A 57,671-nucleotide genomic window follows, 5' to 3' on the forward strand; every position below is an offset into this window, starting at 1 on the left:
GTCGGACTGGACGCCATCGCCACGAACGTCATCGCGATTGCGGTGCTGGTTGCGCTGAAGACCGACCGCGGACTGTTCGTGACCGTCAGTATCGTCCTCGCCATTATCGGCTTTCTCTCGACGGTGACGGTGGCGAAGTACATCACCGAGGGCGACATCATCACACGGAGGCAAGAATGAGCGGGCACTGTAACGGAGGGGAGAACTGATGGTCGATCTGCACGTCGTCGAGCAGGTGACGATCATCGGTCTCGTCGTCATCGGCTGCTTTTTCCTCTCTGTCGGGACGCTTGGACTGCTGCGTCTGCCCAACGTCTACAACCGGATGCACGCGACGAGCAAGCCGACGACACTGGGGACTGCGACGATTTTCCTGGCGGGATTCGTCCAGTTCGGCCCCGGCGGATCGGGACTGACCTCGCTGGTCGGCATCGTCTTCCTCTTCCTGACGGTCCCGACGGGGGCACACATGATCGCCCGCGCGGCCCAGAAGATCGGTGTTCCATTCCTCGGCAGCGTCACCTGGCCGACAAAACACCGCGACACCGATCCCGACAATCCCGCGACACACCCCGAGGGCGACGAGGCGATGCAGGAGGAGTAGCCGATCGCTGCGTCCCAGGAGCGACTGGCTCGGGTGCTTATACCGTTCGGGCGCTAACTACGCACGTGAATCGTCGCACGTTCGGAATCGGAGTCGGTGCCGGAGTCGTCGCGACGGTACTGATACTGATCGTGGTCGTCGTCGCGTCTGTGCTCATTTTTGGACTGCCGGTCGGGCAGTTTTTCGCGCCGACGGAGACCGGTGCCTCGGCCGGTCTGTCCGCAGACAACACTGATTACGAGGTGATCGCCGAGGATCTGCAGGTCCCGTGGGAGGTCGTCGTCCTCGACGACGGTCGGTATCTCGTGACCGAACGGTCCGGTGACTTGCTACTCCTTGACGATGGCGAGGAACACGTCCTCGAACAGTTCGACGAACTCGACAATCCGCCGCTCGGTGAGGGTGGACTGCTCGGCATCGCTATCCATCCCAACTTCGTGGACAACAACTACCTCTACGTCTACCAGACCGTCGACCGCGAGTCCGTCGAGAACACCGTCCGACGGTACGAGGTTGATTTCGACTCGATGGAACTCCGCAACGAGGAAGTCATCGTCGACGGCATTCCCAGTGACCGCTTTCACAACGGCGGCCGCATCGCCTTCGGTCCGGACGAGCAGCTGTACGTAACAACCGGGGACGCGACAAACTCCGATCTCGCACAGGACCGCGACTCGCTGGCCGGGAAGGTCCTCAGACTCACCGACGACGGCGAGATTCCCGAGGACAATCCCTTCGGCAACGCGGTGTACTCCTACGGCCATCGGAACCCGCAGGGACTCGCGTGGGACGATGCGGGTCGGCTCTGGGTGACCGAACACGGCGCGGACGCGAGAGACGAACTCAATCTCGTCGAGGCAGGAGAGAACTACGGCTGGCCGGCAATTCGCGGTTCGGAGACCGACCCCGACATGCGCTCGCCGATCTACCACTCCGGAGAGTATGAGACCTGGGCGCCAGCGGGAACGGCCGCCGTCGACGGGAGCGTTTTCTTCGCTGGCCTCCGCGGCGAACGCCTGTACGAGGCCGCCGTCGACGGTGAGCGTGTGAACTCCTTTACCGCCCACTTTTCCGGAGACTTCGGCAGGATCCGGGCGGTGACTGTCGGCCCCGACGAGGAGTATCTCTACTTCACGACGAGCAACACCGACGGCCGCGGCGACGCGGGCGAGGGTGACGACCGCCTGATCCGGGTGCCGCTGGCAGCGTTCTGACGGATCGAAACCGGTTTTTGCGACCACGTTGACAGGTGCCGTATGGCAGGACAGAATACAGGCGTCGTGTTGGCGGCCATGTTCGCCAACGGAGCGATTGCCGTGTTGAAGTTTTTCGGCTATCTGCTCACCGGAAGCCCGTCGATGCTCGCCGAGACCTATCACTCTATTTCCGACACCGGGAATCAGGTCTTACTGTTAATTGGGATCAAATACAGCCAGCGAGGGGCCTCTCAAATCCATCCCTACGGCTACGGAAAAGCACAGTTTTTCTTCGCGTTTCTCGTCTCGGTGCTGCTCTTTGGCGTCGCGGGCTGGGAAAGTCTGACCCACGGCATCTCCAAACTCCGAGAAGGCGGTCACGGGAGCGAGGCCAGCCAGCCCGAACTGCTCGGGATCACAATCGATATTTCGCTTCCGGTCGATCCCTTCTGGATCTCGGTTGTGATTCTGCTCGGCGCAATCGTCTTCGAGACCTACGCCTTCGTGAAGGCCCGCGCCGAACTGAAACGGCAGATGAACGAGTACGACTGGTCGGGATACCGCGAGGCGTTCGCCCAGTCCAGTGACATCACGACACTGACTGCCTTCACCGAGGATACGATCGCCCTGCTCGGACTTGTTGTCGCTCTCGTCGGCCAGACAGCCTCCCGAGTGACCGGCAATCCAGCGTACGACTCTCTCGGTGCAATCGTCATCGGCGTGTTGCTGATGGTCTTCGCACTCTTGCTCGCCGTCGAGAACAAACGGCTCATCCTCGGCGAGAGTCTCCCGACCACCATCGAATCGGACCTGCAAACCGCGATCACCGACCACGATGGCGTCGCTCACGTCGATGACTTCCGAACGATGTTCATCGGGACCGGACAGGTGCTCGTGACCGCAGACGTGAGTTTCGATTCAGGGCTCGAAACTGTCGATATCGACGAGGATATCCAGCACCTCGAATCGAAACTCGAAGAGATCGACAACCGCGTGAAACTGGTCTACATCGAACCGCAGCTCTGATCAGGTGGCTGTCGGCTCCACCTGCCGGCCGACGACAACCAGCGAGCCGACGAGCATGGCGACCGACAGCGGGAGCAGTAACTCGAAGACGACCAGCACCGCCCCCGTGATCTGGATGCCGATCAACAGGACGACGACCGGCGCACAACAGGCCGCCCCGGACAGCAGTGCGGGAACCCCGGCGACGAGACCGGCCGACCCGCTCGTGATGCCACAAGCCGTCGGCTGTCGCCAGGCGATATAAGAGACAGCGACGTTGATGCCGACGAGTATCCCGATGGCGAGCCCGATAATCGTGTTCAGGGAGAACTGGTAGGTGACGATCCCGAGTTCGAACAGCGCGACCGGTTCGTAAGTGAACGAGCCAAACGTCTGCCGGAAGAGCTGTGCTGCCGGTGTGCTGGCGATTCGGACGCCGAACGCCCCCGTCCCGGGCTGTAACATCCCAATCGCGTACAGGTATCCAAGCAGATAGAGGATCGTCACCCCGACCGCGACTGCCCGGCCGCCGCGACTCCCAAGTGAGATTCCGATCGCTCGTCTCGTCCGGCCGACAGTCTCCCTGAGGGTACCGCTCACGGTCATTCGTACAGCTCCGTGTTGGGGTAGTAGGCGAACCACGCGAACCAGTAGGCGTCGAAGGAGATGATCCGGTCGAGTGGTAGTTCGTCCGGCGGGTGTTCATCGCCGTCGGGTCCGACGAGTCGGTCGCCGTTGTGGGTAAACTCCCGCTGTTCAGGGTTTCGATAGAACCAGGCGGTGTCCAGCCGTGGATCGTGTACTGCCAGTATGGGCGTGTCGCCGAGTTGGCCGGTGAAGGTCCCGTCGTCGTGGAGTCGGTCACGGGTGACCGCGATTGCTCCCTCACTCGCTCGTGCACCGTAGACCCACTTTTTCGCGTGGAACCGGTCGTTCTCGTAGATGTTCGGAAAGATCGTGCTGTCACTGTCGTAGTAGTCGCGGGAGGCGTAGGGATCCTGGTCGTAGTTGCGAGCGTATCCGGTCTCCTCCGAGAGCACGGTCGTATCGGGATACAGCGCGGTCCACTGATCGAGCGTCGTCCAGACCACCTCGAACTCGCGGAGGGTCGCGCCGCCGTCGGTGTCGTGCCAGGGCCCCGGAATCGAGGCCGCTGCAATCTGTGGCCACCACCGCTCGGCCGCCCGGTCGTACATGATGAGGTTGTTGTTGACCAACATTCCCGAGACACCGAGGGTCGTCTCGCCGCGCTCGAATCCCTGTACTGTCCCGGTCAACGGACAGTAGGTAACACTCACCGGTGTCGATCCGAGAGTGTCGTTGACAATTTCGTGGTTGACGAGAATGTCTCGCGGATAGGCCTTCGCCTCGCCGTCGTACCGCGCGCCAAAGACGGTTGCCTCCCCGGAGAAATCGGCCTCATCGGGGGGGACGAAAGTCGGATCGTCGATTGCTGGAATGCCGTCTTTCCCAGGCCCGCCATCCGCTGCCGCCTCGCGCATCTCCTCTCGTGAAACCGGCAGCGGAAGCACCCGGTCGCCGAACGGCGGCGCGTTCGTCGGTTCGTCTGTCGGTGGGTTGGCTCCGACGAAACTGACTGTTCCGACGTCCTCACCGACGTCGACCCGTTCTCCCCCCGACCCGAGCAGCGAACAACCGGCTAACCCAACTGTCGCCGCCGTCCCGACTGCTCCGAGGAGCCGTCGGCGGGAAAGTGTATGTCCCATTGTCATTTCTTCGGTCGGTGTGCTCAAGAGAGTCCTGTGGTCGTGCACGTGGAGTACACTGTCGCTCCCAACTCGGGGTTGCACGTCGCTGTTTTCCTCTCGACAAGCTCCAAATTAACCGTTGTCTCTCGGTTTCCCTCCCGATTATCAATATTGGTTTCTGAAAATCTCTTTCCACATATCGGCCGTTTACGTAGTATTAAGTGTAATAACGGTGGTTTCATTGAACAATGGGGGTCTACCGATGAATCGATCAAGGAGAGAGACGAATAGGTCACGAACAGCACTCACATTAGTTGTCTTTTGTGTTCTCGGGGTTGGACTTGCAACCGTTCCGGGGCTCGCCGGGGCGGATGTCTCCGAGGGGTCGGCCGACTCCTCGATTGCGACCGAGTCGGCGGCCACGGAGCCCGAGTTCACGCTCGATTCGACCTCGGTGGCCCAATCCAGCGACGTCGTTGCGACGTTCACCGCGACAAACGTCGGTGATGGGTTCATCTCTTTCGACGAAGACAACATCGACGACGCGCGGGCGGAAGGGTTGAGCTTCTCGGAAGGAGACATCATCATCGAGGGCGAAATCTACGACAACGGGAGCTGGCAGTCGACCGATACGACGTTCAAGACGCTGAACACGGAATCAGACGGCAGCGGATTCGACGCACAGCCGACAGCACCCAACGGTCTCGAAGGTGAGTTCGACCCCGATACCGGGCGGATGACCGCAAGCGGGACGCTGAAGATCGAACTGGCGTTAACTGGCGATACCTTCCAGTTCGACCTCGCGATGGTCACCGGCACGAGCAACGGGGCCGCGAGTTCGGACGGTCTTCAGGGCGAATTCGACGCCGACCTCGACAACGGCGGCTTCGTCAATCTCGTCGACAACGAGTACACCGTGCCCGAAGAGACGGGCAACGATCTGCTCGATCAACAACTCGGCCTGCCGATCGAAGAGCCGGGACTGGCCTGGTTCGATCTCCATCTGAATCTCGAAACCAGCCGGGTCGTCTCCGAGACCGGCAGTCTCACCGGGACGGTCACCGACGAGTCTGGCAACCCGGTCGAGGGTGCGACCGTCGACATCGTCGACTCCGCGAAAGACGCGACGACTGGTGCCGACGGCTCGTACAGTTTCGAGGAACTCGACGTGGGAACGTACGACATCCGCGTCAGTGCCGACCAGTACCAGACGACCGAAGCTACAGTCGATATTGCTGCCGACGAGCAGACCCAGCGCGACGTTACCTTGGGGGCTGAACCGGCAAACCTCGAACTCTCGCTGGAAGGGAGCGTCGTGACTGCGGGCGAGACGCTCGAAGTGATCGGCACGGTCACGAACACCGGCGGGACGACAGCGACGGAGACGGCGACGATTTCGATCGGTGACCTCGCCACGAGCGAGCAATCGATCGAGGTCGCCCCCGGCGAATCCGTCCAGATCACCGAGACCGTCGACACGACCGAGTCGGATGTTGGCGAGTACACTGCCGAACTCACCGCCGACGGCAAGCGCGCCACGACGGAAGCGGTCGTCCGGGACCCCTTCGAGAAGAAACAGCCCGTGGCGACGTTCACCGCCGAAAACGTCGGTGACGGCTTGATCTCCTTCTCTTCGACGTTCCTCGAAGCCGTTGCCGAGGGGTCGTACTTCCCAGCCGAGGAGATCGTTATCGAAGGTGAGATCTACGACGACAACACCTGGCGGTCGACGAACGTCGAGATCCCACAGCTACAGACCTCTGCCGACCAGGTCCAGGTCGAAGTCGACGTGCCCGGCGGAATCACCGGAACGATCGACCGCGACACGGGCACGATGACCGCAGACGCCGAGTTCGACATTTCGGTCGTCGGGCGGGACGCCTCCTTCCAGTTCGTCCTCGAAGCGACGACCGGTGAGAGCGGCATGTTGACCGGCGAAGCCGATTTCACCGGCGACTCGGCCGATCTCACGCTCATGGAGAACGAATTCACCGTCGATCAGACGACCGGTGACGATGTCGTCGACACCGGACTGGAACTCCCGGCGGACGAACCCGGAGAGAACTGGTTCTCGCTGGTGCTCGACATGTCTATCGACGACGACCCGACCGGAAGCGTGACCGGTACCGTCAGCAACCAGAACGGCGACCCGATCGAAGGCGCGAGTGTCGCTGCCGGCGGGCAGAGCGTCGAAACGGACGCACAGGGGCAGTACACGCTCGACGGACTCGCCGTCGGCCCGCAGACGCTCACCGTCACGACACCCAGTGGTGCCGAACGCACGGTCGATGTCGAAGTCGTCGCGAACGACCAGGTCGAACAATCGGTTGAATTCGAGTTGACCGGCAGCGTCAGCGGAACTGTCCAGACGAATTCCGGCGAAGCAGTTCCGGACGCGGCCGTCCGTATCGAGGGCACGACTATCGAAACCAGCACGGCGGCAGACGGGTCGTTCACGCTTGCGGACGTGCCCGCCGGCACGCAGACGCTGGTCGTCGACCCTGCGGACCTAGCCGCACAGACGTTCGATATCGAGGTTGTGACCGGCGAGCAGACACAACGTGATATCACGCTCGATCTGACCGGCGGCGTGAGCGGAACCGTCATCGCGGCCGTTGGCTCACCGTCCGAGGACGCCACCGTCGCACTCGTCGACGAGAACGAGCAGTCCGTCGCCGAGACGACAACCGACAGTGACGGCCAATACGAGTTCACCGGTATCCAGCCCGGCGAATACCGACTGATCGCCGACGGCGGCCTGTCCGGTCGCCAGCAAACGACCGTCACCGTCGTCCCCGGCGAAACGGTCGAGCAGGATCTCGAACTCAGTCAGCCGGGGATCAACGTCCGCGTCGAGGATGTCCAGACGACGAAGGGGACGACTGCCAAGGTGAGCGCCGTCTTCGAGAACGCCGGGGCCGCGAGCACGACTGAAACCGCGACCCTCTCCGTCGGGAACGTCGCCTCGACCGAACAGCAGATCGAACTCGGGGCCGGCGAGCGCCAGCAGATCACCCTCGAACTGACCCCGTCGGGCACCGGCGAGTTCCCGATTGTCGCGACGGCGGGCGACAAGCAGGCGCAGGGCAAACTCATCGTCACCGGCGGCGGTGAGATCGTCGCGAACTTCCGAGCCGAAGCGGTCGGTGACAGCTACGTCTCGTTCAACGAAGATAACGAAGACGACGCCGTCGCAGAGGCCACGGAGTTCCCCGACGCGAACGAGGCCTCCGGGCAGGACGTGCTCTGGATTCAGGGCGTGATCTACGAGGACGGTACCTGGCGCGCGACCGACCAGAATCTGCCGAATCTCAAGCAGAGCGGCCTCGATATCGGTGTCGAGAACCGGTCGACGATGACCGGAACGATCGATCCCGAGTCGGGGGCGATGAACGTCAACGCGGATTTCCTGACGACGATCCTGCTCGGCAACGAGCAGAACCCGAACTTCGAGTTCAGCATCGAAGCCGGAACCGGCGAGAGCAACGCACTGTCCGGTGACGCCGACTTCGAGCAAGAGACTCTCGACCTGGATAGCGGAGAGAGCTACTCCGCGTCGGTCTCGCTGGTGGACAACGACTTCGTCGTCGGCGACAAGACCGGCAATCTCCTCGCCGACAGTTCGCTCGGCCTGCCCTCGAAGCAGGCGGCGAACAACTGGTTCAAACTCAACCTCGATATGACGATCCGCGAGGGCAAACGCGATGTCGGCGCTGTCGAGGGAACCGTCACCGACGAGAACGGCGATCCGATCAACAACGCCACCGTGCGCGCCGGCGGGACGGAGACGACGACCGATGCCGATGGCAGCTACACACTCGAGGGCGTGACTGCGGGTGAGATGACGGTCACCGCCAACGTGCTCGATTACGAGGAATCGAGTACCGAGGTCGATATCGAGGAGGACGGTACCGCAACCCAGGACTTCCAGCTCACACCCGGTGAACCCGAGTACAGACTCGCAGTCGACGGCACTAGCGTGACCGAAGGTGAGACTCTCAGAGTACAGGGCGCAATCGCCAACGTCGGCACGGCCACGGCCGATTCGAGCCTGCGACTCACGGTGGATGGGCTGTCGACGAAAGGCGAAGATATCGAGATTGCCCCACAAGATGATACGACGATCACCGACGAGATTCAGACAGAAGCGGGCGATGCCGGCGAATACACAGTCGTCCTCTCGGTCGACGGCAAGACGACGAAGACGACGGTGACCGTCGAAGAGGCGGACGACGAGAGCAACGGCGGCAACTCCGGCGGCGCGGCGACGTTCACCGCGACCAGTACGGGTGGATTCATCTCCTTCGACGAAGACAATCTCGACGACGCTCGCTCGGAGGGAATCGTGTTCCCCGACGGCAGTGAGGGCAATCCGATTGTGATCGACGGCCGGATCAACGCCGACGGGACGTGGGAATCGACGAACATAGAGTTCCCGACGCTGAACACCGCCGAGGACGGCAGCGGCTTCGACGCACAGGCAACTTTCCCCGACGGGCTCGAAGGCGAGTTCGACCCCGAGACGGGGATGATGACCGCCGAAGGGACCCTCGACATCCAGCTCGCACTGACCGGCGATAGCTTCCAGTTCGATATCGCGCTGACGACCGAGACGAGCAACGGCCCCGCGAGCGACGACGGGTTAGATGGCTCCTTCGAGAACGGCCAGCCGGTCGCGGTGACGCTCGTGGACAACGAGTACACTGTCGATACGACGACTGACAGCAACCTCCTCAACAACCAGCTCGGGCTCCCGCTCGATCAATCCGGTCTCGCGTGGCTCGAACTCGGCCTCGACATGGAGATCAGCGCAGCCGATCAGCCATCCGAGACCGGCGAGGTCAGCGGTGTCGTCGAAGACAGTTCGGGCACCCCGATCGAGGATGTGACCGTCGCAGTCGAGGGCGAGCGACAGAGCACGACGACTGATAGCACCGGCCGCTACGAACTGTCGGTGCCTGCGGGCACGCACACGCTGACGGTCGACCCGCAGGGCTACGACGGAACGACCGCCGAGGTGCAGGTCGAGACCGACAGCACGACCGAGCAAGATCTCGAACTCACGGCGGTCGATCCGGAGTTCGAGGCCAGCCTCGACGCGCCTGATACCGCACCAGGTGAGTCGACGACGGTGACCGGCACGGTCGAGAACACCGGCGGTCCCGGCAGTGAGGAGGTCACGATCACGGTCGGCGAGCAGTCGACGACAGAGACCGTCGAACTCGGAGCCGGTGAGTCGACGACCGTCGAGTTCGAGTTCCAGGCCGACGACGAAGGCGAGTACAGCGCCGCGATGGCCATCGGCGAAGAGGAGCAGGCGGCCGCCACCAACGTGGTGGTCGACGAGAGCGAGGCCGGCGACAACTCCGGCGGCGGAGACGGCGGTTTCATCGCGACCAGCCGCGGCGGCTTCACCTCCTTCACGGAGTCCTCCGAGTCGGCCGCTCGGGAGAACACCGGCGTCGAGTACCCCTCCGCCGACGAGGGGACACCGATCGAAATCGGTGGGACCATCGACGGGAACAGCTGGACGGCCGGCTCCGAGAACATCAGCTTCCCCTCGATGACGACCGAAGACGGGATCGAAGTGACCGTTCGCGCACCGGACGGACTCGAAGGCACCATCGACCGCGAGAGCGGCGAGATGACCGCGACGGGACAACTGGAAGTCGAGGTCGGCGATGGCAACACCTTCACGTTCGAGCTCGACGCGACGACCGGCGAGAGCGGTGCGCTGAGTGGCGAGGCGAACTTCGACGGGGACTCCTCGACGGTGACGCTCGTGGACAACCAGTTCATCGTTCCGGAGAAGACCGGCGACCCGCTGGTCAACCAGCAACTCGGCCTTCCGACAGACACGCCGGGTGAGAACTGGTTCGAGCTCGAACTTGGCCTGGAATTCGTCGACAGCGGCGATGTCAACACCGCTGGCGGCGACACCGCCAACGACGACACTGAGGACGACAGTGGCTCGGCATTCACGACGCTCGGGCTGGTTGGCGGCCTCGCCGGACTGGGGCTCGCAGGCCTGTTCATCCTGCTCGTGCTCGCCCGCCGCTTCATCGATCTGATCGACCCCGACCCCGACATGTAACGACGCTCGGTTCGCTACTCTCCGTTCCTTCTTTTGTTCTCATCCCACTCGACTCAGTCCGTGTGCTACTCTCTGCAGTATCGCTGCAGGAACTCTCCCTGTGAGCGACGCTGCGCCGAGTCAGTCGAGACGCCCGCCGAGACCGACGCGGAAACCGAAGCCACTGATTCTCGCCCACTGACGGCACTGGCGAGCACTGTCACTGAAGGTGCGGCGAGAAAGAGTTATCGCGAACCGAACACCGACGTGAGCGTGCCGCTGAGGACGCTCACGAGTCCGCTCAACCCCGCGAGACTGACCAGATCTGCCGGACCGACCGGGCTCTCTCCGCCGGTGCCGGTCTGTCCGATGAAGATGCCCGAGACGAACACGAGCGAGGCCGCACCGACGAAACACCCGACAGCGACGTAGACGGCCGTCCGTCGCTGGTCCATCCGCAATCCCTCGAAAATCCCGAGCATTCCTGCGACCACCGGAGCGATGATCGCCGAGATGATGAGGAAGGCAAGCGGTGTGTATCCCTCGATGACCAACTGCTCTGTACTCCCCAGCGCCGAACTGCTGGTGACCGAGGACTCGACCCACTCCCAGGTCAACAACGACGTTAGTCCAACCCCGATCCCCACGAACAGCATGACCAGCGACACGCGCGCAAGCACGCGAGCAGGCTGCTTGTCGAACATGATCTGTTGGCCGTTTTTCCCAAGCCACCATTAAAGTATCCATTTATTTATGAAAGTTTCAATAAACTTTTGACAGTACATGTGCTGTTTATTCCGATTCGTGGCGGATCAGAACACCTACTACTCGGGCGCGATAGGATCGGACATGTCACTGACAGCAGAGCGGATTCTGGTCACGGGTGGTGGCGGCTTCGTCGGTTCGCATCTCATCGAGCGACTGCTCGCCGACGGCCACGACGTGCGCGTAGTCGATAACTTCTCGAACGGCCACGAGGAGTGGCTTCCGGAGGCGGCGGAGGTGGTCGTCGGTGATCTAGCAGATCCCGAGACGGCGGCGGAAGCGATCACTGCCGATCTCGATCTGGTGATCCACCTCGCGGCGGACAAGGACGCCTCACGCGACGACATCGCGCAGTTTCAGTCCAATACGACGCTGACTGAGACGGTGCTGGACCGGATGGAGGAAGTCGGCCTCGACAAAATCGCGTTCACCTCCTCGTCGACGGTCTACGGCGAAGCACCGCGCCCGACGCCGGAGGACTACGCGCCCCTCGAACCCATCAGCATCTACGGCGCGGGCAAACTCGCCGAAGAGGGACTGCTCTCGGTCTACGGACATAGCCACGACTTCACTGTCTGGACGTTCCGCTTCGCCAACGTCGTCGGGCCGCGCCTGCGCGGCGCGGTCGTTCCCGATTTCATCGAGAAACTTCGAGATGATCCTGACCACCTCGAAATTCTCGGGAACGGGCGACAGGAGAAATCCTACCTGTATATCGAGGACTGTCTCGACGCCATGCTCCACGTGATCGAACACACTGACAAGCCTGTGAACACCTTCAATCTCGGCACCCGAACGACCACCTCCGTCGACCGGATTGCCAGTATCGTGGCCGACGAGATGGGCGTCGACCCCGAGCGGTCGTACACCGGCGGCGACCGGGGCTGGACCGGCGACGTGCCGAAGATGCGCCTCTCCATCGAGAAACTCTCCGCGCTGGGCTGGGAGCCGACGTACTCAAGCGACGAAGCGATCCGGACGGCAACCCGTGAACTGCTCGCGGAACTGTAACGGCCCGGTTTCGACGGGTATAAGAGTTTAGGTCAGCCTAATCCGGGTATGGAGCTGACTCGCCGCGATGCGATTGCCGCGCTGGGTGCGGTCGGCGGTGCCGGCGCCGCGGCGTACGGATACACTCGTCTGCAGGCGGACGGCGAGGAGCCGTCGGATCAGTCCGAACGTTCTGACGAACACGTCGTCGAGACGATGGTTGCAGTCGCGGAGGTCGTCTATCCGAGCGAGCTTTCGGGTATCGAGCCGTTTGTCGAGGAGTTTGTCACTGCGCGGCTGGCCGAGGAAGACCACGCCGCGGGAATCCGGGAGGCCATTACGGTGCTGGACGAGCACACGAAGACGTGGTACGACGAGCGGTTCACGGCGCTTCCCGCGGTTTCTCGTGAGAACGCGCTGGCAGATCTGGGTGCCGATGTCGTCGACGAGGATCCGGAGGGGTCGACCGCCGAGCGGGTCCGGTACTACGTCGTCAACGAACTGCTGCTCGCACTGTACAGTTCGCCGACCGGCGGGAAACTGGTCGGCATCGAGAACCCGCAGGGCCACCCCGGCGGGACCGAGAGCTACCAGCAGGGGCCAGCCGATCAATCATGACCGACCGCACGCCAGTCGACGACGCTGATATCTGTGTCGTCGGTGCGGGACCGGCGGGCGCACTCGTCGCCGATCAGTTGGCGGGCGAGTACGAGGTGGTCGTCCTCGATGCCGGCCCGCGATTCGACGACGAGGACCGATTGGACCGCCAGGAGCGGGCGATCAGACCCTACTACGACCGACCCGATGTCTGGGAGATGGGCGGGCCGCGGGACGACCACGCCGCAAGTGGCGAGTGGTTCTATCCGCTGAACCACGCCCGCGTGAAGGGAATCGGCGGCTCGACACTGCACTGGCAGGGGATGGTGATGCGGCTGCACGAAGACGACTTCAATTCCGGTAGCGCCCGCGGGGTCGGCCCGGACTGGCCCATCGAGTACGACGATTTGCAGCCGTACTACGCTGCCGCCGAGCGCGAACTCGGTGTGGCCGGGGCCGCCGACAACCCCTACGGTCCGCCACGGGAGAAGCCGTACCCGCTGCCTGCATTTCCGCCCTCCTACAGCGACTCCCTGTTCGCCGAGGCCTGCGAGAATCTCGGTATCGACATGCACTCGGTGCCGAACGCTCGCAACTCCGAACCCTATCAGGGCCGCAGTCAGTGCGTCGGCTACGGCACCTGCCAGCCAGTCTGTCCCTCCGGCGCGAAATACGACGCGACCGTCCACATCGACCGGGCAGAACAGCAGGGAGCGACGATCATCGACCGGGCACCTGTCCAGTTCCTCGAACACGGCCCCGAGAGCATCGACGCCGCTGTCTACGCGACACCGGAAGGCGAGGAACACACCCAAGAGGCCCGAGCGTTCGTCGTGGCCTGTGGTGGCGTCGAGACACCTCGCCTGCTCTTGCTCTCGGCCTCGGAGACTTACCCGGACGGTCTCGCCAACACCAGCGGCGCGGTCGGTCGGTACTTCATGGATCATCTCTTCGCCGGCACCGGCGGCGTCGTCGACCAAGAGACTCGCCAGAACCACGTCGGCTTCTACACCAGTTCCTCCCAGCAGTTCTACGACGAGGCCGACGAGGAGTTCGCACCGCTCAAACTCGAATTCTTCAACTACGACGGCCCCTCGCCGGTCGAGATGGCGCTGTCGGGCGACGACTGGGGTGACGACTTGCTCGACCGTCTGCGAGACAGTTACGGCAATCACCTCGGCATCGGTGGGCTCGTCGAACAACGTCCGCAGGCCGAGAGCTACGTCGGACTAGGTGAGGAGACCGACGACCACGGCAACCCGGTCCCGGACGTGCACTGGACGGTCGACGACCGGGCGCTGCGAACTATCGAGCGCGCTAACGAGATCCAGCGGGAGATTCTCGACGAACTCGACGCGGAGATCACCTGGCAGGTCGGCCCCGACGGCACCGGGCCTGCCTACCACCACATGGGCACGACGCGGATGGGCTCGGACCCGGCCGACAGCGTCGTTGACGCGGACTGTCGCACCCACGACCTCGACAACTGCTGGATCGCCTCCTCGAGTGTCTTTCCGACCGGCGGCGCGGTTAATCCGACACTCACCATCGCCGCGCTGGCCCTCCGCACCGCCGACCACATCGACCGCTCGCTCACGAACGAACTCGGCGGTTGATTTCCTGACAGTATTTTAGGCAGACCTAAAAACTTAACCGTCCCCAGCAGAAAGTCGGGGTAATGAGTCACGTCGAGGACGAATCACCGAGTACAGACGACGAACTAACCGTCGACAGCGTCGATGACGCTGGCGCCGAGTACACCTTCGAGGATCTGAGCGTCGTGATGGGCACCTACAACGAGGAGGAGGCAATCGCGACGGTGCTGACCGACATCGAGGAGGTCACCGACGGCAAGGCGGAGGTCGTTTGCGTCGACGGTTCTTCGGATCGGACGCCGGAAATCGCCCGCGAACACGGCGCGACGGTGATCGAACAGGAGCCACAGGGATACGGCGTCGCCGTCCGCGAGGCGATTCTCACGCCGGAGCGACCCATCGTCGTCACGACCGACTGCGACGACACCTACCCGATGGATCAGTTGCCGGAGTTTCTCGAACTGATCAACGAGGGCTACGACGTGGTCAGCGGCGACCGCCTCTACCACGGTGCAGAGGCCATGCCCGCGTTCAATCGACTCGGTAACCACCTCTTCGCGCTCGGCGCGAGTGTCCTCATGGGTACCCGGGTTCACGACACGACCACGGGCATGCGTGCCTATCGCCGCGACCTCATTCAGGAAATCGATTGGACCGAAAATACTGGCCTCTCTGCCGAACTGCTCATCCGACCAGTGATGCGCGGCTACGACGTGCGTGAACACCCGATCAGCTATGCCGAGCGGAAAGGCGAGACGAAACTCGATCCGATCGAGGGCGGCCTCGCCATCGCCAAATCCATCGCCAAGGTCGCGCTCGAAGAGCGGTTCCGCTGAATCTGCAGGGTCGCCGGTCGGGACACTCCCCGAACTGTTTTTATGCCGGTAGTACACATCATCTGACAATGGTTCGCTTTCGTGAACCGGTACGGACGCCCTCGTTCGAGGCCACCGCCCTCCCGACGGCGCTTCTGGTGCTGTTCGTTCTGGCCTCGATTATTTCTGGCTGGACGCTGCCGGATGCCGGTGTCGTACCGCTCGCTGTTGGTCTCTTGTTCGGATCCCTCTACACCATCTTCGCCTACTTTACGACGGCTCCGGAGTACCTACCCACTCCGAACAAGTGGGTTACAATCGGCGTCAAGGTCGGCATTGTCGTGCTGATCGTGTGGGCTGACAATGTGTTTTCTGACGAGTTCCTTCTTTCTGACTGGGTTGTTCCCGCCTTCGTCGTCGGACTGTTGACTGCGCTCACTGCCTCGCACTGGTGGCTTCTCTCCAGACTGTCTCCGCAAAATCACGATCAGTCCCAGCCTCACTGACTGCTCCGCCCACGGACCACCCGACTTCTCGTAGCCTATCCGCTGGCTGATACCGTCGCGTTCATCGACACGCCGTCCCGGTGTTCGCCGGGGATGTACGCGGCTTCGCCACCACAACGGAACGGTTCCCGACAGACCTCCAAATACGGCGAGAGCGCCCGATATTCTCCATCGTCGCGAATCAGGGGCATCTCGGCGACGTACTCGAAGCCGCCGAGCGCGCCGTAATCGACGAACGTGACGAGCCGAAGCGGCTGTTCGCCGTCGTGGGCAACAGTGAGGTTCTGCTCGAAACTCGGCGAACGGAGTGTCACGTTTCCGTCGGCGACGGTTGCCGTCATCTCGATCTCGTCAGTCAGTGCTGCGGCGGTACTGTTTCCGTCTTCGCCGACGCTCGCCCGGAGTTCGACCGTTTCGACGTTATCGGGGACGCCGAGCGTGAGATTCAGCCGGATCTGCTCGCCGCTGACGTGCTCGATTTCGCGGAGTTGTGGCCGCACTGGCTGGTCCTTGAACGGGAGCCACTGGTCGCGGTAGGTGTACCGGTACAGCGTCCGCTCCGGGAACGCGTCGACGACAGCGAACTCCCTGTGTTGGAGCGCATAGAGCACTTTACTATCGAAATCGGGATCATTGCGAAGCTCCTGGAACGGGTGGTTGAGCCAGTCGCCGTACGGCGTCGGCAAAAAGACGAGTCCGTTCTCGAAGGATTGCTCTTCGATTGGCTCGTAGGCGCGCTCGTACTCTTCAGTCGTCTCGTAGTTCTCTGTCAGCGGGGCCGCGACCGCCCCGGCCGTGACACCGGCAACGACCAGTATCGCGACGACGCCGAGCACCGGCAGCGCCCGTGCGGCCGGCCCGCTGAGGCGGTCCTGTAACTGGGTCGCAGCGCCAGCGAGCGCGGTGAGTCCGACTGCGCCGAGGGTAACCGTCGACAACAGGAGTCCGACGTGGTAGTACGGCCCGAGGATAGAGATGAGCCCGTCGCTGGGGTCCGAGAGGTCTCCGAGGACGTTCAGCGTCCCCCAGAAGTAGACGTTGCCGACAGTAATCGTCACGAACGTTCCGAGCACCGCGAGCACCCGTGGATCCCGCCGTTGCTCTGGATTCCGGAGCACTGCTCCAGCCCCGATGACGGCGACGGCAGTTCCGAGTAGGCCAGCAGGAGTCCACCGGGTCACGTACTGCCAGAGGTTGCGCGCGTTCGCCTCGACGGCCAGTTCGGGCGTGTAATCGCGTTCGTAGCCGGTAATCTGTCGTTCGCCAAATCCGAGTCCATCTCGCGGGGCAAAGACCTCGTACGGGAAGGTGAGCGGATCGCCCGTGATGACGGCGTTGTAGCCGAGTGCAACGGCGACACCGCAGAGGCCGAGCACGGCGACGATGCTCTGTCGAACGATTGGCTTCCGGTCGAGGGTCCGCAGTGTCCACAGCGCGTGACAGACAAACGGTGTCGCAAACAGGACGGCGGTGTAGGGCCGTGCCCAAAACGAGAGGCCAATTGCACCCCCGGCAAGCGCAGCGAACCGCCGGCCACCGGTTCGGTCCGCCCGCAGGTACGCCCACGCGAAGCAGAGATTCAGCGTGAACGCCGGGACGTACGGGAGGAAGACGGCGGCCTGTACGACGAACATCGGGGAGACGACGAGCAATCCGGCCGCCAGCAATCCAGTCCTGTCGTCGAACACCTCGCTGACGACGCCGTCGGTCAGCGCCACCGCGAACACCGCGATGACCGCCACTGCAAGCCGATACGAACCGACGAGTCCACCGAGCGCGAACAATCCCGCGGTCACTGGCGTGTACTTCGGATACATCGACCCGTCTTCTTCGATGAAAAACCACGGCCGAAACGACTCCTCTGCTGGCGGGGACATCCGCAACTGGCCTTCGAGCAGCATCTCCGCTTGCTGGAGGTAGACGGCTTCGTCGTGGTTCGAGGTGTAGTACGGAAACACTCCCTCGCCGACGAGATAGACGACAACTCCCGTCAGGACGGCAAGCACGAGTGTCGCTTGTCGGTCGCGAGTCAGCCACCCTCGGCCCCGTTCGACCGCGCGGCCGAGCGGAGAGTCGGTCTCGGTCATCTCGCCATCACCCGATTTCCGAGAACGACAGTTACGTTCCGTCGAAGGAATCCTGTCGGAGAATGATCACCATCGACAGTGCGGAGATGCAGACGAGCAACAGCGCTGGCACGGCGGCCTGTCCGTAGTAGGCGGCTTCCTGCACCTGCCAGATGTAGGTCACGATGGTCTCCTGACCGAGCGGTTTCAAGATTAGCGTCGCCGGCAGTTCTTTCATCGTCGTCAGAAAGACGAGCGCGCCACCCGCGACGATTCCGGGTGTGATCTGTGGGAGCACGACCCGGCGGAACGACCGCAGGGGTGAATCGCCCATCGACTGTGCTGCCTCGACGTACTTGGGATCGACCTGCAGGACCGAGGATTTCATCGTCCCGATAGCCTGCGGAACGAACCGGACCACGTACGCGAAGACGAGCATAAACACCGTCCCGTAGAGCACGCTGGCGTAGCGGATCCCGAACACGAGCAGCGCCAGGCCGACGACGACACCGGGTGTCGCGTAGCCAATGTAACTGGCCCGCTCGGGCAGCGAGCCAAAGCGCGAGTCGCTCCGCGCGGAGAGATACGCCAGCGGCAGGCCGACGATGACGGCGATGACCGCCGCTGCCAGCGAGACGCTCACGGAGTTGAGCAGAAAGCCGAACTGGAAGTCGAAGCCGCCCTCGGCGAACCCTGGCGAGGGACGGCGCAGCCACATCACCAGAATTCCGATCGGCAAGGCGAGTCCGAGGCCGGCGATCAGCGAACAGAACCCGAGCGCCGGAAGCTTCCAGTACCCGAGGCTGATCCGTCCCGGACGGCGACTGCCGCTCGAAACGTGTGCGCCCTCGTTGCTGGCGCTGATCCGTGACTCCATCGCCAAGATGATGACGGTCAACGCCAACAAAAGCAGCGACAGCACGGCCGCCCGGCCGAGCAGAAAGTTGTTGTAGCGGACGTAGATCATCCGCGTGAACACGTCGTACCGCATGATCTGTGGTGTGCCGAAATCCGAGAGGGTGTACAGCGCGACCAGAAGCGATCCCGCAGCGATTCCGGGCTTGATCTGTGGCAGCGTCACCCGCCGAAAGGCCTTCCAGCGTGAGTGGTTCAGCGTCCGCGCAGCCTCGACGACGGTGCCGTCGAAGGAGAGTAACGACGCCCGCGTCGTCAGGTAGACGTACGGATACGTGTACAGCGTCAACACGAGTGTTGCGCCCAACAGCCCGTAGATCTCGGGGAGTTTCTGAATCCCGAGCGGGGCGAGCGCATCCTGTAACACCCCGCGGGGGCCGAACGCGGAGACGAAGGCGAAGGCCCCGATGTAGCTGGGAATCACCAGCGGCAGGGCCGCGACGACCGTCCAGAACCGTCGGAAGGGCAGATCCGTCTGGACGGTCAAAATTGCAAGCGGGACGCCGATCAGGATCGAACACGCCGTCACCGACCCGGTCAGCAGCATCGAGTTGAGGACGATATCCAGCGTCCCGCTGCTGAACACGATCGAGACGAGTTCGTCGGTCCCGACGGCTCTGGCTTCCTGGACCAGCCAGACAAACGGTATCAGCAACAGCAGCGCGATCAGCGTCGACAGAATCCCGAGGGCGAACTCCCTGAATCGCTGGCGGACGACTGCGGCCCACGTCTGTAGCCGCTGGCGCCCTGACCGAAGCCACAGCAAGAGCCGCCGGCGTCGTGAGGCTTGTTCGTCGCCCGGATCTGCTGTACTGTCCATCCATCGAAGTTTTGGTAGCTGTTCCTTAGAGGATTCCGGTTTCGTTCAGAAGCTCCAGCGTTGGCTCGGTATCCGCGAGTTCTGCGAGGTCGATATCCGGCGGATTCAGTTCGTCGATAGTCGGGAGTCCACCCACGGGACCGACGCCAGGAATCGTCGGATACGCGAAGGTTCGGGTCGCGAAGAACTCCTGGGCTTCCGCCGAGAGCAGATGTCGAACGAAGTTCTCGGCAAGTTCGACATCGCTCGCGCCTTCGATGATCTGCGCGCCGGAGACGTTGATCAGCGCGCCCGCGTCACCGCTAGTGAAAGCGAGTTCGATCGGGGCGTTCTGGCGCTGGCTCCGCACGCGAAGCGCGTAGTAGTGATTCGCAAAGCCAGCGTTCAGCGCGCCGTTTGCGACCTCGTTCGAGATCCGGAACTCGTTGGGGAACTGTTCGATTCCGGCGTCGACCATGTCGTTGAGCCACGCTCGCGTCTCCGACGCGCCGCGGGTCAACCGCATCGCCGTGACGAACGACTGGAATGCGCCGTAGGTCGGCGCCCAGCCCATTGAGCCGTCGAGTGCAGCCGTTCCGGGGAAATCCTGGACCGTATCGGGCACGTCGGATGCGCTCAACTGGTTCGTGTTGTACGGCACCGCACGGGCACGCCCGGCGAAGCCGATCCAGCCCTCGGCCTGTAGCTCCGAGGGCACCTCGTCGGTGACCTCCGAGGGCAGCGACTGTGCTGCGCCGTTCTGTGCGACGTTACCGAGCGATCCGGCGTCGACTGCGAGGAAGACATCGGCCTGACTCGCGCCGGCCTCGACCTCTTCGGTGATGCGGTTCGAGAGCTGACTGGAGGAATCGAGCGATTGCTGGTAGGAGAAATCCGGGTATATCTCGCCGAATTTCTCGATCAGATCCAGGTACAGTCCACCCTCGCCACCGCCGAGATAGAAGTTCAGTTCGCCTTCGAGATCCGGCAGGTCTCTGATCGAGGTGCCCTCCGGCTCCGGTCGACCCGAAACCAGCGGCCCCGACCCGCGGAAATCCGAGAGATCGAAATCCAGCGCTTCGCCGTCGTTGTCGTCACCGCCGAACATGCCGAAACAGCCCGCGAGGCCCACCGAACTCGCGGCGGCCGCTCCCGCGAGGAAACGTCGCCGCCCCGATTGATTTCCGATTCTATTGTCGTCGTGATCGCCGTTGTCAGTCATTGTTTTAGGGTAGCCTAAATAACGTTTATATGTGTCGATTCAGTCATCCGCTGGGACGCGTTCGAGTGCGCTCAGTGCGTCGAGCCAGTCGTGCATGTGTTCGCCGACGTAGGGGAGGAACTCGCCGTTGCGGTACTGGTCGGGGTCGGTTTCACAGAGTGCGTCGGCCATCGCGCGGTAGGCGTCGACGTACGTCTCGGCGTCGGTGCCGGCATCGTCGACCAACTCCCAGATGTGCTCGTTCAGTTCGAGGCCGGCGACTTCGTTGTGCAGGTCGTCGAAGGTCGACCGGGCGGCCTTGTTGTGCTCACAGAGTGGCCGGCCGTTGTAGATCTGTTTGTCCAGCAGATCGCAGGCCCGCTTGAGGAAGACGCCGCTCCAGATGTCGTCGAATCGCCCGACGTCCCACTCGTTGTCGTCCATCGGCAACTGATAGAACGCGGGGATCACTTCCCGCCGGAAGGCGAGGTTCATCGAACAGACGGTGAGGTAGTTGTCTTCCGCGGCGACGAAGTCCACGCCGAAATCGTCTTTTTCGGTTCGAGTCTGTGCCTGCCCCTGCAGGTCGCCGTCCATCAGGATCCGCACCGCGTCCAGATCCGGCACGTTCGTCCACAGCCCCTGCGAGGCGACAATTTCGCCCGTCTCGATGGTCGCCGTCTCCGTCGTGACGGTCTCGTCCATCGCCGAGTACGGGTAGCCGCGGGGATACAGGCCGTGCTCGTCGGCCTCCTGATAGAGGACGTTCACCCACTGGGTGTCCGAGGAGACGGACTCGATGTCGCCCTCGTAGGCGAGATTTTCCATGTGGCCGCCGAAGAAGTCGCTGTCGTGCGGAAGCGTATCGTCGTCGATGAAAAAGCCGTACTCGAAGCGGGGGTTGTCCCACATGTACAGCAGGCCGAAACTCGTCTCGGCGTGACTCGCCGCCGGGACGACGTGGCCGTACTCTTCGATATCCTGATCCTCGTACCACTCCTCACGGCGGGTTCCGTCGAAGACTGTACCGGCAACGTCTAACTCGTCCAGCATCGACTCCATCTCCTCCGTCTCGCAGAAGTCCTCCGTCACCAGCACGAAAAACAGCCGTGACGTATCGAACCCGTGTTCACGGGCGTTCTCGACGTACGAGCGAACGCAGTCGTATTCCCGAATCGTCGGGACGATTACACAGATGTCTTCTCCTGTCCGCTGTCTCATATCTGCCTATTTTTTAGGCTAGCCTAAAACTTTGACGATTCGGGGTCTGGCTGTGCTGGCTCTTTATCGACCGCTTCGACGGAGAGATTCAGTCCCAGCGCGCTCACTGCACCGCCGGCGACGGTGACACCGTTTTTCAGCGCGTGGTCGACGATTGCGGCAGCCAGTGCAGTCGCCGCGCTGATCGGTGAGACGGCGACGACCAGTGCCGTGAAGGCGGCCTCGTACAGTCCAATTCCGCCCTGTGAGAGCGGGAGGACCTTCGCCAGATTGCCGACCGTCACGGCGAGCGTTCCGACGGCAACTATCATCGATGGCGAGAGCGCAGCGGCCACGGCCCGAAGCACCAGTACCGCCGTCAGCACGTCCAGCGCCCAGACAGCGAGACTCCCCAGTCCGATCCGCCCGATTGCTCGGGGGTTGGCGGCGACGACGCGCACGTCGGCCCCGAACTCGACGGCGGCATCGACGACGGCCGAGAGCCGCGAACCACCGACTCGCTCGCGGAGCCATCCTCCGATCTTTCGGTCCTGTCGAGCGACGACGACGACGAGGCTACTACAACAGAGTGCGACTCCGGCGACGGCGGCCGCGCCGAGCACTGCGGAATCTGACTGTCCCGTCGCGAGCGCTCGGCCGTCGAGGACAAACCACATGGCTGCGACCGCTCCGAAACAGGCCAGTGCGAGCAGGTCGAACAGTCGCTCGACGGTCAGCGAGGCGGCTCCAGTCGTGTACGGAACGCTTCTCCGTTGCTTGAGTAGATAGGCCCGCACGCCGTCGCCCGCCCGCGCGGGCACGACGAGGTTCGCGAGTTGGCTCACGAACACTGCGGCCGTGAGAAAACTGCGTCCGCAGCGTCGGCCCATCACGTCGAGGATCTGGTCGTAGCGGTGCCCACGCAGCGGCCACGAGAGCGCGTACACTCCCACTGCCGCAGCGAGAAGTCGAAGATCAGCCATGCGGACCGCCTCGAACACTCGCTCGGTTTCGATGGTCCTGGCCGCAATAACTGCGCCGACGACCAGCACCAGCACCGTCCCCAGCAGACTCAGCCGACGCTGCGTAAGCCCACTGGTCCCTCCGCCGGCGGCATCGTCCATACTCTCCGCTGACTGCTCCAAATATTTAAGTCCACCTAAAACTGGATATCTCAGCACGTATCATGGGGTGTATCCCGAGAAACGACCGAACGGAATCGGCTCGCTGTTGCGCTCGGCGGGGTCAGCATCCTGTTCGCTTGGCTGTCGCTCGCGGAACTGTCGATAGCAAAAAGCGGCTTCGATTCCCCCCCCCTCAGGCGGTTACGCGGTAGGACTGCTTGTACGTGATTTCGGTCTGGTGGCAACTTGGACAGACGTACTCGGTGAGTTTCGTTGTCTCATCGTTGTGGCTCATCCGCGTCCCACACGTTGTGCACTCAGGCATTACGAGTGGACGTTAACAACCATTACATTAAAGCCTTATGTTCCTAATACAGATTATATCATCAAAGGTGTGGGTCGTGATCGCCCGAATGCGGTCGGGCTGTGGTTGTTATTGACTATCACAATATTCTGACAGAGGCCACGAGTACAGTTCTCTCGTAGGTCCTGTGTTCGCTACGAAGTCAGTAATTCACGTCTCAGACGGCCTGTTGTGACAAAAACGGCTTCCCGGTTCTGTGTCGGGAAACTATCTTCGGAGCGTTTCTCGATGTTCTGACGGCGCAGCCGTCAGGGCCCGAAAAGCTGGCTATGCCAGCTTTTCGATGTTCTCGCGGCTTCGCCGCGAGAGAACGAGAAACTTGTTACGCAAGTTTCTCGATATTGTTCACGATTTCGTCTGCGTACTCGCTGGTCGCGAGTTTCTCGCCACCCTCGATCTGCCGGTGCAGGTCGTAGGTAACTTTCTTCGAGGAGATGGTCTCCTCGACGGCGTCTTTGATGAGCTGTGCGGCGTCGTTCCAGCCCATGTAATCGTACAGGAGCACACCGGAGAGGATGATCGCCGAGGGGTTGACCTTGTCCTGGCCGGCGTATTTTGGTGCGGAGCCGTGAACCGGCTCTGCGAGACAGAGGGCGTCGCCGAAGTTTGCACCCGGCGCGATGCCGAGGCCACCGATCTGTGCGCCACAGGCGTCGGAGAGGTAGTCACCGTTGAGGTTCGGCATCGCCAGCACGTCGTAGTTCTCGGTCCGGGTGAGGACCTGCTGGAGCATGTTGTCGGCGATGCGGTCGTTGACGACGACGGCGTTGTCTGGCTGTTCGCCGTCTCGCTCCTCCCAGAGCGTGTCCTCGGTAATGACCTCGTCGCCGTACTCCTCTTCGGCGACCTCGTAGCCCCAGTCGCGGAACTGGCCTTCGGTGAACTTCATGATGTTGCCCTTGTGGACCAGCGTGACGGTGTCCCGGTCGTGTTCGATGGCGTAGTCGATGGCTCGGCGGACGAGTCGTTTCGTCCCGAACTCGGTGATCGGCTTAATTCCGATCCCGACTGCGCCGTCGTGGATCGTCTCGTCGAAGCCCATCTCCTCCTCGACGAACTCTCGCACCTTCTCGACCTCGTCGGTCCCCTCTTCCCACTCGATGCCGGCGTAGACGTCCTCGGTGTTCTCACGGAAGTTCACCATGTCCATCTGCTCCGGGTGCGTGACCGGTGACGGGACGCCATCGAGGTGGTAGGTCGGTCGAACGTTCGCGTACGTGTCCAGTTCCTTCCGCAGGGCGACGTTCAGCGAGCGGAAGCCGGCCCCCACCGGCGTCGTCAGCGGCCCCTTGATCGCGATTCGGAACTCCTTGATCGCCTTGACCGTGTCCTCGGGCAAGTTCTCCCCGTATTTGTCCCGGGCGCTTTCCCCCGCGTAGATTCGCATCCAACTCACGTCACGACCTGTGGCCTCCGCGGCAGCGGTCAGCACCTTCTGTGCGGCCGGTCCAACGTCTGTCCCGATCCCGTCCCCGTACAGGATCGGAATGATCGGATGGTCCGGTACCTCGAACTCGTCTGCTTCCTCGTCGAGTACCTCTACCCGTTCGCCGTCTTCGGGTACCTCGATTTTCTCGAATTCCATATTCGGACGTTTCTCCTTGCGGGGGTAAAGTAATGCCGCTTTCTTCGCCAGGGTCTGTCATGGTTTTTTTGCGGAGTTCCCGCGTTTGTCGATCTCCGGTGGAATATGTTCGGTCGTGGGAATTATTAGCAGGTCGGCCAACCACCAGATATGCAGTTGCTCGTCCACGGCGGCGCGGGGAGTCGACCCGACGATCCCGAGCGGAGACAGAGCGTACTCGACCGCGCCGCGGCGGCCGGCGGTGACACGAACAGCCCTGTAGATGCGGTCGTCGAAGCGGTCCGCACCCTGGAGTCGGACCCACAGTTCAACGCCGGCGTCGGCAGCGCTGTCCAGAGCGACGGCGAGATCCGAACTGACGCCGGGTTGATGTTCGGCGACGGAACGACCGGCGCGGCCTGTTCGATGGTCGGTGTCGAACACGCAGTCGAGGTGGCCCGAGTCGTCGCCGAGGAGACGCCACACATCCTCATCTCGGGCGAGCACGCGCTGGACCTCGCGCGTGCGAAAGATATTGAAACCGACAGTGATCTCTGGAGCGAGGGGACCCGCGAGCGGTGGGACGGGGTCGACAACCGGAGCGACGACGGAGTACGCGAGCAACTCGACTGGGTCCACGAGCAGTTCGGTGGCATCGACACCGTCGGTGCGGTCGCAACTGACGGGCAGCGGCTGGCGGCGGCAACCTCCACCGGCGGACGGTGGGCCGCGCTGGCGGGACGGGTCGGTGACGTTCCGCAGGTCGGCAGCGGCTTCTACGCAACCGAGCGGGCGGCCGCCAGCGCGACGGGTGCAGGCGAAGCCATCGCCCGGTTCGGACTCGCCCGCCGGGTCGTCGATGCGGTCGAAGACGGCGACGATCCACAGACGGCCGCCGAGCGGACGATCCGCGGATTCGGAACCGAGACCGGCGAGGAGGCAGGAGTGATCGTCTTGGACAGCGACGGACGCGTGGGGAGTTCGTTCAACTCCGACGGGATGCAGACCGCGCACACGAGTGGAGAGCGGTAACACTTTGACCGTCTGCCCCGAACCCGCGTCCATGACCGACGTGGACCTCGACGCCGAGCAGTATCAGAAACACCGGGAGGCCGGAGAGATTCTCGCGACCGTCCGCGAGGAGACCGTCGACCGCATCGAGGTCGGCGCGAGCCACCTCGAAATCGCCGAGTTCGCCGAGAATCGCATCCGCGAACTCGGCGGCGAACCCGCCTTTCCGCTGAACATCTCCGTCGACGAGGAGGCCGCCCACGCAACCCCTGGGATCGACGACGACTCGACCTTTGGTGAGGAGATGATCAACTTCGACATCGGCGTCCACGTCGACGGCTGGATCGCCGACTCCGCGATCACTGTCGACCTCTCGGGTAACGACGAACTCGTCGAGGCCTCCGCCGAGGCCCTGAACGCGGCCATCGAGATGGTCGAACCCGGCATCGATACCGCGACGCTGGGGGACGTGATCGGCCGAACTATCGACGGCTACGGGTACAACCCCGTCGTCAATCTGACCGGCCACGGCCTCGGCCACTACGAACAGCACACGAAACCGAACATCCCCAACCGCAAAGTCCCGCAGGGCACGACGCTGGAAGTGGGCGACGTGGTCGCAATCGAACCCTTCGCCACCGACGGCGGCGGCAAGGTGCAAGAGGGCAGCGACGAGGAGATTTTCGCCCTGGAGACGGACAAGTCGATCCGGGACCGACAGGCCCGGGAGGCACTCGACCAGATTACCGAACGGTTCCGGACGCTGCCCTTCGCTACCCGGTGGCTGGATGTCGACCGGCCAGAGATGGCACTACGCCGACTCAAACAGGAAGATGTCGTCCACGGCTATCCGGTACTCAAAGAGCAGGCCGGCTACTACGTCAGTCAGAAAGAACACACAGTCATCGTGACCGAAGACGGCTGTGAAGTCACGACTCGGTAGATTGCTGGCGTGACAGGCTCAAGCGTTGTTCATCCGACGCTTCGTGGTCGATCCGCACTCGTTGCACTGGCTGACGCGGTACGGTTCGCGGGAGTACTCCGCGTTCTCTGTCTTCCCGCTCTCGGTGAGAATCTCCACTGATACCTCGTGTGGGGTCTGGTGATCACAACTGGGACACTCCTCGGTGATGTCTGCGACCGATTCGTCTGTCGTTGCCATTGTATCTCTTTCTCGGTCACGTACGGATATAAAAAAGGAAGATTGTTGAGTCTGTTCAGAACAGAACTCATCCCTATCAGTATCTCCGCCCGATTTCTCCACCGATGAGGGCCCTTTTCGCCATCTGAATCTGCTCGTCCGACTGTTCTAGCCCTGAACGGCCGAAAGGATTTTATATCCTTTTATAAGTGCGGCGCTTCGCACGGAGATCGTCCAGTGCGCTTCTCAACAATGAGAATTGTTGTCAAGAGTTTATATGGGGTGATATCGATACACCGGACACAGAAACACTGCCGACGCGCACCCGTCGATCAATCGCACCCGAACCATGGACAGAGAAGACCCATTCCATCGACCGGAAGATGCTCACAACCCGGCCTGCGGCCGCCGAGAACTACTCGGTGCAACTGTCGGAACCGCCGCTGTTGCGGCGCTTCCCTCGGCCGTCGCCTCGCCGACAGCCAGGGCAAATACCTCGGAGACGGCCGCAACCGCGGCGTTGCAGTCGGCCGACACCCAACCCGTAACCCTCGAAGGGACCGTTCAGACGCCGCCGGTCTCGGCTGGCGGCCGCCTTCTCGTCGGGACGACACGGGGCGTCTATCTCTTCGCCGAGGAGTCGCTGTCTGGATTCGTGCCGACCCAGCCCGTCCGGTCGATTCACGCGATCAGCGACAACCTCGCCGTTGCGCTCCTCCGAGACCGCTTCTTCCCGAACGTCGTGGCTATCAATCCAACGACGGGGGAGGTCCGCTGGTCGACCGGGCAATCTGTCTCCGTCTACAGCCAAGAGTTCGGAGATGTCGATAGACAGACGCAGGCGTACGACGCCGTCGGTGTCGGCGATGTGACGGGCAACGGAACGAGCGATGTTGCCGTCGCGGCCGGATACGGCGTCTTCGTTCTAGACGGCGAGACCGGCGAACTCGTCTGGGATGTCGAATCGGACCGATACGTCTGGCGCGTCGCGTTCTCCAACGACTCCGTGTACGCGGGCACACAGCGCGGTGAACTGCTCGCGCTCCGGGCCAGCGACGGCACCGAACAGTTCCGGACTCGCCTCGCCGACCCCTATCAGACCGAAGACGGACTGATCTCGCGGTCGGTCTGGGATATCGCCGTTGCCGACGGCATCGTCGTGACGACCGAAGACGGCTACGTGAAACAGGTCGATCCGTCCGACGGTTCCGTCGACTGGGAGAGGGAACTCCTCGACCTCGGCGACGACCGTCTCTCTGAGTACTACAACCGAATCGACCGCCGCCCGTCGATGCCCACCAGCGACGGAGACGAGGCTGACCCGAATTTCTTCAACCTCACCCTGACGCCGGTCGAGGGCGGCGACCGCGGATTCGCCGTCGAAGTGTTCGAGTGGGTCCCCGGCGGAGAGGATCAGAGCCGGGTGACATTCCTCGATGCCAACGGCCAACAGCAGTGGACCAACGAGTCACTCCGTCCGCAGGATCGAAACCTGATCTTCGACGCTGATTTCGACGCTGAACACGTTCTGATGCTGTCGCGTGCCGATGGCGGCGGCCATGCGCTTTTCCGGCTTGCCGTCGCCGACGGGACCGACAGTTCCACGCCGATCCCGACAGTACAGTCCCCATCGCGGCGCGGCGGGCCACGCAGTGAGGGCTTTCTCACGGGCTTGGACGGCGAGTTGGTTGTCGCCGCTCCCGGGAGTGACCTCCGCATCGTCGACAGTGAGGGCCAGATCCAGTGGGGGTTCCCGACGATCCAGGAGCGGACCGTTCTGCGAGGTGACTTCCTCGATACCGAGGGCGAGGACTACCTGATCGCCTCGCGCGAACAGCTGACATTTCGCCGTGGCGTCGAGTCTCGAACTCTGTTGGTACGCTCGGGCGAAGATGGAACTGCTGCGTGGTCGCAGACCCAATCCCCCGACGAGTTCAGTTCCGACGGCGGGCTCCAGCACCTCCGCGTGTTCGAGGGCGCAGACGGGGCCAACATCGTCGGAATCGAACAACCGGTCGTCGAGGACCGTGACGAGGTCCAGAGACTCGAAAGGCAGATCAGGAGACTCGACAGAAAGATCCGTCAAACTGAATCCGAACTGGAACGCCTACGCGACGAGGATGCCTCCGAAAGACAGATCGACAGAGCAGAAGGCGAACTCGACTCGCTGCGCTCTGAACGCGAGAGACAACTCGCTGACCTCGAAGCCCTCGGCGGTCGCCCGACCGCTGCGGTGGTCGTCCGCTCCGGGCGGGACGGAAGCGAACAACACCGAATTCCACTTCGGCGCGAACAGGATGGTCTCGATCAACTGTTTCAGCCGACATCGCTCGATCTCGTCGAGATAGACGAGAGACACATTGCTGTCGTCGGAACCACTGCTCTACTTTTGTTCGTCGACGTCGAAACGGGCGAACTGTTGGACGGGATCCCGTTCGGCCAGTTCGAGGGGCTCCCGCCGTTCGACTCGACCCGCCTCGACTATCGGGTTCTTGGCATCGAGTCAAACACGCTGGAGTTGCTCGCTATCGATGGTCCTCAGTCCAGTGCTGCGGTTGTCGACGTGACGCTCGCCGAACAGCCAGACGTGACCCAGCACCGGGTCATCGATCTCTCGGGCGACGACCTCGTTGGCCCGGCCACAGAAACCGAGGATATCACCGACGATGGCTACGACGAATACCAGTTTCTCAGCCGTGGCGACGGCGGACTGATCCTCAGTGTCGTCGATCCTGCCACGGGAACGATTCTCCAGGAGTTGACCGAAGAGCGCGGCGTTCTCCCGACCGCCACAGCCGTCGATGGATCCGACGGCGAACGAACCGGTCTCGTCTCGTTTTCACTCTCGGGCGAGCAGTTCTCCGTCGAGCTATCCGACGGTAGCGGCACCGTCTGGCGACACGACCGCGACTTCTCACCCTTCGGGTTCGGCGGCTCCGAAACCGGTTATCGCCCGGCGACGCCCGTCGGCGGCGAACGGGATCTGATCGCCCTCGGCGTCACCGGACCGGAGGGCGGCGCGCGAGTCGAGTTGTACACGACGCAGGACGAACGAGTTGGGACGATTCCGCTCGAATCATTCCGGTCGGAGTTCGACCCCGAGGAAGACGGCGTCATTCCGGCGACACGGGTCGAGCGGATTCCCACGGACGAGGGCTCCCCGCGACTCGGCGTGGCTGTCGGCTCGCCGCGGGTCCAGCGCTCTCGGTACTACGTGGTCGACCCCGTTGCGGAGGAGAAACTGGCTCGCACGACCAGTGTCGATCCGACCGGACTCGAACTCACCTCCGGGGTGGGGGTGCTCGGCCGCGACGGTGGACTCACGAGCATCGTCGCGGGGGGTGTCAACCTCGCCGATCCTTCCGCACAGAGCACCCAGCAACTCGAATGGACGTTCGAAACCGACGCGGAGTACGTCACGACTGTCCGGGTCAACCAGCAACCCGTGGCGATCACAACCGAGCAATCGACCGAACTTCGACTTCCCGACGGTGAGCACCACATCGAGGTCGGGGCCAGAAACCGGGCGGGAGTGACTGTCTACGACAGCGCGACTGCCTCGGTGTCGGAGGGGTCGCTCGCGGATCTGCTGCTGTACGCTGGCTCGGCCATCTCGGTGTTACTGCTGTTTGCGTTCAGCGGAGTCGAAGCGATCCGACGGAGGGTTCAAAGATGATCGATACCACAAATCTGACCAAACGATTCGACGAGGAGACGGCCGTCGAGGGACTCGATCTGTCCGTCGAGGAGGGCAGCGTCCACGGCTTTGTCGGGCCCAACGGCGCGGGCAAGACGACGACGATGAAGATGCTCGTCGGCCTGCTCGAACCGACCGAGGGCGAGGCCCTGATCGACGACGAACCCGCCGGCTCGGTCGCGGCCAAGCGGCGGATCGGCTACTCACCACAGGAACTGTCGCTGTACGATTCGATGACTGCCCGCCGCTATCTCCGGTTCATGGGCCGAACGGCGGGGATGAGCAAAGCCGACGCGCGCGAGCGGAGCGACGAACTGCTGGAGTGGATCGATCTCGAAGACGCCGCCGACCGTGCGGTCGGCGGCTACAGCGGCGGGATGAAACGCCGCGTCAGCCTCGCACAGGCGATGATTCACGACCCCGATCTGCTGATCCTCGACGAACCGACGACCGGACTCGACCCCGCGGGCCGACAGACGATCATGGACGCGCTCGAATCCCTCCCTGAGGAGGGAATGACGGTGTTCGTCAGCAGCCACGTGCTGGCCGAACTCGAACAGTACATCGACAGCGTCACCATCGTTAGAGACGGAACGCACGTGGTCACTGATTCGATCGATGCGGTGCAAGACGAACACGGCGGCGAAGCCTTCGCCATCGAGACCGACGACAACGAGCGCGTCAGAGCGATTCTGGCCGACCACGCGCTCGTCAACAGTGTCGAAGTCGACGACGAAGAACTGCTCGTGATGACCGAGCAACCGGACGAGTTCAGACAGCAGTTCCAGCAGTTACTCGTCGACGAAGGAATCTCGCTGCGCTCGCTGACCGAGGAGGGAACGCTGCAGGAGGCCTTTACCGACATCATCGAAGCAGGTGATGCAGAATGAGCCGCCGAATGCTGTTGTTTACCCGGAAGACGCTCCGGGACTGCTCCTCGCCGAAACTGCTGGTGGCCTTTCTGCTCCCATATCTCGGGCTAATCGTGCTGTTCGCTTCGGGCATCACGAATCTGGCCCCGGACAACCTCGGTTCGCTGGCGCTGTTCACTCAGGAACAGGTGTTGATCGAACTGTACAGTCAGATCGCTTTCGTCTTGCTCACCGGCTTCCCGATGATCTTCATCGGCGTTCTCGCGGCAATCGTCATCGCCGGCGAGTCTGAAAGCGGCACGTTCGAGCTCCTGCTCAGCAAACCCGTCAGTCGGTGGGAACCGCTCGTCGGCAAGTACCTGGGCATCGTGATCTTTGGCTTCCTGACGATGGTCGCCGGCCTGCTGGTCGGTGCTACGGCCATCTACAGCTTCTCTGGCGCGAGCGCGCAGGCGATCAGCGGCGGCATCGGCGTGCTGTTGCCCGGCGCCCTCGTCTACGCGCTCGTCCTCTCGGCGTTTCTGACCGCCGTCGGCACGCTGTTTGCCGTCCTCACCGGAAGCCGGCTGAAGACGGCACTCGTCACCGCCGTCATTCCGGTTCTCTTTTTCGCCTTTATTTTCGTTCGGCTGCTCCCGGTCGGCGACACCTACGAGCAGTTTTTCCTCTACGTTATCGACGTGAACTACCACCTCGGGAACCTCTTCATGATGATTCAGGAGACGATCGGACCGGGATTCAACTCCGAAACCGCAGGCTCGTTTTCGACTATCTCGGGGGTCTACGACATCACGGAGACGTGGACTGATCCGATTCTCGGCGGCATCGTCGGCACCGTCCCGCTGGCCGGCTACGTCCCGCCGGTCGTCTCGAGCGTGCTCGTGCTCGTCCTCGTGGTGGCAGTCCTCGCGGTGGCGGTCTATCGGTTCGAGCGGATGGATATCAGCTAACCGAGTGCGTTGAAGTGACTGGGGCCACCAGCACGGATATGGATCAGATTTTCGCCCCGTGGCGCATCGACTGGGTCGAACAGGGCGGCAACGACGAGTTCGAGGAGTGTGTCTTCTGCGAACTGCCCGACGTGGCTGACCCCGACCGGGAGTACAACCTGCTGGCCCGGAGTGACCAGGCCTTCGTCCTGCTGAACAACTACCCCTACAACCCCGGCCACGCGATGGTTATCCCCCACGAACACACCGGCGAGTACCGCAATCTCGACGACGAGGCTCTCCTCGCGAAGGAACGACTCGTCCAGCGAACCATCGACGCGATGGACGAAGCCCTCCAACCGGACGGCTACAACGTCGGCTACAACCTCGGCCACGCCGCCGCTGGCGGCTCTATCGGCGACCACCTGCACGCGCACATCGTCCCCCGCTGGCAGGGCGATACGAACTTCATGCCGGTCATCGGCGAGACCAACGTCATCGTCGAAGCCGTGAACGACACCTACGACCGGCTTCACGAGGCCTTCGAGGCCCAGGAGGACGTGGACAGCAGCGGCCCAGAGAACGCCGTTACTATCGATCTATAGTGAGCAAGCGGTGCAATCGCAACCCGCCGTGATCGGCCGAACCAGTTCGGATATCGGTCCCGAACGCATTTGAACATCGAGCAGCCAGTACCCGTATGAGCGATTCGGAAGGTGGCCCCAAACAGGTAGACGACCCCAGCTACCACAGCGACAATCACACCGCCGTCCAGACCTGCGGCTGGACGAAAAATGCGCTCCGCGGCGAGGGCAAGTGTTACAAGAATATCTTCTACGGCATCGAGTCCCACCGCTGTGTCCAGATGACGCCCGTCGTCAAGTGCAACGAACGCTGTGTTTTCTGCTGGCGGGACCACGCTGGCCACGCCTACGAACTCGGTGATGTGGAGTGGGACGACCCCGCTGCCGTCGCCGACGCCTCGGTCGAACTCCAGACCAAACTCCTCTCCGGATTTGGCGGCAACGAGGACGTCCCCCGCGAACGGTTCGACGAGGCGATGGAACCGCGCCACGTCGCCATCTCGCTGGATGGCGAACCGTCGCTGTACCCCTATCTCGACGAACTGATCGAAGAGTTTCACGACCGCGATATCACGACCTTCCTCGTTTCGAACGGCACCAAACCGGAGGTACTGGCCGACTGCGACCCCACCCAACTGTACGTCTCCGTCGACGCACCTGATCGGCAGACCTTCGATTCGACGGTCAAGGCTGTCGACGACGACGCGTGGGAGAACCTGATCGAGACGCTGGATGTCCTCGCCGAGAAAGAGGACACCCGGACTGTGATCCGGACGACGCTGGTCGACGGCCACAACATGCACCATCCGGAGTGGTACGCGACGATGTGCGAGCGCGCACGGGCGGATTTCGTCGAACTGAAAGCGTACATGCACGTCGGCCACTCCCGGGGCCGACTCGACCGCGATTCGATGCCCGACCACGAGGATGTCGTCGCCTTCGCTGAGGAGATGCAGCAGTATCTCCCGCACGACGAACTCAAACAGGTGCCCGCCTCACGAGTCGCGATGCTCGCACTCGACGACGACACGTGGGTGCCGAAACTGAAGAAGTCATCTGACTTCTGGGCCCGAGACCCACTCGCGGAGTGAACGGCTATCAGTATTGAGAATTGATTTTTCGAGAATCGTTATAGGCGTCTGTACCTAACACAGGGACGGGACCAGTCAGAGCGGCGATTATGTCACTTACACGGAATGCGTTACGGGAGAAACTCGCGCCCGGTGGGGCGGCGGGCGAACCCGACGAGGCGGTGGTCGGTGCGCTCGATGGGTACATCGACGCCGACGAACAGATCAACTACCGGCTTCCGGGCAAGGGAGCGGTCGTCCGCGAGGAGGCCGGCCAGACCCACGAGACGACCGTTCCGGGCAACGGCAGCGCTGCTGCGGTCGTCACGGACCGCAAACTCCTCTTCGTCGTCGCCACTGGCGAGCAGTCCTCGCGGATCGCGATTTCTTACACCGAGATCAAAGACGTCGACGCCAAGGACGGACTGCTGCGCTCGAAACTCACCGTCGAGGTCTGGGGGGCCGGCGAGTACCGGTTCAAGATCGCCGATTCGTCGGATCTCGGGGCTGCAGTCCAGTATCTCCAGGAGTCGAGCGAGTGCTGGGATCGCGTCATCGCCACGCTCGACGATGTTCGCGAGCGAACTGCGGAGATGGGCGAGCGGATCGAGGCCGGTGAACTGGAGGCCGCCCGGGAGCAACGCGAGGCCGCGACGGCGAAACTCGGGAAGGCCCGGGAGTATCTCACCCGATTCGAGATCGATCCGCCGACCGCGCTACAGACGAAAATCAGCGAGGCCGAACGCGAGCGCGACCGGACAGAGATCAGAACGCGGATCGCCCGAGCGGAGACGCTGATCACCGAGGCAACCCATCACACCGAGACTCGCGAGTACACACAGGCCTACCGGAAGTTCTGGTACGCTCGCGATCACCTCGAAACCGCACAATCGATTGCTCGCGAGAGTTCGGTTCCGGAGCCACCCGAGATCGACGCGAAACTCGACACCTTACAGACTCGCCTCTCCCATCTCGAAGTGAGACCTCGGGCACTCGCCCAGCAGGCCTGCGAACGCGCCGAAGGGACCGACAAACTCCCCGTCGAGGTCGAGGCCTGGCAGTCGGCCTTCGAGCATTACCGGGACGCCCTGACTGCTGGGTGGGGGACCGATATCGACTTCTCCGGCGATGTCGACCAACTCCGCTCGCAGACCGAGACGGTGGTCAAGACACTCATCGACCGGCGTCAGGATCTCGCCGAACAGCTCGAACTGGCGGGCGACAAACACCGCCGCGGTCATCCGGACACGGCCCGTGAACGCTACGACGAGGCCATCGACCAGCTAGAGGCCGCCCTCCAATTGGCTCGGGAGTTTCGCTCGGGTGATCCCGACGCCATCGAAACCGAGCGCGACCGACTCGGCAGCAAACGCTACAACGTCGGTAGCTAACCGACGACCGCCAGTCATTTACTCTCAGCCGCCGACCTGTTAGGTATGAGTGAGCTAACTGCGACACTTCACACGAGCGAAGGTGATATCGAGATCGAACTCTTCGACGATAAAGTCCCCAACACCGTCGAGAACTTCGTCGGTCTCGCCGAAGGCGCAGACGACTACGAGGGGACCGATGTCGGCCCCGGCACCGGCGCGTGGGAAGACCCCGAGAGCGGTGAGAAGCGAGTCGATCCGCTGTACGATGACATCCTCTTTCACCGCGTCATCGCCGACTTCATGATCCAGACTGGCGACCCGACCGGCACTGGCCGCGGCGGTCCCGGCTACACATTCGACGACGAGTTCCACGACGACCTGCGCCACGACGGCCCCGGCAAGCTTTCGATGGCCAACCGCGGTCCGAACACCAACGGCTCGCAGTTTTTCATCACGCTGGCCGCACAGCCACACCTCGACGACAAACACGCCGTCTTCGGCGAGGTGACCGACGGGATGGATGTCGTCGAAGCAATCGGCTCGGCCGATGTCGACGGCCAGGACAAGCCGACCGAGGACATCCTGCTCGAATCCGTCGAGATCCACGACTGAGATGCCCGAGGAGCCGATCGATCCCGCGGATATCGGCGGCGACGACGGGCCGCCGATCGAGGAGAAACCGTACAAGGTCATCTTCGAGGCCAACAAGTGCATCGGCGCCGGCAAGTGCGCAGAGGTCTCGGCGAACTGGGACCTCGATCTCTCGACGGGTCTCGCCAGCCCGAACGCCTACTACATCGACGAGTCCGAACTGGACGAGAACATCCGGGCCGCCGAGGTCTGTCCAGCGAAAAAGGACAGGGGCGTGATCCACGTCGTCGACCGCGCGAGCGGCGAAGAACTCGCCCCGGACCCCGAGGGGGACGGCTCGCTGTCGGTCGACTGGTGAGTCACTCCCACTCCGAGCGGAGCAGCCCGAACCACTCCACGTCTCGATATTCGCCGTCGATCCACTGTTTCTCGCGGATTGTCGCCTCGTGTGTGAACCCGAGGCGGTCGAGCACCGCGCGGGAGGCGTCGTTTCTCTCGAAGACCTCGGCCTCGATCCGGTGGAAGCCTCGTTGCTGAAAGCCGTACTCGACGAGTGTCCGAACCGCGTCAGTGGCGTAGCCGGTTCCCTGCTCCGTCGGGGCGATCCAGTAGCCGAGTTCCGCTCTGTCGTGATCGGTGGCTTCGCTGTTGAAACTCACCATCCCGACGGGCGAGTCATCCACAGTGACTAGGAGGTCCGTGCTCTGGTCGTCGCAGACGGTTTCCTCGAAAAACGTCTCCTCCTGGCTGTGGTTTTCCGGCTTTGGCCACCCGAGCGAGCGCCAGACACGCGGGTCGTTTCTGTGTTCGCTGAGAAAGGACAGATCGTCGCGTTCGATCGGCCGGAGTCGGACTTTCTCGCCGCGAACGAAGACCGGGCCTCCCATCAGCCCCACTCTTCGGCCAGCATCCCGTACCAGAACAGATCACGGTACTGGCCGTCGCTGAAGTGTGCCTCCCGCTGGCGACCCTCCTGCGTGAATCCAAGTCCTTCGAGCAGTGCCCGTGAGGCACCGTTGCCCTCGAAGACACGGGCAGTGATGCGGTGACAGCCCCGTTCGTTGAAGCCGTACTCGGTCAATAGCCTGGCGGCTTCGGAACCGTATCCCTCTCCGTGGTACTCGGGCGCGATCCAGTAGCCGAGTTCTGCCGACCGGACGGCTTCGTGGTCGAACTCCAGTCCCACCGTCCCGACTGGTTCGCTCTCGACGCAGACGAGCAACTGGACCGATCCCTCCTCGGAGACGACCTCCTCGAAAAACTCCCGCTCCTGTTCGGCATTGACCGGTCGATAGCGGCCGATCCACCGCCACACGCTCGGGTCGTTGATCTCCCGTTGCAGGAAGGGCAGATCCTCCTCTTCGATCGTCCGCAGCGAGACGGCCTCACCGCCGATGAACACTGGTCCGGGCATATTCTCTCACTCATCTGGCCATCATAAAAACAGTGCTGGAGGTATGTTACCAAAGAACAAGTACGGGCCGTCGATCCTCAGCGTGGTGATTTTTGCCCGCTCGGCCCCTATTGATCGCCATGTATCGGCAGTTACGCGAGCACGTCTGGTGGATCGAGCTGTCGGGTGTCAACGCCTATCTCGTCGACGACGACGGGACATTCACGCTCGTCGACGCCGGATTACCGTGGCAACGTGAGTCGGTCCAGCAGGCCGTCGACGAGGTTGCGGGCTCGATGGACGCAATTGATCGGGTGCTGCTCACTCATTACGACCTCGACCACGTCGGCACGCTCGCCCGTCTCGACGGCCTCGACGCACCCATCTACATCGGTCGGGCTGATCATCCCTATCTCGTCGGCGAGGAGTCCCCACCGTGGCGCAACCACAAAGGCGCATTTCAGCGAGTCGTCGGCTGGCTCGCCAGCGCTCCCGACGGTCCCGTCGAGACCGTCGACGACGGCGACGAGATCGGGAGTTTCACCGCGTACCACGCGCCGGGACACACGCCGGGACATACTGTCTACGCGAGTGCAGACTGCTCCGTCGCTTTTCTCGGCGATCTCGTCAGAGAAGACGACGGCGAGTTGGTCCCATCGCCGTCTGTGATCAGCTACGACACCGACGAGGTCCACGCCTCGATTCGCGACCTCGCCGATACGCTCCCGCCGTTCGAGGCCGCCTGTCAGGGCCACGGGGTGCCGTTCCACGAGCGTGGCCGCGAGCGGTTCGTCGCGTGTGCCGACCGCGTTGGTCGCTAGATCAACGCGAGTGCCACGCCGGCGGCAGCGACGACGAAGACGAGGGCACCCACGAGCAGAGCGATCATGAGCCGTTCGAGAGAATCTCCGGAATCGGTCGAGTCGCTGGCCATCGTCTCTCCGTAAGGCGAGCGCCAGATTAAATGGTTCGAGAGCTCTGCCGCAGCGAACCCACGGACTTAAGATTGATCGGACGGCAGTACCACCGTGGACTGTTCGCGTATCTTCGAGGAGTTCCCAGCACCCTCCTACCGCGGCGCACAGGAACAAGCGCTGTCGGATATTCGTGACGCCTTCGAGGCGGGCAACGATGTCGTCCTCGTTCGCGCTCCGACCGGCAGCGGCAAGTCCCTGCTCGCCCGCGCCGTCGCTGGCTGTTCGGCCCGCCCGAGCGAGGTCGGTCCCGCAGACCCGATCGGTGCGTACTACACGACGCCACAGGTCTCCCAACTCGACGACGTGGCCAGCGATTCGCTGCTCGAAGATCTCAACATCATCCGCGGCAAGAACAACTACAGCTGTATCCTTCCCGGCGAGACCGATACGCCGGTCAACCAGGCCCCCTGCGCCCGCGAACGCGAGTTCGACTGCCAGGTCAAACACCGCTGTCCGTACTTCTCGGACCGATCGATCGCTGCCAACCGTGAGATTGCGGCGATGACGCTGGCCTATTTCATGCAGACCGCGGGTTCGGATGTCTTCGGCCAGCGCGACGTGGTCGTCATCGACGAGGCCCACGGGCTAGGCGACTGGGCGGAGATGTACGCCGCCATCGAACTCGGCCCGTCGACGATTCCGCCCTGGGAGGATGTCAAGCCCGAAGAGATCGACGGCCTCGACGACGCCGCGGAGTACGCCGAGTATCTGACGACTATTTGTGACCGCGGACTCGACGCGCTACGGGGCAACGCCGAACTCAGCCCGGAGGAAGTGCAAAAACGCGACCAACTGACGAAACTCCGGACAGATCTCAACTGGTTTCTCGACGACTACCGCGACCCCGACAGCGTCACGACGTGGGTCGTCGACCAGCACGGCGACGCGGGCGCGCCGGTGACGATCAAACCCGTCAACCCCGAGCGATATCTCAAACACACCGTCTGGGACCGCGGGAAGAAGTTCCTCTTGCTTTCGGCGACGATTCTCAGCCGCGACGCCTTCTGTGCCGGCGTCGGCCTCGACCCCGAGAAGGTCGGCATGGTCGAAGTCCCGCACACATTCCCGCTCGAACACCGCCCGCTGTTCGACGTGACACAGGGGAAGATGACCTACGAACACCGCGACGAGACGCTCCCCAAGATTGCACGCATCCTCGTTCGACTGATGGCACACCACCCCGACGAGAAGGGACTGGTTCACTGTCACTCCTACGCGATTCAGGATCAACTCGAAGAGTTGCTCCGAGAGTTCGGTGTCGGCTCGCGAATCCGGAGCCACGACCGCGACGACCGGGACGGGCAACTTGCCGCGTGGCAGCGTAGCGACAATCCGACTGTCTTCCTCTCGGTCAAGATGGAGGAGGCGCTGGATCTGGAGGGGGATCTCTGTCGGTGGCAACTGCTCTGTAAAGCTCCCTATCCAAACACGAACGACTCTCGCGTCGCCCAGCGACTCGAAGACGGTCAGTGGGCGTGGTACTACCGGACTGCACTCCGGACCGTGATTCAGGCCTGCGGCCGGGTCGTTCGCTCGCCCGACGATCACGGAGCGACATATCTCGGGGACAGTTCGTTGCTCGAACTGTTCGACCGCGCTCGAACCGATATGCCCGACTGGTTTCTGGCACAGGTCGAGGCGATGGAACAGCCGGATCTCCCGGGGTTCTCGCCGGAGGCTGCGCGCACCGGCGGGAGCACTGCTCGAAGCACGTACTCACAAAACCGAACCGGAAATTCACAGAGCGGACCCAGCGCAGACGATCACCCGCTCTCTGACGTGTGGGGCGAGTAGCTACAGTTCCTGGGCCATCATCACCTCGTCGATGTAGTGGCCGTTGAGTTTGTAGTGGTCCTCCCGGACGGCCTCGGTCTCGAAGCTGTGGGCCTCCAGAAACTCGATTGCCGACTCGTTTTCTGCCGGGATCGCGTTGTAGATCTTCTCCAGGCCCTGCTCGTCGGCCCAGCTGATCCCCCGTTCGAGCAGGTGGCTGCCGATTCCCATTCCGCGGTAGGCCTCCAGCACGCCCAGCGTTAGCTCGGCGGTGTGTTTGAGCTTCTCCAGATCGACGTGTTTGAGATGCACCCAGCCCACAACATCCCCCTCGACGCAGGCGACGAAGAACATCCGTGATTCGATCTCGTTATGGCGGATCAACACCCCCTCGCTGTCGACGATGTCCGCCACCGTCTCGGCTTTGACGTACTCGCCGCTGCCGATAGCCTCACGAATTGCCCCCACCAGCCCGGTCAGATCCTCCTCGCGGGCCTGTCTGATCGTGTAGGAGACCTCTTCGGTGTCGTACTCCTTCTGATCGCCCGCGTCGAAAGCGATCCGGAGTTTTCCGTCGACCTCCTCGATCACGCTGTCCCGCTTTAGAATTGCGACGTGGTGACCGAACTGTCGTTTCTCCATCCCCAGCGCGCGCCGGACCTTCCCCGGCCGCGTTGCCCCCTCGCGCTCGACGTACTCGTAGACGTCGCGCCTGTCGTCGTGGCTGATCTCTGGCGTCTCTAGTACTTCCATGGTGTGGCATACCACATCATACTACTTAATTCATCCGGCGAAACATGCCGGGGATTCTGAATCGCCAGAGTCAGGCCAGTTCTCGGTTCGGGACGGTCATCTGGACGGTCGTCCCGCTGTCGTTAGTGAAGCTGACCGTTCCGTTGAGCTTCTTGATGCCCCACTTGATCCGCCAGAGGCCCAGTCCGGTGCCGTGTTGCAGCGGCGTCTCCGATCCGGCGTCGATGGCAGCGAGTTCGGAATCGGGAATCCCAGGCCCGTCGTCGGAGACGGTGATCCGGTAGCCGGTCGCGTACTCCGTGATACTGACTTCGACCGTCTGTTCGGCGTGCTGGACGGCGTTGCCGACTGCGCTGTCGAGTGCGGCGGTCAGCGCCTCCCAGTCGGTCACCAGCGGGGCCGTCTCAGGGGCGTCGAGTTCGATCGGGATGTCGTCTTCGCGGTCTTCGATCACCTCCCCGACCACGGCGACCAGGTCGCGCTCGGTTTCGTGGAGTCGCCGGGAGACGAATCGATCGATCGACCGCGCCTTGTGCCCCAGATCCGCGAGGCTGTCGGCGGAGTCGATGATCGCTTCTGCTCGCTCGCCGTGGCCGTTCTCTGAGAGCACTTCGGCGTTGCTCTTGATCACGTCGACGTTGTTGCGGAGGTTGTGTCTGAGCACGCGGTTCAACACTTCGAGGCGCTGCTTGCGTAGTTCTCGCTCGGTCACGTCGTGGAGGCTGACGATGTGACCCAGTTGGCGGTCGTGTTGGTCGGTGAAGCTGGCAATTTCGGGATCGAACTGCTGTCGGCTCACTCCCGAGCGGCGCTCGTAGGTCTCCATCTCACGCAGTTCGTCGAGACTCACGCCGAGAATGTCGCTGACCGGCTCGCCGAGGGGCTGCGCTCGACTCACACCGAACTCCTCGGCAGCTTTCGGGTTGAGTTTGATGACGCGCTCGTTCTGGTCGACCACGAAGATCAGGTCGTCTGTCTCGCGGGCGATGGCCTGCTCGCCGACGGTGCCGGCCGCTGGCGTCGACTCGAACATATCGAATCGAAAGACGGCAAACGTGAGCAATCCAGCGGGCAGCGCGAAGCCGATGGCGTATCCCGCCGCTGCGGCCGTGAGTCCGAGACTCTCGAACAGTGTCGGCGAGATGTTGAGAATGAGCAGGGGACTGATCGCGCCCGTCCCGAGGACGACCCCCTGCACGAGTGAGAGGTGGCCGTACTCGTGCGTGGTGCGGACGACGAGATAGATCCCAATAATCAACAGAAAGAAAACGTGAACGGTTGCCAGCGAACCGACCGTTTGCAGCACCACCCTGCTGACTGGAAGATCGACCACAGTGATGAAAACGAGGCCGCTAAGGGCAACTAGCGGCACCGAGAGCACCGCGACTGTCCGCCGCCGAATTCGGGTGTACGTACCGGTATACTGCAGCGCGAAGACCAACCACGGGAGCATGGCAAACACCCACGATAAGAATGCGATATCCGACCAGAGTGGATCTCCCTGGCTGGGACCAGTCGCTCCGAACGCCATTCCGATTGCTCCCCCGGCAACCGCACCGATACCGAGCACGCCGGTAAATATTCCAAACGCTCTCACGCCGGGTTCGTTCCAACGGCGATAGCAGTAGATACCGAGTGAACAGAGCACGACTCCCGAGAGGAGGGCGATACCGAACAGTGCGGTATCCAGCGGGGTAGCCATTGTCAATTTGTTTACCGGGATTGGATAAAAAACTGTACTGCTTTTTCTAACGGAGAAAGTGTGGGCGACCGAGTCCGTCCTGTGGTCGATCAATCACGCTCCGGAACGCCCGTCAGAATCTGCGCCACATCTTTGATGTTGTGCGTGTCCAGCAACAACTCCGCGGCCTCCCGCAGGGCGTACTCGGGAGCCATCTCGACACCGTAACAGGCCGCGTACAGTCCCAGCCAGTCGTTCATCGCACCCTCCAGCGCGTGATACTGATCGGGCGAGAATCGCACCATCTGCCCACCCGTTCGGGCCTCGATGTAGACCGAAATCGCTGGCCCGGCCCCCTCACGGAGGTAGTGCATCGCGCGCTCACTGTCCGGCGGTGAGGCCGGCGGCTCGAAGGCCGCACACTCTTTGGTCGCCCGGTCCGCGAGGTCGTCGATCCGCTCGCCGAACCGCTCGACGGGCGGCCGGTCGCTCCCTCCTGGCTGTTCGGTCGTCATCCCTGCTTGAACTCGACGCCCTTACCGCCGCTCGGATGCTCCCACTTCGTGTCGGCGACGACCGCACAGGTGCCACACTCCACGCAGGGCTGGGTGTCGAGACTGACCTTCTTCTCCTCGCTGCCGTTGGTCTTGACCGTCTCCTCGCGGTAACAGCCGCCGCCGAAGTCTTTGGCACTGACCGGACAGGCGGTGACCGCGGTTCCGGAGGCCTCAAAGCTGTTATCGAGTACCTCGATGTGTGGGTCGTCGACGTTGTAGGTCAGATCGCCGATCCGGTCGTCCAGTTCCGGTGGCTCGATCTGGCTCTCGTCGACGACCTCTGTCCCGAGTACTTCGCCGATGCGCGTCGGTACGTCGACGTAGGTGAAGCGGGTGTCCGGGATCATGCCGAGGAGATACGGCGAGTTGTACGCCCGCTCGATCACGCCGCCGAACAGTTTCAGTCCCGCGGTCCCGACGGGCGAATCGAGCAGTCGACTCCCGACGCTCGTCACGACATCACTCTCCGACAGTGCCCGCGTCGCACGATAGCGCCGCGGTCGGAGTTTGGCCATCACGCCCTCGTCGTACAGTTTCTCCTCGTAGAGATCGCCCGCAACGAGCGGATTGCCCCGCGATTTCGCCTCCGATATCGCCTCGGCGGCCAGTCCGCCGGCGGTGACGGCGTGGTTCATCCCCTTGATGACCGGACCCTGGGCCTGCATCTGACCGGCCGCGTCGCCGACCAGAAGCAGTCGGCCGCGGTGCGGCGAGGGGTGGGCCACCTTCTTCGAGTCGGGGACGAGTTTCGCCGAGTACTCCCGTTCGTGGTACTCGCCGTCGAACCACTGCTCCATCAGCGGATGCGTCAGGAGGGAATCAAGCAGTTCGTGCGGTTCCGCCCGACTCTCGGTAATCGAATCCAGATGGAAGACGGTCCCGATCGAGAGCGAGGATTCGTTCGTGTAGAGGAAGCCGCCGCCGCGGACGCCCTCGAACAGGTCGCCCGAGAACAGGTGTGCGTCGCCCTCGTCTTCGTCCAGGCCAAACCGCTCGTTGATCGTCTCGGGATGCATCTCGACGACGGCCTTGACGCCCTGGAACCACTCCTCTGGTTCCTCCCAGTCCATCAGGCCCGCATCACGGGCCAACTCGGAGTTGACACCGTCCGCCGCGACGATCACGTCGGCCTTGATCGGGTCGAGTTCGTCGAGCGTGACGCCGACAATCTGGCCGCCCTCTCGGAGCAGGCCGTTGACCCGTACGTCTGTCAGGACGCCGCCGCCGGTCTCCCGCGTGGCTTCGTGGACGCGCTCGGCGACCCACGAGTCCATCTTCCGCCGTAGGACGGCATCACACCACTCGGTGTCGTGGTGGTGGAGTTTCCCCAGGTCGAAGGTCTTCACCTTGTCGTCGGCGATGTTGTGGATGTAGTGGTCGTCGACGGGGCGTTCGGTCGCCTCCGCTCGCACCCCCGGAAACACGTCGTCGAAGGTGTACGGTGCGGACTCCTCGCCGTAGAGTAACCCTCCTGAAACGTTTTTCGCGCCCGCGTCGGCCCCGCGTTCGAGGACGAGCGTTTCGACGCCCTGTGCTGCCAGTGTCTTTGCTGCCGTCGCACCGCCGGGTCCGCACCCGACGACGACCGCCTCGTAGTGTTCGTACTCTGTCATTGTTAGTCGTCACTCGCTTTCGCGACTGCGTCTGCGAATTCGCCCGTCTCCAGTGCCTCGGTCAGTCGCGGCAGAATCTCGAAGAGATCACCCTCGATGAAGTAATCCGAGAAGCCGCGGATATCCGCCTCGGGGTCGGTATTGATCGCGACGATGGTATCCGACTCGTCCATGCCGACCTTGTGCTGGACTGCGCCCGACACACCAGCAGCGATGTAGAGGTCGGGTTCGACGACCTGTCCGGATTCACCGATCTGGCGTTCTTCCGTGATATACTGCTCGACGTGGCCCTCGAACTCGTAGGAGGCGGTGATCACCCCGCGAGTCAGACCGAAGCCGGCATCCTCGAAGGTATCTTGCAGTTCGAGGCCGAGTTCGATCCCCTCGGTCGGGTCTTCGCGGTCGATTCCCCGGCCCATACAGACGACCACGTCGTGGCCCGAGAGGTCGACGCCGTCGTCGAGGCGGTCGTACTCCGTCACCTCGATGTGGAACCAGTCCTCTGGCAACTCGATATCGTGCTCGACGATTTCGCCCTCTCGCTCGGGGTCGGGTTCGGGCAGATCGAAGGTGCCCGGAATGACGCTGGCCCCTTGCGGGTGGAAGTCGCGGTGCGGTTTGTCGATACAGAGGATCGTCGAGTACTCGAACCCGGAGAAGTCCGGTCGGGGCATGTGAAGCACCCGCTCGAACTCCTTGGACTCGCCCGGCGTGCCCGTCTTGGCGGGATTGGAGATCATCGCCTCGTCGATGTACAGGTCCGAGCAGTCCGAAGCGAGTCCGCTATCGAGTTCGCCCTGGACGAGCGCGGAGAGGTCCCGGCCGTTGTTCGTCGCCGGGAAGATGTTGTACCGGGGTTCGTGATAGTCACGCCAGTCGGCCTCGAAGTCCCGGCACATGTGACAGAAGATCTCCGTGTAGGGTTTGTGTCGGAACCGCGCGAGTCGTTCGTCCTCGTGATAGACGACCCGATCCGCACCGTAGGCGATTGCTTCCTCGGCGAGGTCGCCCACGTCGTCGCCGATTATGACCGCGACCACGTCTTCAGGATTGCCATCCTCGTCGCCGCCGTAGGAGGCGGTGTCCTCGCCATCGCTCGAATCGCTGTTGTACTCGTCCATCATCTCGCGGGCGCGGCCGAGCATCTCCTTCGAGACATCCAGTAGTTCGCCCTCCTGTGTCTCACAGTAGACCCACATATCCCGGTACGTCTCGCCGGCGACACCCTCGACGTACTGTTTGTCTGCGGTCGGGTGATCGAGATCCGGATACTTCTCCTCCGGTGGGACGTACTCGACTTCTTGACTATCTGCTTCGTCAGTCCCCTCGACAGATTCGATTCGGCTCTCGATCTGGCTGATCGCGCCCTTTCGTTCCTTCCCGTCTTTTTCCCGTTCCAGCAGGTCTTCGAGCACGTCCACGTCGTCGATATCACGGACCATGTTCGCAACGTCGGCAACCGTCAACTCCGTCAGATCGACATCGCTGGGATCGCCCTCCTCGCCTTCGTCCTCGACGGCTTCGATGCGGCTCTCGATAAGTTGCTTGACCGGCATCCGGTCCTCGTCGCCTTCTTCGAGTGCCAGCATCTCCCGCAGTTCGTCGGCGTCGTCGATATCTTTGATCTTCGGTCCGAGGTCGGCAATTTCGTGTTCTGTTGGATCGAGTTCGACCATATTCAATCACCCCCTGCGTGCGCGTGTAGTTCCTCGAATACCTCTTCCATCGCCCCCTCGTCGTCCGGATCGACCATCGTCGCCTCGCGCTCGTCGGGCCCCTTCGGAATCGGATCGACGCCCGCGACGATTGTCGGCGAACCATCGAGGCCGATGAAATCTGGATCGAGATTGAGATCCTCGTGATCCCAGACGGTGATGTCCTCCTCCAGATCGAGTTCTTCGGCGCGTTGTTCGGCATCTTCGCGGAGATCCTTGTGTCGCAGGCGGTACTCCGCCCGGCGGTAACTGGGCTCGAACTCCGGATCGGTGACGATGAAGGCGGGCAGATCCGCCTCGACGGTCTCGATCTCGGAGATGTCGCCCTCGACGAGTCGTTTCGCCCGCACTGTCTGCTCTTCTTCGTCGACATCCAGTGAGATGACGTGCGTGATGATCGGCCGGTCGGTCAACTCGTCGTTGATGTCGATACACCAGTTCGTCTGTGGACCGGTGTGGCCGGTCTCTCCGTCGGCGGTCTTGAAGCCGGCGAAGATCAGATCCGGCTCCTCCTCGAACTGCGTCAGCCCCGTCGAGATGGTCATCGCCGTCGCCCACGTATCCGCCGCGCCCATCTCCCGGTCCGAGAGCAGATACAGGTCGTCGGCGTAGACATCTCCCATCCCTTCCTGCAGGACTTCCTTGTAGCCCGGCGGGCCCATGCTCATCAGCGAGACACGCCCGCCGGCCCGGATTTTCGTCTGCAACGCGGCTTGCAGCGCAATCTTATCGTTCGGGTTCATGACTGTCGGTGTCTTCCCCCGTTCGAGGTGTCCATCCTCGTCGAACGATACTTTCCCCTCCCTGAAATCGGGGACACCTTTGGTGAGTGTAACCATGTGCATATTTATCACTACCCTAGGTTGAAGACGTGCCCCACTGTGATGTAAGTGTTTTGCTCGTTCACATGACAGTGGGATAATCGGGCGCAGTTGGCGGGAAAAACTGGTTCTCGGCGGCCGGCGATGACTCTCGTCGATGCCGCGCTCTTCGGACGACTCGACGCCAGTCAGATTCGGCCGGCGCGACTCGGGTCGACGTCGATGGCGTCGACTGGGCAGACGTCGACACAGAGCATACAGTCGATGCACTGCTCTTCGTGCGAGGGATGGGCCTTGATCTCGCTCTCGGGGTGGCCCGGCGTGTCGACCCACTCGAAGACATCGACCGGACAGTCTTCGAGACAGGCCCCGTCGGCAAGACAGATGTCGAAATCGACGGCGACGTGGGTCCCGTGGATCCCCTGTTTCTCTTCGGTCAACTCCTCCCCATCGGGCGACCAGATCGCTACGTCATCCTCTTCCCCAATCTGCTCGTAGCTCTGCTCGAACTCTGGATCGATTGCCATCGTTAATTGTACCCACTCTCCCCGGGAAGTTAAACTTTCCACCGAATGAACAGGCTCGACCGAAGCAGACCGCGGTGGTCTGACGACCTCTTCAGGGGTGTGTGTAGTAGGCGACGGTGTCCTCGCCGAAGGAATCGATCCGCACGAAGCCGACCCGCTCGAACTGCAGCAGATCGTCGGGGTCGTACTCGGCGACGCCGGGTTCGGCGTAGCCCGACACGTCGCCGTCCATCGTCCGGAGACGGAGTGAGAGGTTCTCTGCGGCGGGGACCCAGTGGACGATATCGACGCCCTCCTCGCGAGTCACGTCGAGGTCGTCGCCGGTGTACTCGAAGCCCTCCTCGGTGTGTCGAACACAGCCGTAGCCTTTCAGCCAGACGCGGTCACCGACCGCCGGCAGGTCGTCCGATTCGACCACGACCCCGTCGCCGGCCGGGATCTCTCGCGTTCCGCGCTCCTCGAAGTTCGGGTGCACCGGCACGCTCGCGGTGTTCGGGCCGCCAGACAGCGACTTCTCGACGGCGTTGCCGCCCTCGTCGCGGACGAAAAACGCCCGGTCGGTCTCGTCGTCGATCAGGTCGCGGTTGTTCGCGTAGACGGTGGACATCGCCAGATCGACGTTCGAGGTGGACATCCCGAGTCCCGTCATCGACTCGACGATGGCCTCGCCCCGGATGCCCCGTCGGCGCAGGCTGGCAATCGTCGGTGCGCGCGGATCGTCCCAGCCGTCCAGTTCGCCTTCCTCGATCAGTTCGCTGATCGTCGAGGTCGACATGGGTACGTCGTAGGCATCGACCTGGACGTGGCCCCAGTGGATGACCTCGGGATACTCCCAGTCGAAGTAGTCGTAGACGAACTGCTGGCGCTTGGCCGAGTCCTGCAGGTCGATTCCGCGGATGATGTGGGTCACGCCGGTCAGGTGGTCGTCAATGCCGCTCTGGAAGTCGAGCATCGGCCAGCAGCGGTACTCGGCGGCTTCCTCGCGTGGATGTGGCGTGTCGATAATTCGGAAGCCGACCCAGTCTCTGAGCGCGGGATTCTTGTGTTCGATGTCGGTCTTCACGCGGAGGACCATCTCGCCGGAACTGTACTCGCCCTCGATCATCGCCGTAAACTCGTCGTGGACGGTTTCGGTGTCCTTGTCCCGATGTGGGCAGGCCTCGCCCGAGTTCTTCAGTTCCGAAAAGTCCTCGCCGGAACACGAGCAAGTGTACGCACCGCCGGCGTCGATCAGATCTCGCGCGTGGTCGTAGTAGGTTTCCAGTCGGTCGCTGGCTTTGAGTACTTCGTCGGGTTCGAAGCCGAGGTACTCGATTGCGTCGAGAATCTGCTCGTAGGCGTCGAGATCCGGCCGCTTCGTCTCGGGATCGGTGTCGTCGAACCGGCAGACGAAGGAGCCGTCGTAGAGATCTTTGTAGGTGCCGACGACGGCGGCCATCCGGGCGTGGCCGATGTGCCACGGCCCGTTGGGGTTCGGTGCGACGCGCATCCGAACATCGCCCTCCTCGGCGTCCGGCAGATCGGGAAGCACCTGATCGTCCTCTTCTTCTTCGGCGTCGATCTCTTCGAGCAGTTCGGGAGCGAGTTCGCCGAGTCGCTCGCGACGCTCGTCGTGGCTCAGTCCGTTGACCCGCTCGATAACCGGCGCGATGATGCCCGGAATCTCGTCGCCGTACTCCCGGAAATCGGGATTGTCGCCCATCAGCGGGCCCATGATCGCCCCGACCTGCGCCTCGCTTTCGTGCTCGACGGCGTTGTACAGGGCGTCGATTTCGGCTTGTTCCCTAATGCGGTCGCGAAGATCGTCGTCCATTACTCGATATTGGGGGCGGGGACGTGAAAACTCGGGCGGTCTGAGCCGACCACGGCAATCCTTATATCACACTGGCCAGTACTCCCGCCCAATGAGCGACGACGAGGACGGTGCAATCGAGCCGTATGATCGTTCTCGGGAGATTCAATCACGGGAGGAGACTGGCTCGACCCCTGTGACGGATCGCGGAGACTCCCAGCGAGTGGCCGAGCGTGAGGACTCCCGATCCCAGCCCACCCGCAGCGGTTCGGCGAACAGCCTCGCTGACGCTGTTGCGCAGACCGCGAGCCGTCCGACGACGGTCGAATCCGAGTCGCTGTCGGCGACGCTCGTCGGTGTCCCGCGGATCGATCTGGAGGAGTTCGTCTACGCTCACCAGCTCGATCCCACCGAACCGGAGCAGGGCCCGCGGCCTGTGGCGCTGTTCGATCTGAAAAATCAGACTGACCAGCGGCTTCGCTGGCGCAGCGCCCGAACCAAATTCATCGGCACAGACGAGTACACCTACCAGCCGGCACAGCTCTCGCTCGAACCGGGCCAACTCGGCCCGGGCTGTCACACCCGACAGGTCGAACTCGAACCCGGGAGCAAGGCGCGGATGGTGACGCTGGTCGAGCAACTTCCGGAGGGTGTGGAGGTGGCGAAAGTCGTCCAGACGATTCCGCGACGCGGTGCCGCACAGAACGAACGGCTCGTGTTTGCTGTCGAGTGAGGCGGTTCGGTCGTTTGGGTTTGAGGCATTTACTGGGTGAACATTACTTCAGAGAACCAGAAAGCCCCGAGGTTCTCGACTCGGGGGCCTCGCTGCGCGCTCACTCCGTTCGCGTGCTTGCGTCGTCCGCCTTCGTCGAGAACCTCGCCCCTTTCAGTCCCACCCTGTAGCTTGTTCGCCCAGCCTACGCGGGTGGGACTGAAAGGGGCCGACACGCTCCGGGAACCCCGGCGATGCAAGCACCGCAGTGAAACGAGGAGCGCAGCGAGCCGCGGGACTGGAGCGTGTCGGGGGCTTTCTGGTTGTTCACGTCGGCGAACATCTCAGGCATCTCATTTTCTCGTACTCAGAACCGAGACGCGACTGTTGAAGTACGTGGCGTCCAATACGCTTGCATGCAGATTCACTGGCACCGACGGGACCTCCGCATCGCTGATAACCGGGGACTCGCAACAGCGACAGCAGAGGGGGACGCTGTCGGACTGTTCGTCTTCGACCCGACAGTACTGGAACACGGAGCATCGCCGCGGGTCGCCTTCATGCTGGATGCGCTCGACTCGTTGCGAGAGGCGTACCGCGAGCGTGGAAGCGACCTGCTGATCGCCCACGGCGACCCGACCGACCTCGTTCCCGAGGTGGCTTCGGCACTCGACGCAGACGGCGTCACGTGGTGTGAAGACTACACGGGACTGGCCCGACGCCGCGACGCCGCGGTCCGGCAAGCACTTGCCGACGCTGGCGTCGAGCGAACCGCAGTGCAAGATGCCGTGCACCACGAACCCGGCGAGATCACGACCAACGACGGCGATCCGTACAAAGTGTTCACCTACTTCTCGAAGAAGTGGCACGACCGCGGGAAGCTCGACCCGCTCGATCCGCCGACGGCCGACGACCTCGCGAACATCGAATCTGGTGAGATCGAGAGCACTCGCGAAACACTCCCGACGCTCGACGAACTGGGCTTCGAGGACCCCGACGCCGAGATTCCCGAGGCCAGCACGGCGGCCGCCCGCGACCGCCTCCACGACTTCTGCGAGGACGATATCTACCGCTACGACGACCGTCGGGACTACCCCGCGGACCGATGCACCTCTCGGCTCTCGGCTCATCTCAAATACGGGACACTCGGGATTCGGGAGGTCTACCAAGCCACCGACCGCGCCCACGCCGACGCCGATTCCGAGAGCGCCCGCGAGTCCGTCTTCGAGTTTCAGGACCAACTTGCTTGGCGGGAGTTCTACACGCAGGTGCTGTGGGATCGACCCGACGCCGTCACGGAGAATTACAAGTCCTACGAGCGGGAAATCGAGTGGCGCGACGACCCAGAGGCGCTGGAGGCGTGGAAACGCGGCGAAACGGGCTATCCCATCGTCGACGCCGGGATGCGCCAACTCCGCGAGGAGGCGTATATGCACAACCGCGTGCGGATGATCGTCGCCTCATTCCTGACGAAGGATTTGCTGATCGACTGGCGGGAGGGGTACGACTGGTTCCGTGAGCAGTTAGTCGATCACGACACCGCAAACGACAACGGTGGTTGGCAGTGGGCGGCCTCGACGGGGACCGACGCCCAGCCGTATTTCCGGGTATTCAACCCGATGACCCAGGGCGAGCGTTACGATCCCGACGCCGAGTATATCAAGCGGTACGTGCCGGAGTTGGAAGATGTGCCTGCGGAGACGATTCATTCGTGGCACGAACTCGACATCGGGACCAGGAAGATGCACGCCAGCGAGTATCCGGCTCCGGTCGTCGATCACAGCGAGCGGCGGGAGGAGGCAATTGCGATGTTTGAGAGGGCGCGTGGTGACGAGTGAACGGAGTGAGCGAGTCACCACGAGGCGGAGCGGCGAGGGACGAGCCGCGGAGCAAGCGCGTGGTGACGAGTGACGCGAGGACGACCATCGGGAGTCCTCGGACTGAGCGAGCGGCGACGCCGCGAGCAACGCGAGATCCGAGCAAAGCGAGGATCTCGGTTTGCGCGAACGGCGAACGGGTGGACGAGCGGAGCGAGTCCACCGAATGCTCGAACGGCGAAGCCGTGAGAGCCGAACCGTGAACGCCAGAAGTGAACCAGCACGCGCAAACGTCGACCGAAAACTGCGGTATTAGTAAGTGTTCGCAAGCTGCACTTTTCCTGTAATAACCATTTCATACACATCACCGCTCATACAGTGGTGTATGATTGGTGAAAACAATGACAGATCACGCCGGCGAGTTTTGAAAACAGGCCTAACTCTCGCGGGGGCGGCGAGCTTGGGGACCCTGATAACAGGATCAGTTAGTGCCCAAACCGCTGTCTCTGGTGGAGGGAGTGCGATTCAGGATGCAATCGACGACGCAGAGGATGGTGACACGATCGTCGTGACAGATTCGGCCACATACGATCCGATAAGTATCAACAAGAGCATCACAGTCGAGAGTTCCGACGGGGCCACAATCGACGGTGGCGGCGGAAGCAGTGCAGCGGTCAGTATCGCGGCTGACGGTGTCACGTTCGAGGGGTTCACCGTGACGAACCCAGACGGTCTCCTCGGCATCAAGGTCGAGTCTGGCTACGACGGAGCCACAATTACAGACAACACAGTCGAGGATATTGGCCCGACCGGACGACTGGGTGTGACTGGAATCAACGTCGGGCAGGGTGACCACGACGACATCGAGATTGTGAACAACGTCATCCAGGACCTCGATCAGGAGACGACCGATGACTCCGGTTTCCCCACGGTCAACGGGATCCTGTTTGATGCAGATAACAGTGGTCCGGGGACAGTCACGGATACTGCTGTCAACAACAACGTCATTCGTGAGATAGAAAGTGACATTGCCCCACTTGGGATCGTCGTCCAGCACGAAACCGACGGCTTTGCGATCAATAACAACGAAATTCGAGACCTGGTGGCCGCTGACAGTACTGATTCAGACCCCAGTGATGGTGTTGACTTTGGCTTCACCTTCGCCCAGGGCATCAACATCGCTTCGCCGTCGACGGCCGGCACGGTCGTCAATCGGAATGTGATTGAAAATATTACAAGCGAGGAGACAATTCTTCCGGAGGCGGTCAAAATCGACGGCGACGGTGGTGGCGTGCAGTTCCGGGCGAACCAGTTCCTCGTTGCAATCGGGCTGAACAACAAGAACGGAACCGACGGTGGAAGCAGAGATCCGTCCGGTGATCCCGTCGTCGACGCACGAAACAACTGGTGGGGGAGCCGAGAGGGTCCGGAAGAAGCGGCGTTCAATCAGGATGGCGACGACGATGACCGAAGCGATGTGGTCGGAAACGTCAGGTACGAACCGTTCCTGCGGAATCCCACAGGAGGGTCTCGATCGGGTCGGGGTACGGGCTCAGGTCGCCCATGAGTTTCTAACGAAATAGTTGAGTCCCGTGTGTTACGCTCGGTCTTTGAGAGGAGTAATCAACTCTTTCGCCGGTCGTATTCGAGCGCCGTCCAGTAGGCGAGCAGATAGGCAACGGCGGCGAACAAGACAGCGAGCACGACGTTTCCAGCGAGCAGACGGATGATGACTGCCTGTCCCGCATCGAGCCCGATATCCGTTCTGCTGATGCCGGCGCCTGGGCCGAGCAACTGGACGCCGAGGAGGAAACTCGCAACGTAGACGGTCCCCTTGGCGAGGGGATTCATAACAGCAACCGCGGCTAACAACGCGATCCGGTTGGCCCGGTCGAACTGTGCCCCGATCCACGCGAGGAAGGGAATCACGAGTCCGAGTGACGGCAACGTGGTCAGGAAAATCCCGGCCGCGAAGTAGCGGGCGATCACCCGCGGCGGGTGATCCTCGGCGAACGCGGCTCTGAGCCGACTTCGCATCCGCCGCAGGTGACCACCGAACCGATTCGTTTCCATTGGGTTTGCAGTCGTAACTGATTGAGGCTTATAAGCGTTCAGTCTGCCGTTCGTCGGTTCGATGCTAAATCGCCGCCTCGGGAACCTTTTTGATGCTCCCAGCCGACATATCCGTACGGAGGGATTACCAATGCCAGAACATTCAGACCCAGCACTGCCGGAACTTCCATACGACTACGACGCGCTCGAACCACACATCTCCGAACAGGTGGTGACGTGGCATCACGACACCCACCATCAGGGATACGTCAACGGTCTCGGAAGTGCCGAAGAGACACTCGCCGACAACCGCGAGAGCGGGGACTTCGGCTCCTCGGCCGGCGCTATCGGTAACGTCACCCACAACGGCTGTGGCCACTATCTCCACACGCTGTTCTGGGAGAACATGCACCCGGACGGCGGCGGCGAACCCGAGGGTGACCTCGCAGACCGCATCGAAGAGGACTTCGGCTCCTACGAAGGGTGGAAAGGCGAGTTCGAGGCCGCCGCATCCGCCGCAGGCGGGTGGGCCCTTCTGGTCTACGACCCGGTTGCGAAACAGCTTCGCAACGTCGCTGTCGACAAACACGACCAGGGCGCACTCTGGGGCGCACACCCAATCCTCGCCTGCGACGTGTGGGAGCACTCCTACTACTACGACTACGGCCCGGACCGCGGCGAGTTCATCGACGGCTTCTTCGAGGTCCTCAACTGGGACAAAGTCGCCGACGAGTACAACACTGTCGTCGAGCTATTCGAGTAGAGTTGTCGCTGCCGAACATTCGGGCGCAAAACCATCACCGTTTTTTTGATGCCACCGAAGTAGTAGCGACGCTGCTCGCCGTCTCCTGACTACCACGGCTTCAGTGATCTGTCACGCCAGAACTCCCCGCTCGGACCGTCGGGACGGAATCGTGCGAGCCAGATCGGTGTCTCCGCGCCTTTCTCCGGCGTCCGCGGTGCGGATCCCTCCGTCATATCGGTCTGGACGTAGCCCGGACAGACCGAGTTCGCCAGTAGATCGTCGTACTCGCCGTCGAGATACTTCGTCAACCCGTTGAGCCCGGTTTTCGAGATTCGATAGGCCGGCATACCGCCCGTCTGCGGGTCGGTGAGTTTCCCGAGTCCCGAGGAGACGTTGACGACTCGTCCGCCGGGCCGGTCCAGCAGGAGGTCCAGCGCTTCCTTGATCAGATGGATCGGGCCGTGGAGATTCGTCGTCAGCGTCTGGTCGATCACTTCTGCCGGCATCTCGGCCAGCGACTCGCGGCTGTCCATGATCCCGGCGTTGTTGACGAGGATATCCAACTGCCCGACATCCTCGCGAATACGTTCGATAGCAGCCTCTCGCTGGGTGTCGATAGTGACATCAAGTTCGATGGCTCGTCGGTCGTCGCTGGTGATATCGTCGGTATTCCGCGCGCCGGCGTAGACGGTTGCACCGTGGTCGACGAGTCCGTCGGCGATTCGCTTCCCGATGCCGCGGGTCGCGCCGGTGACGAGTGCGACCTGTCCCTCCAGCGTCTCGTAGAGCGGAACGTCCATACTGCTGTCAGGGCCAGCGCAAACAAAAACAGCGTGTTGGGCAGTCGTGCGGTCGACTACGAGATTCTATCGACCTCCGGAAAACGAGTCACCGATCCCGTCTCCTCAGCTATCGGGGGAGGGGTACTCACGGTCCTCGATTTTCTCGAGGATTGCCTCCTTCTCTGCGTCGGAGAGCTGTCGCCACGAGGCGATCTCGGCGACGGTCCGTCCACATCCGAGACAGATCCCGTCCTCGACTTCACAAACGCTCGTACACGGTGACGTGACTGGCATGGGTGGTCGAATCTGCGCTTGGCAGCAGCCGACAGTCCGAGTCCGCTATTCCAGCGGCTCGATCAGTTCGACGACGTGGCCGTCGGGGTCCTCGATGAAGGCGGTACGCGCGCCGGCTGCGGGCTGGTCGGCTGGCTCTTTGACGACGCCGTGGTCGTCGATCTCCTCGAAGGCAGCGTCCACGTCCTGCACGTGGACGGCGAAGTGATCCCACGCAGTGCCGTTCTCGAACTCCTCGTTGCCCTCCGTGTCGGAAAGCTGGAGCTCGAAGTCGTTGCCGTCGGCGACGTAGACGTTTCGGGTCTGGCCGTCCTCGCTGGTGAACTCCCAGGAGTCCTCGAAGCCGAGATTGTCCTTGTACCACTGTGCGAGTTCGTCGGCGTCCGAGACGTTCAGACAGACGTGGAGTGCGTCCATATCTCGATTGCGGCGGCCCGAAAAATAAACACGTCGAAGCCGTCACTCGGCGGCCTGCGCGGTGAGGTCTTCCGGCGCAGTCTCGACACTGGTGAACTCGAACTGAGCACCGCCGTCGGTCGATTCTGTCACGGAGACCGTCCAGCCGTGTCCCTCTGCAATACCGGCGACGATTGCGAGACCCAGTCCCGTTCCGTCCTCGCTGCTGCAGTATCCGGGCTCGAAGATCACGGAGCAGTCGTCGGGATCGATTCCCGGGCCGTCGTCCGCGACGAAAAAACCGCCCTCGATACTGCCGATCTCGATCGAAACGTCGTCTCCGCCGTGTTCGACCGCGTTCCGGAACAGGTTCTCGAACACCCTGACGAGTCGCTGCTGGTCGGCCTGAATCACGACCTGCGTATCGACCGACAGCGAGGCTTCGCTGGTCTCGACGTGTGACCACGCGTCCATCACGGCCGTCTCTAACGGCACCGACTCCAACGCACCGACGCCGTGGCTGTCTCGGGCCAGCGTGAGCACGTCCGTGATAATTTGTCGCATGCGTTCGTGGGAATCCTGTGTCCGAGCGAGATGGGCCTCAAGATCCGGATCGTCGATCTGTTCTTTGACCGCGTTCGTCCGGCCGATGGCGACATCGAGCGGATTTCTGAGGTCGTGAGAAATGAGGCTTGCAAACTCCTCTAACTGCTTGTTTTCGGCTTCCAGTTCGGCCTGCCGGTCGTGATGATCGGTCACATCGTGCAGTAAGACGATCCACTTCCGGGGCGGCCGGGGCTGTCGACCGATGGGGTACAACAGCACGCGATACGTCTGTCGTTGTCCCTCTCGCTCCATCTCGACATCTCTTTCCGTCTTTTCGGCGACGGCTTCCTGAATGGCAGGGTAGTCGTC

53 protein-coding genes (2 of these 53 running past the window's edge) are annotated in these 57,671 nt (G+C 62.5%); 26 read left to right on the plus strand and 27 right to left on the minus strand.

The features are described from left to right. The 4 genes from V8P86_RS13980 to V8P86_RS13995 form a co-directional block, all read left to right on the plus strand. Positions 1 to 180, plus strand: the 3' portion of a protein-coding gene (locus V8P86_RS13980; RefSeq protein WP_336327900.1) for an MrpF/PhaF family protein. The gene continues 114 nt to the left of window position 1, outside the view; 180 of the gene's 294 nt are visible here — the last part of the coding sequence; its start codon lies off the left edge, out of view; the stop codon is at positions 178 to 180. A gap of 28 nt (positions 181 to 208) precedes the next feature. After that, the gene (gene mnhG, locus V8P86_RS13985) at positions 209 to 604 is read left to right on the plus strand and encodes a monovalent cation/H(+) antiporter subunit G (RefSeq protein ID WP_336327901.1); all 396 of its coding nucleotides are present in this window, start codon (positions 209 to 211) and stop codon (positions 602 to 604) included. Positions 605 to 669: 65 nt separating this feature from the next. Beyond that, positions 670 to 1,818, plus strand: coding sequence for a PQQ-dependent sugar dehydrogenase (locus V8P86_RS13990; RefSeq protein WP_336327902.1), 1,149 nt, complete (start codon positions 670 to 672; stop codon positions 1,816 to 1,818). Positions 1,819 to 1,860: 42 nt separating this feature from the next. Next, positions 1,861 to 2,826 (plus strand): cation diffusion facilitator family transporter, encoded by a 966-nt coding sequence (locus V8P86_RS13995; RefSeq protein ID WP_336327903.1) that lies wholly within the window; start codon positions 1,861 to 1,863, stop codon positions 2,824 to 2,826. On the opposite strand, the gene V8P86_RS14000 is transcribed toward V8P86_RS13995, so the two are convergent. Beyond that, positions 2,827 to 3,411: a hypothetical protein gene (locus V8P86_RS14000; RefSeq protein WP_336327904.1), complete on the minus strand. Its 585-nt coding sequence runs from the start codon at positions 3,409 to 3,411 to the stop codon at positions 2,827 to 2,829. After that, positions 3,408 to 4,532, minus strand: coding sequence for a DUF3179 domain-containing protein (locus V8P86_RS14005; RefSeq protein WP_336327905.1), 1,125 nt, complete (start codon positions 4,530 to 4,532; stop codon positions 3,408 to 3,410). The genes V8P86_RS14000 and V8P86_RS14005 overlap by 4 nt, the downstream gene beginning before the upstream one ends. A 244-nt stretch (positions 4,533 to 4,776) precedes the next feature. Between V8P86_RS14005 and V8P86_RS14010 the strand changes: the two genes are divergently transcribed. Continuing rightward, on the plus strand, positions 4,777 to 10,608 hold the full coding sequence (locus V8P86_RS14010) for a carboxypeptidase regulatory-like domain-containing protein (protein ID WP_336327906.1): 5,832 nt from the start codon (positions 4,777 to 4,779) through the stop codon (positions 10,606 to 10,608). 224 nt (positions 10,609 to 10,832) lie between these two features. Here the strand turns inward: V8P86_RS14010 and V8P86_RS14015 are convergent, their stop codons facing one another. Beyond that, positions 10,833 to 11,291 (minus strand): hypothetical protein, encoded by a 459-nt coding sequence (locus tag V8P86_RS14015; protein WP_336327907.1) that lies wholly within the window; start codon positions 11,289 to 11,291, stop codon positions 10,833 to 10,835. A gap of 145 nt (positions 11,292 to 11,436) precedes the next feature. Between V8P86_RS14015 and V8P86_RS14020 the strand changes: the two genes are divergently transcribed. The 5 genes from V8P86_RS14020 to V8P86_RS14040 all read left to right on the plus strand — a co-directional run bounded on the left by V8P86_RS14020 (position 11,437) and on the right by V8P86_RS14040 (position 15,855). After that, positions 11,437 to 12,363, plus strand: a complete 927-nt coding sequence (locus tag V8P86_RS14020) for an NAD-dependent epimerase/dehydratase family protein (RefSeq protein WP_336327908.1) — start codon at positions 11,437 to 11,439, stop codon at positions 12,361 to 12,363. Positions 12,364 to 12,411: 48 nt separating this feature from the next. After that, positions 12,412 to 12,960 (plus strand): gluconate 2-dehydrogenase subunit 3 family protein, encoded by a 549-nt coding sequence (locus V8P86_RS14025; protein WP_336327909.1) that lies wholly within the window; start codon positions 12,412 to 12,414, stop codon positions 12,958 to 12,960. Beyond that, entirely contained in the window at positions 12,957 to 14,555 is a 1,599-nt protein-coding gene (locus tag V8P86_RS14030; RefSeq protein ID WP_336327910.1) for a GMC family oxidoreductase, read from the plus strand. Before V8P86_RS14025 ends, V8P86_RS14030 begins: the two co-directional genes overlap by 4 nt. A gap of 62 nt (positions 14,556 to 14,617) precedes the next feature. Next, the gene (locus tag V8P86_RS14035; protein WP_503629731.1) at positions 14,618 to 15,370 is read left to right on the plus strand and encodes a dolichyl-phosphate hexose transferase; all 753 of its coding nucleotides are present in this window, start codon (positions 14,618 to 14,620) and stop codon (positions 15,368 to 15,370) included. Between the two features lie 68 nt (positions 15,371 to 15,438). Then, on the plus strand, positions 15,439 to 15,855 hold the full coding sequence (locus V8P86_RS14040; protein ID WP_336327911.1) for a hypothetical protein: 417 nt from the start codon (positions 15,439 to 15,441) through the stop codon (positions 15,853 to 15,855). Between the two features lie 35 nt (positions 15,856 to 15,890). On the opposite strand, the gene V8P86_RS14045 is transcribed toward V8P86_RS14040, so the two are convergent. The 7 genes from V8P86_RS14045 to icd form a co-directional block, all read right to left on the minus strand. After that, complete coding sequence (locus V8P86_RS14045) at positions 15,891 to 17,942, minus strand: ArnT family glycosyltransferase (protein ID WP_336327912.1); 2,052 nt, start codon at positions 17,940 to 17,942, stop codon at positions 15,891 to 15,893. Between the two features lie 31 nt (positions 17,943 to 17,973). Continuing rightward, on the minus strand, positions 17,974 to 19,656 hold the full coding sequence (locus tag V8P86_RS14050; RefSeq protein WP_336327913.1) for an ABC transporter permease: 1,683 nt from the start codon (positions 19,654 to 19,656) through the stop codon (positions 17,974 to 17,976). A gap of 25 nt (positions 19,657 to 19,681) precedes the next feature. Next, positions 19,682 to 20,857 carry an extracellular solute-binding protein gene (locus V8P86_RS14055; RefSeq protein ID WP_336327914.1) on the minus strand — a complete coding sequence of 392 codons (1,176 nt, stop codon included), beginning with the start codon at positions 20,855 to 20,857 and terminating at the stop codon, positions 19,682 to 19,684. Positions 20,858 to 20,896: 39 nt separating this feature from the next. Further along, positions 20,897 to 22,057: an alpha-1 4-glucan-protein synthase gene (locus V8P86_RS14060; protein WP_336327915.1), complete on the minus strand. Its 1,161-nt coding sequence runs from the start codon at positions 22,055 to 22,057 to the stop codon at positions 20,897 to 20,899. 23 nt (positions 22,058 to 22,080) lie between these two features. Further along, positions 22,081 to 23,160 (minus strand): lysylphosphatidylglycerol synthase transmembrane domain-containing protein, encoded by a 1,080-nt coding sequence (locus V8P86_RS14065; protein ID WP_336327916.1) that lies wholly within the window; start codon positions 23,158 to 23,160, stop codon positions 22,081 to 22,083. A 193-nt stretch (positions 23,161 to 23,353) separates the two neighbouring features. Beyond that, the gene (locus tag V8P86_RS14070) at positions 23,354 to 23,485 is read right to left on the minus strand and encodes a hypothetical protein (protein ID WP_336327917.1); all 132 of its coding nucleotides are present in this window, start codon (positions 23,483 to 23,485) and stop codon (positions 23,354 to 23,356) included. 361 nt (positions 23,486 to 23,846) lie between these two features. Further along, positions 23,847 to 25,109, minus strand: coding sequence for an isocitrate dehydrogenase (NADP(+)) (icd, locus tag V8P86_RS14075; RefSeq protein WP_336327918.1), 1,263 nt, complete (start codon positions 25,107 to 25,109; stop codon positions 23,847 to 23,849). Between the two features lie 150 nt (positions 25,110 to 25,259). Here icd and V8P86_RS14080 point away from each other — a divergent pair, with 150 nt between their 5' ends. After that, the gene (locus V8P86_RS14080) at positions 25,260 to 26,120 is read left to right on the plus strand and encodes an isoaspartyl peptidase/L-asparaginase (RefSeq protein ID WP_336327919.1); all 861 of its coding nucleotides are present in this window, start codon (positions 25,260 to 25,262) and stop codon (positions 26,118 to 26,120) included. A gap of 31 nt (positions 26,121 to 26,151) precedes the next feature. After that, positions 26,152 to 27,042 (plus strand): type II methionyl aminopeptidase, encoded by an 891-nt coding sequence (gene map, locus V8P86_RS14085; RefSeq protein WP_336327920.1) that lies wholly within the window; start codon positions 26,152 to 26,154, stop codon positions 27,040 to 27,042. A gap of 18 nt (positions 27,043 to 27,060) precedes the next feature. On the opposite strand, the gene V8P86_RS14090 is transcribed toward map, so the two are convergent. Then, the gene (locus V8P86_RS14090) at positions 27,061 to 27,261 is read right to left on the minus strand and encodes a DUF7835 family putative zinc beta-ribbon protein (protein ID WP_336327921.1); all 201 of its coding nucleotides are present in this window, start codon (positions 27,259 to 27,261) and stop codon (positions 27,061 to 27,063) included. Between the two features lie 328 nt (positions 27,262 to 27,589). Between V8P86_RS14090 and V8P86_RS14095 the strand changes: the two genes are divergently transcribed. From V8P86_RS14095 to V8P86_RS14130, 8 genes are all read left to right on the plus strand, one after another. Then, on the plus strand, positions 27,590 to 30,916 hold the full coding sequence (locus tag V8P86_RS14095; protein WP_336327922.1) for an outer membrane protein assembly factor BamB family protein: 3,327 nt from the start codon (positions 27,590 to 27,592) through the stop codon (positions 30,914 to 30,916). Beyond that, positions 30,913 to 31,827 carry an ABC transporter ATP-binding protein gene (locus V8P86_RS14100; protein ID WP_336327923.1) on the plus strand — a complete coding sequence of 305 codons (915 nt, stop codon included), beginning with the start codon at positions 30,913 to 30,915 and terminating at the stop codon, positions 31,825 to 31,827. Before V8P86_RS14095 ends, V8P86_RS14100 begins: the two co-directional genes overlap by 4 nt. Beyond that, complete coding sequence (locus V8P86_RS14105) at positions 31,824 to 32,759, plus strand: ABC transporter permease (protein ID WP_336327924.1); 936 nt, start codon at positions 31,824 to 31,826, stop codon at positions 32,757 to 32,759. The genes V8P86_RS14100 and V8P86_RS14105 overlap by 4 nt, the downstream gene beginning before the upstream one ends. Before the next feature lie 38 nt (positions 32,760 to 32,797). Continuing rightward, the gene (locus V8P86_RS14110; protein WP_336327925.1) at positions 32,798 to 33,343 is read left to right on the plus strand and encodes an HIT family protein; all 546 of its coding nucleotides are present in this window, start codon (positions 32,798 to 32,800) and stop codon (positions 33,341 to 33,343) included. Positions 33,344 to 33,438: 95 nt separating this feature from the next. Beyond that, entirely contained in the window at positions 33,439 to 34,413 is a 975-nt protein-coding gene (gene twy1 / locus V8P86_RS14115; RefSeq protein ID WP_336327926.1) for a 4-demethylwyosine synthase TYW1, read from the plus strand. An 89-nt stretch (positions 34,414 to 34,502) separates the two neighbouring features. Beyond that, positions 34,503 to 35,783 carry a PH domain-containing protein gene (locus tag V8P86_RS14120; protein WP_336327927.1) on the plus strand — a complete coding sequence of 427 codons (1,281 nt, stop codon included), beginning with the start codon at positions 34,503 to 34,505 and terminating at the stop codon, positions 35,781 to 35,783. A gap of 45 nt (positions 35,784 to 35,828) precedes the next feature. Further along, on the plus strand, positions 35,829 to 36,377 hold the full coding sequence (locus V8P86_RS14125) for a peptidylprolyl isomerase (RefSeq protein WP_336327928.1): 549 nt from the start codon (positions 35,829 to 35,831) through the stop codon (positions 36,375 to 36,377). 1 nt (position 36,378) lies between these two features. Continuing rightward, positions 36,379 to 36,714, plus strand: coding sequence for a ferredoxin (locus V8P86_RS14130; protein WP_336327929.1), 336 nt, complete (start codon positions 36,379 to 36,381; stop codon positions 36,712 to 36,714). A gap of 1 nt (position 36,715) precedes the next feature. On the opposite strand, the gene V8P86_RS14135 is transcribed toward V8P86_RS14130, so the two are convergent. Then, positions 36,716 to 37,243: a GNAT family N-acetyltransferase gene (locus tag V8P86_RS14135; protein WP_336327930.1), complete on the minus strand. Its 528-nt coding sequence runs from the start codon at positions 37,241 to 37,243 to the stop codon at positions 36,716 to 36,718. Next, positions 37,243 to 37,770 carry a GNAT family N-acetyltransferase gene (locus V8P86_RS14140; protein ID WP_336327931.1) on the minus strand — a complete coding sequence of 176 codons (528 nt, stop codon included), beginning with the start codon at positions 37,768 to 37,770 and terminating at the stop codon, positions 37,243 to 37,245. The genes V8P86_RS14135 and V8P86_RS14140 overlap by 1 nt, the downstream gene beginning before the upstream one ends. 119 nt (positions 37,771 to 37,889) lie before the next feature. Here V8P86_RS14140 and V8P86_RS14145 point away from each other — a divergent pair, with 119 nt between their 5' ends. Continuing rightward, entirely contained in the window at positions 37,890 to 38,570 is a 681-nt protein-coding gene (locus V8P86_RS14145; RefSeq protein ID WP_336327932.1) for an MBL fold metallo-hydrolase, read from the plus strand. Positions 38,571 to 38,777: 207 nt separating this feature from the next. Further along, the gene (locus V8P86_RS14150) at positions 38,778 to 40,520 is read left to right on the plus strand and encodes a helicase C-terminal domain-containing protein (protein WP_336327933.1); all 1,743 of its coding nucleotides are present in this window, start codon (positions 38,778 to 38,780) and stop codon (positions 40,518 to 40,520) included. Here V8P86_RS14150 and V8P86_RS14155 read toward each other — a convergent pair whose 3' ends face one another. The 8 genes from V8P86_RS14155 to V8P86_RS14190 all read right to left on the minus strand — a co-directional run bounded on the left by V8P86_RS14155 (position 40,521) and on the right by V8P86_RS14190 (position 49,979). Beyond that, a complete protein-coding gene (locus V8P86_RS14155; RefSeq protein WP_336327934.1) occupies positions 40,521 to 41,252 on the minus strand; it encodes a GNAT family N-acetyltransferase in 732 nt (243 codons plus the stop codon). It lies immediately after the preceding gene. Positions 41,253 to 41,322: 70 nt separating this feature from the next. Next, the gene (locus V8P86_RS14160; RefSeq protein WP_336327935.1) at positions 41,323 to 42,954 is read right to left on the minus strand and encodes a sensor histidine kinase; all 1,632 of its coding nucleotides are present in this window, start codon (positions 42,952 to 42,954) and stop codon (positions 41,323 to 41,325) included. An 89-nt stretch (positions 42,955 to 43,043) separates the two neighbouring features. Next, positions 43,044 to 43,448, minus strand: coding sequence for a DUF8055 family protein (locus V8P86_RS14165; protein WP_336327936.1), 405 nt, complete (start codon positions 43,446 to 43,448; stop codon positions 43,044 to 43,046). Then, positions 43,445 to 45,103 carry an FAD-dependent monooxygenase gene (locus V8P86_RS14170; protein ID WP_336327937.1) on the minus strand — a complete coding sequence of 553 codons (1,659 nt, stop codon included), beginning with the start codon at positions 45,101 to 45,103 and terminating at the stop codon, positions 43,445 to 43,447. Before V8P86_RS14170 ends, V8P86_RS14165 begins: the two co-directional genes overlap by 4 nt. 2 nt (positions 45,104 to 45,105) lie before the next feature. Beyond that, entirely contained in the window at positions 45,106 to 46,779 is a 1,674-nt protein-coding gene (locus V8P86_RS14175) for an electron transfer flavoprotein subunit alpha/FixB family protein (protein WP_336327938.1), read from the minus strand. Between the two features lie 2 nt (positions 46,780 to 46,781). Beyond that, positions 46,782 to 47,663, minus strand: coding sequence for an electron transfer flavoprotein subunit beta/FixA family protein (locus tag V8P86_RS14180; protein WP_336327939.1), 882 nt, complete (start codon positions 47,661 to 47,663; stop codon positions 46,782 to 46,784). Positions 47,664 to 47,827: 164 nt separating this feature from the next. Then, the gene (locus V8P86_RS14185) at positions 47,828 to 48,166 is read right to left on the minus strand and encodes a 4Fe-4S dicluster domain-containing protein (RefSeq protein WP_336327940.1); all 339 of its coding nucleotides are present in this window, start codon (positions 48,164 to 48,166) and stop codon (positions 47,828 to 47,830) included. Between the two features lie 91 nt (positions 48,167 to 48,257). Continuing rightward, entirely contained in the window at positions 48,258 to 49,979 is a 1,722-nt protein-coding gene (locus V8P86_RS14190; protein ID WP_336327941.1) for a glutamate--tRNA ligase, read from the minus strand. A gap of 91 nt (positions 49,980 to 50,070) precedes the next feature. On the opposite strand from V8P86_RS14190, the gene V8P86_RS14195 reads away from it, so the two are divergent. Next, positions 50,071 to 50,691, plus strand: coding sequence for a hypothetical protein (locus V8P86_RS14195; protein ID WP_336327942.1), 621 nt, complete (start codon positions 50,071 to 50,073; stop codon positions 50,689 to 50,691). A 184-nt stretch (positions 50,692 to 50,875) separates the two neighbouring features. Here V8P86_RS14195 and V8P86_RS14200 read toward each other — a convergent pair whose 3' ends face one another. Continuing rightward, positions 50,876 to 51,022, minus strand: a complete 147-nt coding sequence (locus V8P86_RS14200; protein ID WP_336327943.1) for a hypothetical protein — start codon at positions 51,020 to 51,022, stop codon at positions 50,876 to 50,878. A gap of 64 nt (positions 51,023 to 51,086) precedes the next feature. On the opposite strand from V8P86_RS14200, the gene V8P86_RS14205 reads away from it, so the two are divergent. Both V8P86_RS14205 and V8P86_RS14210 read left to right on the plus strand, forming a co-directional pair. Further along, positions 51,087 to 52,508: a cryptochrome/photolyase family protein gene (locus V8P86_RS14205; protein ID WP_336327944.1), complete on the plus strand. Its 1,422-nt coding sequence runs from the start codon at positions 51,087 to 51,089 to the stop codon at positions 52,506 to 52,508. Positions 52,509 to 53,055: 547 nt separating this feature from the next. Further along, positions 53,056 to 54,054, plus strand: coding sequence for a right-handed parallel beta-helix repeat-containing protein (locus V8P86_RS14210; protein ID WP_336327945.1), 999 nt, complete (start codon positions 53,056 to 53,058; stop codon positions 54,052 to 54,054). Between the two features lie 56 nt (positions 54,055 to 54,110). Here the strand turns inward: V8P86_RS14210 and V8P86_RS14215 are convergent, their stop codons facing one another. Further along, entirely contained in the window at positions 54,111 to 54,560 is a 450-nt protein-coding gene (locus tag V8P86_RS14215; protein WP_336327946.1) for a DUF2062 domain-containing protein, read from the minus strand. 130 nt (positions 54,561 to 54,690) lie between these two features. Here V8P86_RS14215 and sod point away from each other — a divergent pair, with 130 nt between their 5' ends. Beyond that, on the plus strand, positions 54,691 to 55,302 hold the full coding sequence (sod, locus tag V8P86_RS14220; RefSeq protein ID WP_336327947.1) for a superoxide dismutase [Mn]: 612 nt from the start codon (positions 54,691 to 54,693) through the stop codon (positions 55,300 to 55,302). A gap of 89 nt (positions 55,303 to 55,391) precedes the next feature. On the opposite strand, the gene V8P86_RS14225 is transcribed toward sod, so the two are convergent. The 4 genes from V8P86_RS14225 to V8P86_RS14240 all read right to left on the minus strand — a co-directional run. Beyond that, positions 55,392 to 56,084, minus strand: coding sequence for an SDR family NAD(P)-dependent oxidoreductase (locus V8P86_RS14225; RefSeq protein ID WP_336327948.1), 693 nt, complete (start codon positions 56,082 to 56,084; stop codon positions 55,392 to 55,394). 105 nt (positions 56,085 to 56,189) lie between these two features. Beyond that, a complete protein-coding gene (locus tag V8P86_RS14230) occupies positions 56,190 to 56,360 on the minus strand; it encodes a DUF1289 domain-containing protein (protein WP_336327949.1) in 171 nt (56 codons plus the stop codon). Between the two features lie 45 nt (positions 56,361 to 56,405). Further along, on the minus strand, positions 56,406 to 56,777 hold the full coding sequence (locus V8P86_RS14235) for a VOC family protein (RefSeq protein WP_336327950.1): 372 nt from the start codon (positions 56,775 to 56,777) through the stop codon (positions 56,406 to 56,408). 42 nt (positions 56,778 to 56,819) lie between these two features. Continuing rightward, a protein-coding gene (locus tag V8P86_RS14240) for a sensor histidine kinase (RefSeq protein WP_336327951.1) crosses the window boundary here: on the minus strand, positions 56,820 to 57,671 show its 3' portion. 291 nt of this gene lie beyond the right edge of the window; the window shows 852 of its 1,143 coding nt (coding positions 292-1,143); its start codon lies off the right edge, out of view — the gene reads right to left on this strand; its stop codon occupies positions 56,820 to 56,822.

The organism is Halovenus anhuiensis (genome assembly GCF_037080055.1).
Taxonomy (GTDB): Archaea; Halobacteriota; Halobacteria; order Halobacteriales; family Haloarculaceae; genus Halovenus.

Coding starts and splice junctions, on each gene's coding strand:
- mnhG (WP_336327901.1), top strand. CDS start 209: ATGGTCGATCTGCACGTCGTCGAGCAGGTGACGATCATCGGTCTCGTC.
- V8P86_RS13995 (WP_336327903.1), top strand. CDS start 1,861: ATGGCAGGACAGAATACAGGCGTCGTGTTGGCGGCCATGTTCGCCAAC.
- V8P86_RS14000 (WP_336327904.1), bottom strand. CDS start 3,411: ATGACCGTGAGCGGTACCCTCAGGGAGACTGTCGGCCGGACGAGACGA.
- V8P86_RS14005 (WP_336327905.1), bottom strand. CDS start 4,532: ATGGGACATACACTTTCCCGCCGACGGCTCCTCGGAGCAGTCGGGACG.
- V8P86_RS14010 (WP_336327906.1), top strand. CDS start 4,777: ATGAATCGATCAAGGAGAGAGACGAATAGGTCACGAACAGCACTCACA.
- V8P86_RS14015 (WP_336327907.1), bottom strand. CDS start 11,291: ATGTTCGACAAGCAGCCTGCTCGCGTGCTTGCGCGCGTGTCGCTGGTC.
- V8P86_RS14020 (WP_336327908.1), top strand. CDS start 11,437: ATGTCACTGACAGCAGAGCGGATTCTGGTCACGGGTGGTGGCGGCTTC.
- V8P86_RS14025 (WP_336327909.1), top strand. CDS start 12,412: ATGGAGCTGACTCGCCGCGATGCGATTGCCGCGCTGGGTGCGGTCGGC.
- V8P86_RS14030 (WP_336327910.1), top strand. CDS start 12,957: ATGACCGACCGCACGCCAGTCGACGACGCTGATATCTGTGTCGTCGGT.
- V8P86_RS14035 (WP_503629731.1), top strand. CDS start 14,618: ATGAGTCACGTCGAGGACGAATCACCGAGTACAGACGACGAACTAACC.
- V8P86_RS14040 (WP_336327911.1), top strand. CDS start 15,439: ATGGTTCGCTTTCGTGAACCGGTACGGACGCCCTCGTTCGAGGCCACC.
- V8P86_RS14045 (WP_336327912.1), bottom strand. CDS start 17,942: ATGACCGAGACCGACTCTCCGCTCGGCCGCGCGGTCGAACGGGGCCGA.
- V8P86_RS14050 (WP_336327913.1), bottom strand. CDS start 19,656: ATGGACAGTACAGCAGATCCGGGCGACGAACAAGCCTCACGACGCCGG.
- V8P86_RS14055 (WP_336327914.1), bottom strand. CDS start 20,857: ATGACTGACAACGGCGATCACGACGACAATAGAATCGGAAATCAATCG.
- V8P86_RS14060 (WP_336327915.1), bottom strand. CDS start 22,057: ATGAGACAGCGGACAGGAGAAGACATCTGTGTAATCGTCCCGACGATT.
- V8P86_RS14065 (WP_336327916.1), bottom strand. CDS start 23,160: ATGGACGATGCCGCCGGCGGAGGGACCAGTGGGCTTACGCAGCGTCGG.
- V8P86_RS14070 (WP_336327917.1), bottom strand. CDS start 23,485: ATGCCTGAGTGCACAACGTGTGGGACGCGGATGAGCCACAACGATGAG.
- icd (WP_336327918.1), bottom strand. CDS start 25,109: ATGGAATTCGAGAAAATCGAGGTACCCGAAGACGGCGAACGGGTAGAG.
- V8P86_RS14080 (WP_336327919.1), top strand. CDS start 25,260: ATGCAGTTGCTCGTCCACGGCGGCGCGGGGAGTCGACCCGACGATCCC.
- map (WP_336327920.1), top strand. CDS start 26,152: ATGACCGACGTGGACCTCGACGCCGAGCAGTATCAGAAACACCGGGAG.
- V8P86_RS14090 (WP_336327921.1), bottom strand. CDS start 27,261: ATGGCAACGACAGACGAATCGGTCGCAGACATCACCGAGGAGTGTCCC.
- V8P86_RS14095 (WP_336327922.1), top strand. CDS start 27,590: ATGGACAGAGAAGACCCATTCCATCGACCGGAAGATGCTCACAACCCG.
- V8P86_RS14100 (WP_336327923.1), top strand. CDS start 30,913: ATGATCGATACCACAAATCTGACCAAACGATTCGACGAGGAGACGGCC.
- V8P86_RS14105 (WP_336327924.1), top strand. CDS start 31,824: ATGAGCCGCCGAATGCTGTTGTTTACCCGGAAGACGCTCCGGGACTGC.
- V8P86_RS14110 (WP_336327925.1), top strand. CDS start 32,798: ATGGATCAGATTTTCGCCCCGTGGCGCATCGACTGGGTCGAACAGGGC.
- twy1 (WP_336327926.1), top strand. CDS start 33,439: ATGAGCGATTCGGAAGGTGGCCCCAAACAGGTAGACGACCCCAGCTAC.
- V8P86_RS14120 (WP_336327927.1), top strand. CDS start 34,503: ATGTCACTTACACGGAATGCGTTACGGGAGAAACTCGCGCCCGGTGGG.
- V8P86_RS14125 (WP_336327928.1), top strand. CDS start 35,829: ATGAGTGAGCTAACTGCGACACTTCACACGAGCGAAGGTGATATCGAG.
- V8P86_RS14130 (WP_336327929.1), top strand. CDS start 36,379: ATGCCCGAGGAGCCGATCGATCCCGCGGATATCGGCGGCGACGACGGG.
- V8P86_RS14135 (WP_336327930.1), bottom strand. CDS start 37,243: ATGGGAGGCCCGGTCTTCGTTCGCGGCGAGAAAGTCCGACTCCGGCCG.
- V8P86_RS14140 (WP_336327931.1), bottom strand. CDS start 37,770: ATGCCCGGACCAGTGTTCATCGGCGGTGAGGCCGTCTCGCTGCGGACG.
- V8P86_RS14145 (WP_336327932.1), top strand. CDS start 37,890: ATGTATCGGCAGTTACGCGAGCACGTCTGGTGGATCGAGCTGTCGGGT.
- V8P86_RS14155 (WP_336327934.1), bottom strand. CDS start 41,252: ATGGAAGTACTAGAGACGCCAGAGATCAGCCACGACGACAGGCGCGAC.
- V8P86_RS14160 (WP_336327935.1), bottom strand. CDS start 42,954: ATGGCTACCCCGCTGGATACCGCACTGTTCGGTATCGCCCTCCTCTCG.
- V8P86_RS14165 (WP_336327936.1), bottom strand. CDS start 43,448: ATGACGACCGAACAGCCAGGAGGGAGCGACCGGCCGCCCGTCGAGCGG.
- V8P86_RS14170 (WP_336327937.1), bottom strand. CDS start 45,103: ATGACAGAGTACGAACACTACGAGGCGGTCGTCGTCGGGTGCGGACCC.
- V8P86_RS14175 (WP_336327938.1), bottom strand. CDS start 46,779: ATGGTCGAACTCGATCCAACAGAACACGAAATTGCCGACCTCGGACCG.
- V8P86_RS14180 (WP_336327939.1), bottom strand. CDS start 47,663: ATGCACATGGTTACACTCACCAAAGGTGTCCCCGATTTCAGGGAGGGG.
- V8P86_RS14185 (WP_336327940.1), bottom strand. CDS start 48,166: ATGGCAATCGATCCAGAGTTCGAGCAGAGCTACGAGCAGATTGGGGAA.
- V8P86_RS14190 (WP_336327941.1), bottom strand. CDS start 49,979: ATGGACGACGATCTTCGCGACCGCATTAGGGAACAAGCCGAAATCGAC.
- V8P86_RS14195 (WP_336327942.1), top strand. CDS start 50,071: ATGAGCGACGACGAGGACGGTGCAATCGAGCCGTATGATCGTTCTCGG.
- V8P86_RS14200 (WP_336327943.1), bottom strand. CDS start 51,022: ATGCCTGAGATGTTCGCCGACGTGAACAACCAGAAAGCCCCCGACACG.
- V8P86_RS14205 (WP_336327944.1), top strand. CDS start 51,087: ATGCAGATTCACTGGCACCGACGGGACCTCCGCATCGCTGATAACCGG.
- V8P86_RS14215 (WP_336327946.1), bottom strand. CDS start 54,560: ATGGAAACGAATCGGTTCGGTGGTCACCTGCGGCGGATGCGAAGTCGG.
- sod (WP_336327947.1), top strand. CDS start 54,691: ATGCCAGAACATTCAGACCCAGCACTGCCGGAACTTCCATACGACTAC.
- V8P86_RS14225 (WP_336327948.1), bottom strand. CDS start 56,084: ATGGACGTTCCGCTCTACGAGACGCTGGAGGGACAGGTCGCACTCGTC.
- V8P86_RS14230 (WP_336327949.1), bottom strand. CDS start 56,360: ATGCCAGTCACGTCACCGTGTACGAGCGTTTGTGAAGTCGAGGACGGG.
- V8P86_RS14235 (WP_336327950.1), bottom strand. CDS start 56,777: ATGGACGCACTCCACGTCTGTCTGAACGTCTCGGACGCCGACGAACTC.